This window comes from Pseudomonas sp. NPDC079086 (assembly GCF_044542155.1).
Classification (GTDB): Bacteria; Pseudomonadota; Gammaproteobacteria; order Pseudomonadales; family Pseudomonadaceae; genus Aquipseudomonas.
Map to the genome: position 1 here is coordinate 57,416 of NZ_JBITTY010000006.1, position 55,934 is coordinate 113,349.

At 58.7% G+C, this 55,934-nt stretch carries 59 protein-coding genes, 1 tRNA gene, 1 pseudogene and 1 riboswitch (2 of these 62 running past the window's edge); of the genes and pseudogenes, 23 read left to right on the forward strand and 38 right to left on the reverse strand.

Annotated features, from left to right (window positions below; genetic code table 11):
• From ACIGEK_RS21140 to ACIGEK_RS21175, 8 genes are all read left to right on the forward strand, one after another.
• Positions 1-447, forward strand: partial view of an oxygenase MpaB family protein gene (locus tag ACIGEK_RS21140; protein WP_397495210.1) — the 3' portion only. 429 nt of this gene lie to the left of the window's left edge; the window shows 447 of its 876 coding nt (coding positions 430-876); its start codon lies off the left edge, out of view; it ends in the stop codon at positions 445-447.
• Between the two features lie 95 nt (positions 448-542).
• The gene (locus tag ACIGEK_RS21145; protein WP_397495211.1) at positions 543-1,724 is read left to right on the forward strand and encodes an acetyl-CoA C-acetyltransferase; all 1,182 of its coding nucleotides are present in this window, start codon (positions 543-545) and stop codon (positions 1,722-1,724) included.
• 177 nt (positions 1,725-1,901) lie between these two features.
• Positions 1,902-2,315, forward strand: coding sequence for a phage infection protein (locus tag ACIGEK_RS21150; RefSeq protein ID WP_397495212.1), 414 nt, complete (start codon positions 1,902-1,904; stop codon positions 2,313-2,315).
• Between the two features lie 119 nt (positions 2,316-2,434).
• Complete coding sequence (locus ACIGEK_RS21155; protein WP_397495213.1) at positions 2,435-3,451, forward strand: class I SAM-dependent rRNA methyltransferase; 1,017 nt, start codon at positions 2,435-2,437, stop codon at positions 3,449-3,451.
• A 102-nt stretch (positions 3,452-3,553) separates the two neighbouring features.
• Positions 3,554-6,553, forward strand: a complete 3,000-nt coding sequence (locus ACIGEK_RS21160) for a DUF748 domain-containing protein (protein ID WP_397495214.1) — start codon at positions 3,554-3,556, stop codon at positions 6,551-6,553.
• 12 nt (positions 6,554-6,565) lie between these two features.
• The gene (locus ACIGEK_RS21165; protein WP_397495215.1) at positions 6,566-6,862 is read left to right on the forward strand and encodes a DUF2845 domain-containing protein; all 297 of its coding nucleotides are present in this window, start codon (positions 6,566-6,568) and stop codon (positions 6,860-6,862) included.
• A 3-nt stretch (positions 6,863-6,865) separates the two neighbouring features.
• On the forward strand, positions 6,866-7,165 hold the full coding sequence (locus ACIGEK_RS21170; protein WP_397495216.1) for a DUF2845 domain-containing protein: 300 nt from the start codon (positions 6,866-6,868) through the stop codon (positions 7,163-7,165).
• Positions 7,166-7,208: 43 nt separating this feature from the next.
• Entirely contained in the window at positions 7,209-7,499 is a 291-nt protein-coding gene (locus ACIGEK_RS21175) for a DUF2845 domain-containing protein (protein WP_397495217.1), read from the forward strand.
• A gap of 62 nt (positions 7,500-7,561) precedes the next feature.
• Here the strand turns inward: ACIGEK_RS21175 and ACIGEK_RS21180 are convergent, their stop codons facing one another.
• From ACIGEK_RS21180 to rlmE, 16 genes are all read right to left on the reverse strand, one after another.
• A complete protein-coding gene (locus ACIGEK_RS21180; RefSeq protein ID WP_397495218.1) occupies positions 7,562-7,759 on the reverse strand; it encodes a CsbD family protein in 198 nt (65 codons plus the stop codon).
• A gap of 64 nt (positions 7,760-7,823) precedes the next feature.
• Positions 7,824-8,192 (reverse strand): BON domain-containing protein, encoded by a 369-nt coding sequence (locus ACIGEK_RS21185; RefSeq protein WP_397495219.1) that lies wholly within the window; start codon positions 8,190-8,192, stop codon positions 7,824-7,826.
• 287 nt (positions 8,193-8,479) lie between these two features.
• Entirely contained in the window at positions 8,480-10,585 is a 2,106-nt protein-coding gene (pnp, locus tag ACIGEK_RS21190) for a polyribonucleotide nucleotidyltransferase (RefSeq protein WP_397495220.1), read from the reverse strand.
• Positions 10,586-10,797: 212 nt separating this feature from the next.
• Entirely contained in the window at positions 10,798-11,067 is a 270-nt protein-coding gene (gene rpsO, locus ACIGEK_RS21195) for a 30S ribosomal protein S15 (protein WP_275961681.1), read from the reverse strand.
• Positions 11,068-11,218: 151 nt separating this feature from the next.
• A complete protein-coding gene (truB, locus tag ACIGEK_RS21200) occupies positions 11,219-12,136 on the reverse strand; it encodes a tRNA pseudouridine(55) synthase TruB (RefSeq protein WP_397495221.1) in 918 nt (305 codons plus the stop codon).
• Positions 12,137-12,140: 4 nt separating this feature from the next.
• Positions 12,141-12,545 carry a 30S ribosome-binding factor RbfA gene (rbfA, locus tag ACIGEK_RS21205; protein WP_397495222.1) on the reverse strand — a complete coding sequence of 135 codons (405 nt, stop codon included), beginning with the start codon at positions 12,543-12,545 and terminating at the stop codon, positions 12,141-12,143.
• Between the two features lie 249 nt (positions 12,546-12,794).
• Entirely contained in the window at positions 12,795-15,284 is a 2,490-nt protein-coding gene (infB, locus tag ACIGEK_RS21210; protein ID WP_397495223.1) for a translation initiation factor IF-2, read from the reverse strand.
• A 27-nt stretch (positions 15,285-15,311) separates the two neighbouring features.
• Positions 15,312-16,793: a transcription termination factor NusA gene (gene nusA, locus ACIGEK_RS21215; protein ID WP_397495224.1), complete on the reverse strand. Its 1,482-nt coding sequence runs from the start codon at positions 16,791-16,793 to the stop codon at positions 15,312-15,314.
• Between the two features lie 67 nt (positions 16,794-16,860).
• Complete coding sequence (gene rimP / locus ACIGEK_RS21220; protein WP_298183512.1) at positions 16,861-17,322, reverse strand: ribosome maturation factor RimP; 462 nt, start codon at positions 17,320-17,322, stop codon at positions 16,861-16,863.
• A gap of 301 nt (positions 17,323-17,623) precedes the next feature.
• A tRNA-Leu gene (locus ACIGEK_RS21225) sits at positions 17,624-17,709 on the reverse strand.
• 32 nt (positions 17,710-17,741) lie between these two features.
• Entirely contained in the window at positions 17,742-18,125 is a 384-nt protein-coding gene (gene secG, locus ACIGEK_RS21230; RefSeq protein ID WP_397495225.1) for a preprotein translocase subunit SecG, read from the reverse strand.
• Positions 18,126-18,129: 4 nt separating this feature from the next.
• On the reverse strand, positions 18,130-18,885 hold the full coding sequence (tpiA, locus tag ACIGEK_RS21235; RefSeq protein ID WP_397495226.1) for a triose-phosphate isomerase: 756 nt from the start codon (positions 18,883-18,885) through the stop codon (positions 18,130-18,132).
• Positions 18,886-18,950: 65 nt separating this feature from the next.
• Positions 18,951-20,288 carry a phosphoglucosamine mutase gene (gene glmM, locus ACIGEK_RS21240; protein ID WP_397495227.1) on the reverse strand — a complete coding sequence of 446 codons (1,338 nt, stop codon included), beginning with the start codon at positions 20,286-20,288 and terminating at the stop codon, positions 18,951-18,953.
• Between the two features lie 18 nt (positions 20,289-20,306).
• Entirely contained in the window at positions 20,307-21,158 is an 852-nt protein-coding gene (folP, locus tag ACIGEK_RS21245; RefSeq protein WP_397495228.1) for a dihydropteroate synthase, read from the reverse strand.
• Positions 21,159-21,166: 8 nt separating this feature from the next.
• A complete protein-coding gene (ftsH, locus tag ACIGEK_RS21250; RefSeq protein WP_090255974.1) occupies positions 21,167-23,083 on the reverse strand; it encodes an ATP-dependent zinc metalloprotease FtsH in 1,917 nt (638 codons plus the stop codon).
• A gap of 181 nt (positions 23,084-23,264) precedes the next feature.
• Complete coding sequence (gene rlmE, locus ACIGEK_RS21255) at positions 23,265-23,888, reverse strand: 23S rRNA (uridine(2552)-2'-O)-methyltransferase RlmE (protein WP_397495229.1); 624 nt, start codon at positions 23,886-23,888, stop codon at positions 23,265-23,267.
• Positions 23,889-23,990: 102 nt separating this feature from the next.
• On the opposite strand from rlmE, the gene yhbY reads away from it, so the two are divergent.
• Positions 23,991-24,302, forward strand: coding sequence for a ribosome assembly RNA-binding protein YhbY (gene yhbY, locus ACIGEK_RS21260; RefSeq protein WP_275961692.1), 312 nt, complete (start codon positions 23,991-23,993; stop codon positions 24,300-24,302).
• 57 nt (positions 24,303-24,359) lie between these two features.
• Here the strand turns inward: yhbY and ACIGEK_RS21265 are convergent, their stop codons facing one another.
• From ACIGEK_RS21265 to grpE, 8 genes are all read right to left on the reverse strand, one after another.
• Positions 24,360-24,812 (reverse strand): DUF4149 domain-containing protein, encoded by a 453-nt coding sequence (locus tag ACIGEK_RS21265; protein ID WP_397495230.1) that lies wholly within the window; start codon positions 24,810-24,812, stop codon positions 24,360-24,362.
• A complete protein-coding gene (gene greA, locus ACIGEK_RS21270; protein ID WP_397495231.1) occupies positions 24,784-25,260 on the reverse strand; it encodes a transcription elongation factor GreA in 477 nt (158 codons plus the stop codon). The genes ACIGEK_RS21265 and greA overlap by 29 nt, the downstream gene beginning before the upstream one ends.
• Complete coding sequence (gene carB / locus ACIGEK_RS21275; protein ID WP_397495232.1) at positions 25,257-28,478, reverse strand: carbamoyl-phosphate synthase large subunit; 3,222 nt, start codon at positions 28,476-28,478, stop codon at positions 25,257-25,259. The genes greA and carB overlap by 4 nt, the downstream gene beginning before the upstream one ends.
• A 36-nt stretch (positions 28,479-28,514) precedes the next feature.
• Complete coding sequence (carA, locus tag ACIGEK_RS21280) at positions 28,515-29,663, reverse strand: glutamine-hydrolyzing carbamoyl-phosphate synthase small subunit (protein ID WP_397495234.1); 1,149 nt, start codon at positions 29,661-29,663, stop codon at positions 28,515-28,517.
• A 209-nt stretch (positions 29,664-29,872) separates the two neighbouring features.
• Positions 29,873-30,676 carry a 4-hydroxy-tetrahydrodipicolinate reductase gene (gene dapB, locus ACIGEK_RS21285; RefSeq protein ID WP_397495235.1) on the reverse strand — a complete coding sequence of 268 codons (804 nt, stop codon included), beginning with the start codon at positions 30,674-30,676 and terminating at the stop codon, positions 29,873-29,875.
• A gap of 71 nt (positions 30,677-30,747) precedes the next feature.
• The gene (dnaJ, locus tag ACIGEK_RS21290) at positions 30,748-31,872 is read right to left on the reverse strand and encodes a molecular chaperone DnaJ (protein WP_397495236.1); all 1,125 of its coding nucleotides are present in this window, start codon (positions 31,870-31,872) and stop codon (positions 30,748-30,750) included.
• Positions 31,873-31,998: 126 nt separating this feature from the next.
• Positions 31,999-33,915 (reverse strand): molecular chaperone DnaK, encoded by a 1,917-nt coding sequence (gene dnaK / locus ACIGEK_RS21295; RefSeq protein ID WP_397495237.1) that lies wholly within the window; start codon positions 33,913-33,915, stop codon positions 31,999-32,001.
• Positions 33,916-34,015: 100 nt separating this feature from the next.
• The gene (gene grpE / locus ACIGEK_RS21300; RefSeq protein WP_397495238.1) at positions 34,016-34,585 is read right to left on the reverse strand and encodes a nucleotide exchange factor GrpE; all 570 of its coding nucleotides are present in this window, start codon (positions 34,583-34,585) and stop codon (positions 34,016-34,018) included.
• Between the two features lie 155 nt (positions 34,586-34,740).
• Here grpE and recN point away from each other — a divergent pair, with 155 nt between their 5' ends.
• On the forward strand, positions 34,741-36,414 hold the full coding sequence (recN, locus tag ACIGEK_RS21305) for a DNA repair protein RecN (RefSeq protein WP_397495239.1): 1,674 nt from the start codon (positions 34,741-34,743) through the stop codon (positions 36,412-36,414).
• Positions 36,415-36,476: 62 nt separating this feature from the next.
• Here recN and fur read toward each other — a convergent pair whose 3' ends face one another.
• A complete protein-coding gene (fur, locus tag ACIGEK_RS21310) occupies positions 36,477-36,881 on the reverse strand; it encodes a ferric iron uptake transcriptional regulator (RefSeq protein ID WP_136665255.1) in 405 nt (134 codons plus the stop codon).
• Between the two features lie 97 nt (positions 36,882-36,978).
• Here fur and ACIGEK_RS21315 point away from each other — a divergent pair, with 97 nt between their 5' ends.
• On the forward strand, positions 36,979-37,497 hold the full coding sequence (locus ACIGEK_RS21315) for an outer membrane protein assembly factor BamE (RefSeq protein ID WP_397495240.1): 519 nt from the start codon (positions 36,979-36,981) through the stop codon (positions 37,495-37,497).
• Positions 37,498-37,570: 73 nt separating this feature from the next.
• Here the strand turns inward: ACIGEK_RS21315 and ACIGEK_RS21320 are convergent, their stop codons facing one another.
• From ACIGEK_RS21320 to ACIGEK_RS21330, 3 genes are read right to left on the reverse strand one after another with little or no spacing between them, the layout of a single operon-like run.
• Positions 37,571-37,891 (reverse strand): RnfH family protein, encoded by a 321-nt coding sequence (locus tag ACIGEK_RS21320; RefSeq protein WP_397495241.1) that lies wholly within the window; start codon positions 37,889-37,891, stop codon positions 37,571-37,573.
• A complete protein-coding gene (locus ACIGEK_RS21325) occupies positions 37,884-38,318 on the reverse strand; it encodes a type II toxin-antitoxin system RatA family toxin (protein ID WP_275961702.1) in 435 nt (144 codons plus the stop codon). The genes ACIGEK_RS21320 and ACIGEK_RS21325 overlap by 8 nt, the downstream gene beginning before the upstream one ends.
• A 34-nt stretch (positions 38,319-38,352) precedes the next feature.
• The gene (locus tag ACIGEK_RS21330) at positions 38,353-39,756 is read right to left on the reverse strand and encodes a sodium-dependent transporter (RefSeq protein WP_397495242.1); all 1,404 of its coding nucleotides are present in this window, start codon (positions 39,754-39,756) and stop codon (positions 38,353-38,355) included.
• A 164-nt stretch (positions 39,757-39,920) separates the two neighbouring features.
• On the opposite strand from ACIGEK_RS21330, the gene smpB reads away from it, so the two are divergent.
• A complete protein-coding gene (gene smpB, locus ACIGEK_RS21335; RefSeq protein WP_090255207.1) occupies positions 39,921-40,403 on the forward strand; it encodes an SsrA-binding protein SmpB in 483 nt (160 codons plus the stop codon).
• A gap of 61 nt (positions 40,404-40,464) precedes the next feature.
• Here the strand turns inward: smpB and ACIGEK_RS21340 are convergent, their stop codons facing one another.
• Complete coding sequence (locus tag ACIGEK_RS21340; RefSeq protein WP_397495243.1) at positions 40,465-41,094, reverse strand: LysE family translocator; 630 nt, start codon at positions 41,092-41,094, stop codon at positions 40,465-40,467.
• Between the two features lie 82 nt (positions 41,095-41,176).
• On the opposite strand from ACIGEK_RS21340, the gene ACIGEK_RS21345 reads away from it, so the two are divergent.
• The 4 genes from ACIGEK_RS21345 (at position 41,177) to ACIGEK_RS21360 (ending at position 44,546) form a co-directional block, all read left to right on the forward strand.
• Complete coding sequence (locus ACIGEK_RS21345; protein WP_397495244.1) at positions 41,177-42,142, forward strand: 2-hydroxyacid dehydrogenase; 966 nt, start codon at positions 41,177-41,179, stop codon at positions 42,140-42,142.
• Positions 42,143-42,170: 28 nt separating this feature from the next.
• A complete protein-coding gene (locus tag ACIGEK_RS21350) occupies positions 42,171-43,169 on the forward strand; it encodes a methyltransferase (protein WP_397495245.1) in 999 nt (332 codons plus the stop codon).
• Between the two features lie 36 nt (positions 43,170-43,205).
• Positions 43,206-43,337: riboswitch (yybP-ykoY riboswitch) on the forward strand.
• Between the two features lie 76 nt (positions 43,338-43,413).
• The gene (locus ACIGEK_RS21355) at positions 43,414-43,998 is read left to right on the forward strand and encodes a TMEM165/GDT1 family protein (protein WP_397495246.1); all 585 of its coding nucleotides are present in this window, start codon (positions 43,414-43,416) and stop codon (positions 43,996-43,998) included.
• 104 nt (positions 43,999-44,102) lie between these two features.
• On the forward strand, positions 44,103-44,546 hold the full coding sequence (locus tag ACIGEK_RS21360) for a ketosteroid isomerase-related protein (protein ID WP_397495247.1): 444 nt from the start codon (positions 44,103-44,105) through the stop codon (positions 44,544-44,546).
• 54 nt (positions 44,547-44,600) lie between these two features.
• On the opposite strand, the gene ACIGEK_RS21365 is transcribed toward ACIGEK_RS21360, so the two are convergent.
• Positions 44,601-45,413 carry a M48 family metallopeptidase gene (locus tag ACIGEK_RS21365; RefSeq protein WP_397495248.1) on the reverse strand — a complete coding sequence of 271 codons (813 nt, stop codon included), beginning with the start codon at positions 45,411-45,413 and terminating at the stop codon, positions 44,601-44,603.
• Between the two features lie 1,260 nt (positions 45,414-46,673).
• Between ACIGEK_RS21365 and ACIGEK_RS21370 the strand changes: the two are divergent.
• Both ACIGEK_RS21370 and ACIGEK_RS21375 read left to right on the forward strand, forming a co-directional pair.
• Positions 46,674-46,874 (forward strand): annotated as a pseudogene (locus ACIGEK_RS21370) (HAMP domain-containing protein); the annotation flags it as partial.
• 15 nt (positions 46,875-46,889) lie between these two features.
• Complete coding sequence (locus ACIGEK_RS21375; RefSeq protein WP_397495361.1) at positions 46,890-47,732, forward strand: methyl-accepting chemotaxis protein; 843 nt, start codon at positions 46,890-46,892, stop codon at positions 47,730-47,732.
• A 65-nt stretch (positions 47,733-47,797) separates the two neighbouring features.
• Here the strand turns inward: ACIGEK_RS21375 and ACIGEK_RS21380 are convergent, their stop codons facing one another.
• From ACIGEK_RS21380 to ACIGEK_RS21390, 3 genes are all read right to left on the reverse strand, one after another.
• Entirely contained in the window at positions 47,798-48,415 is a 618-nt protein-coding gene (locus ACIGEK_RS21380) for an SOS response-associated peptidase (protein WP_397495249.1), read from the reverse strand.
• 82 nt (positions 48,416-48,497) lie between these two features.
• On the reverse strand, positions 48,498-48,758 hold the full coding sequence (locus tag ACIGEK_RS21385) for a putative signal transducing protein (RefSeq protein ID WP_397495250.1): 261 nt from the start codon (positions 48,756-48,758) through the stop codon (positions 48,498-48,500).
• Positions 48,758-48,940 (reverse strand): CPXCG motif-containing cysteine-rich protein, encoded by a 183-nt coding sequence (locus tag ACIGEK_RS21390; protein WP_090375916.1) that lies wholly within the window; start codon positions 48,938-48,940, stop codon positions 48,758-48,760. The genes ACIGEK_RS21385 and ACIGEK_RS21390 overlap by 1 nt, the downstream gene beginning before the upstream one ends.
• Before the next feature lie 128 nt (positions 48,941-49,068).
• Between ACIGEK_RS21390 and ACIGEK_RS21395 the strand changes: the two genes are divergently transcribed.
• Complete coding sequence (locus ACIGEK_RS21395) at positions 49,069-50,235, forward strand: 1-acyl-sn-glycerol-3-phosphate acyltransferase (protein WP_397495251.1); 1,167 nt, start codon at positions 49,069-49,071, stop codon at positions 50,233-50,235.
• A gap of 63 nt (positions 50,236-50,298) precedes the next feature.
• Here the strand turns inward: ACIGEK_RS21395 and ACIGEK_RS21400 are convergent, their stop codons facing one another.
• Positions 50,299-50,583 (reverse strand): hypothetical protein, encoded by a 285-nt coding sequence (locus ACIGEK_RS21400; RefSeq protein ID WP_397495252.1) that lies wholly within the window; start codon positions 50,581-50,583, stop codon positions 50,299-50,301.
• Positions 50,584-50,852: 269 nt separating this feature from the next.
• Here ACIGEK_RS21400 and ACIGEK_RS21405 point away from each other — a divergent pair, with 269 nt between their 5' ends.
• Positions 50,853-51,059 (forward strand): hypothetical protein, encoded by a 207-nt coding sequence (locus ACIGEK_RS21405; RefSeq protein ID WP_397495253.1) that lies wholly within the window; start codon positions 50,853-50,855, stop codon positions 51,057-51,059.
• A gap of 67 nt (positions 51,060-51,126) precedes the next feature.
• Here the strand turns inward: ACIGEK_RS21405 and ACIGEK_RS21410 are convergent, their stop codons facing one another.
• The gene (locus ACIGEK_RS21410; protein ID WP_397495254.1) at positions 51,127-51,711 is read right to left on the reverse strand and encodes a YajG family lipoprotein; all 585 of its coding nucleotides are present in this window, start codon (positions 51,709-51,711) and stop codon (positions 51,127-51,129) included.
• A 438-nt stretch (positions 51,712-52,149) separates the two neighbouring features.
• On the opposite strand from ACIGEK_RS21410, the gene ACIGEK_RS21415 reads away from it, so the two are divergent.
• Positions 52,150-52,383, forward strand: a complete 234-nt coding sequence (locus ACIGEK_RS21415) for a hypothetical protein (RefSeq protein ID WP_397495255.1) — start codon at positions 52,150-52,152, stop codon at positions 52,381-52,383.
• 455 nt (positions 52,384-52,838) lie between these two features.
• A complete protein-coding gene (mqo, locus tag ACIGEK_RS21420; RefSeq protein WP_397495256.1) occupies positions 52,839-54,341 on the forward strand; it encodes a malate dehydrogenase (quinone) in 1,503 nt (500 codons plus the stop codon).
• Between the two features lie 68 nt (positions 54,342-54,409).
• Here the strand turns inward: mqo and ACIGEK_RS21425 are convergent, their stop codons facing one another.
• The 3 genes from ACIGEK_RS21425 to ACIGEK_RS21435 all read right to left on the reverse strand — a co-directional run bounded on the left by ACIGEK_RS21425 (position 54,410) and on the right by ACIGEK_RS21435 (position 55,698).
• Entirely contained in the window at positions 54,410-54,772 is a 363-nt protein-coding gene (locus ACIGEK_RS21425) for a PilZ domain-containing protein (protein ID WP_397495257.1), read from the reverse strand.
• Between the two features lie 60 nt (positions 54,773-54,832).
• The gene (locus ACIGEK_RS21430) at positions 54,833-55,255 is read right to left on the reverse strand and encodes a DUF4124 domain-containing protein (RefSeq protein ID WP_397495258.1); all 423 of its coding nucleotides are present in this window, start codon (positions 55,253-55,255) and stop codon (positions 54,833-54,835) included.
• A gap of 68 nt (positions 55,256-55,323) precedes the next feature.
• Positions 55,324-55,698 (reverse strand): tetratricopeptide repeat protein, encoded by a 375-nt coding sequence (locus tag ACIGEK_RS21435; RefSeq protein ID WP_397495259.1) that lies wholly within the window; start codon positions 55,696-55,698, stop codon positions 55,324-55,326.
• A 149-nt stretch (positions 55,699-55,847) separates the two neighbouring features.
• Here ACIGEK_RS21435 and ACIGEK_RS21440 point away from each other — a divergent pair, with 149 nt between their 5' ends.
• Positions 55,848-55,934, forward strand: partial view of a tetratricopeptide repeat protein gene (locus ACIGEK_RS21440; RefSeq protein ID WP_397495260.1) — the 5' portion only. 711 nt of this gene lie beyond the right edge of the window; only the first 87 of its 798 coding nucleotides appear in the window; it begins with the start codon at positions 55,848-55,850; the stop codon falls past the right edge of the window.

Sequence of the window (55,934 nt, forward strand, 5' to 3'; positions counted from 1 at the left end):
GTGTACAGCTTTCTCCAGGCCCACCTGCGCTACCGCAACCCGCAGCTGAGCGAGACCGACCAAGACCGCTACTACGCGGAAATCGCTCTGATCGCTGAACGCCTGGGCGCCACCCAGGTACCGCGTTCGCGCACCGAGGTCGCCGCCTACCTGGCAGCTGTGCGCCCTGAGTTGCTCTGCGATGAGCGCTCCCTGGAAATTTTGCGCATCCTGCTCGGCGCACCGCCCCCCAGCGCTCTCGCCGCACCGGCAGCCAAGCTGTTGATGCAGGCGGGTATCGACCTGCTACCGGATTGGGCACAGCAGATGCTTGGTCAGCAGATCAGCCCGGCGCGCAGCCGCATCATCCACAGCGGCGTACACAGCCTGGCCCCGGTGCTGCGTTGGGCGGTACGTGGCGGCGCCATTCACCGAGCGCGCAAACGTTTGCAGTTGCCGCCGCGCTGACCGGCCGGTTCGCGCGCTGGCCGTGAACAAAGCCGCTGTGCCAACATAGCGACCTTTCGCGGCCAGCCGCGCCTGTCACTTATGAGGATCGCGTTATGCAAGACGTCGTCATCGTTGCTGCCACCCGCACCGCCATCGGCAGTTTCCAGGGTTCACTGGCGAATATCCCAGCCCCCGAACTGGGCGCTGCGGTGATCCGCCGCCTGCTGGAACAAACTGGACTGGACGGCGCGCAGGTCGACGAAGTGATCCTCGGCCAGGTGCTGACCGCAGGCAGTGGGCAGAACCCGGCGCGCCAGGCGGCAATCCTCGCCGGTCTGCCCCATGCTGTGCCCGCGCTGACTCTGAATAAGGTCTGCGGCTCGGGCCTCAAGGCCCTGCACCTGGGCGCCCAGGCCATTCGCTGCGGTGATGCCGACGTAATCATCGCCGGCGGCATGGAAAACATGAGCCTCTCCCCATATGTCATGCCCGGTGCGCGCACCGGCCTGCGCATGGGCCACGCCAAGCTGGTCGACACCATGATCACTGACGGCCTGTGGGATGCCTTCAACGACTACCACATGGGCATCACCGCCGAGAACCTGGTGGACAAATACGACATCAGCCGCGAAGCCCAGGACGCCTTCGCCGCTGCCTCGCAGCAGAAAGCCGTGGCCGCCATCGAAGCCGGGCGCTTTGTCGATGAAATCACCCCGATCATGATCCCCCAGCGCAAGGGCGACCCAATCGCCTTCGCCACCGACGAACAGCCGCGCACCGGCACCACAGCCGAGTCTTTGGGCAAACTCAAACCGGCCTTCAAGAAGGACGGCAGCGTCACCGCCGGCAACGCCTCCAGCCTCAACGACGGCGCTTCCGCCGTGCTGCTGATGAGCGCCGCCAAAGCCCAGATCCTGGGCCTGCCGGTACTGGCGAAGATCGCCAGCTACGCCAATGCCGGTGTCGATCCGGCGATCATGGGCATCGGCCCAGTCGGCGCTACCCAGCGCTGCCTGGCCAAGGCCGGCTGGCAGCTGGGTGACCTGGACCTGATCGAAGCCAACGAAGCCTTCGCCGCGCAAGCCCTGGCAGTTGGCAAGGAACTCAACTGGGACGCCAGCAAGGTCAACGTCAATGGCGGCGCCATCGCCCTCGGCCACCCGATCGGCGGCTCCGGCTGCCGCGTGCTGGTCACCCTGCTGCACGAAATGATCAAACGCGACGCTAAGAAAGGCCTCGCGACGCTGTGCATTGGCGGCGGTCAAGGTGTTGCTCTGGCTATCGAACGAGCCTGATAACACCACTCAGCTTTAGCTGCCTAAAAGCCGGCCCCATCAATCACGGGGCCGGCTTTTTTATTTCCCATCGACAGCAATGATGATTGCTATTGACCACCTGCGTTTCTCAAGAGTCGGGCTGCGGCGCAACATTAGCCCCGTAGCCACTTACCCCACTCTTCCGAGGACATCCAGATGAACAAGTACCTGATCGCTTCCCTGCTTGCCGCCAGCCTGACCAGCAACGTTTTTGCCGCTGACGGTGCTGAACGCACCCTGAGCAACCGTATCGCCGCTGATGGCTTTGACCGCACCAGCATCAACCGTGTCGCCGAAGACGGTGCAGATCGTACCGACGGTAACCGCATCGCGGCTGACGGCGCTGACCGCACTGGTGCTAACCGTATCGCTGCCGATGGCTTCGACCGTACCAGCATCAACCGTATCGCAGCTGATGGCGCTGACCGCACTGGCGGCAACCGCATCGCAGCTGATGGCGCTGACCGCACTGGCGGCAACCGCATCGCAGCTGATGGCGCTGACCGCACTGGCGGCAACCGTATCGCAGCTGATGGCGCTGACCGCACTGGCGGCAACCGTATCGTCTGATCGAATAACACTCGCAAATTAAAGGGCACCTTAGGGTGCCCTTGCTGTTTTCGCCGAGCCTGCGTCCCGGCAGGTGAATCTTGATAAACTGCGCGCCCTCCTTTTTCGAGTCGCCGCGCATGCCCTCTCTCGACCAGGCGCTGCGCGCCGCATTGCATAACCGTCAAGACCTGCTGGCCGAACTGCATCAGCAAAACACCGACTGCTATCGCCTGTTCCATGGCAGCCAGGAAGGTGCCGGCGGCCTGACCATCGATCGTTACGGCCCGCAACTGTTGGTGCAAAGCTTTCACCAGAGCCTGAGTCGCGACGAACTGCTGCAACTGGCTGAGCAATGCCAGGTCAGCCTCGGCACCCCACTGCTGCTGGTCTACAACGACCGGTCCCAGGGTAACTCGCGAATCGACCGCACTGATTCGGTCTATCAGGCCGAGCCTAGCGCACTGGAAGACCTGATCGGCCATGAATGGGGCCTCAACTACCGCGTCCGTGGCCGCCATGCAGGGCAAGATCCATTGCTGTTTCTCGACCTGCGCAACGCACGCGGCTGGGTCAAAACGCACAGCGCTGACAAGTCAGTACTTAACCTGTTCGCCTACACCTGCGGTGTCGGTTTGAGCGCAGCCGCTGGGGGAGCCCGTGAAGTCGTCAATCTGGATTTTGCCGAAGGCAATCTGGCGGTAGGCCGCGAAAATGGCCAGCTCAACCCACAGCTGCAAGCCATGCAATTTGTGCAGTCGGACTACTTCCCAGCGATTCGCCAACTGGCCGGTCTGCCGATCAACGCCCGTCGCGGGCAGAAGCTGCCGCATTACCCGCGCCTTGAACAGCGTCAGTTTGACCTGGTGCTGCTCGACCCGCCCGCGTGGGCCAAGAGCGCTTTCGGCACTGTCGATCTGCTGCGCGATTATCAGAGCCTGCTCAAACCTGCGATTCTCGCCACCGACGATGATGGTGTGCTGATCTGCTGCAACAACCTGGCAAAAGTCGCCATGGCCGATTGGCGCGAACAGGTGTTGCGCTGCGCGGAAAAGCTCGGGCGCCCGGTACGTGACTGGCAGGTGCTGCCACCGGCCAGCGACTTCCCCTCGCAGGATGGCCAACCGCCGCTGAAAACCCTGATCCTGCAGTTCTGATGTACCCGTCTGCGTGAAGAAAATCGCCGCGCAGAGCCTCTGCGGAACTGCGCACGCGTGCCATACTCCAAGGCACTTCTCGTCGGGATAGATGACGTTTTTATGCTTAAAGGAATAAAGCGCGCTGCCAGCGCCATTGCCATCGCCGTTGCCCTCTACAGCCTGCTGGGGTTTCTGATTCTGCCCGGTATCGGCCTGCGCATCGCCAACCAGCAGCTGGCGCACTACGCCGAAGTACCCGCCACACTGCAGCGCCTGCAACTCAACCCGTTCAGCCTGGAGCTCAGCCTCTGGGGCCTACAGATTGGCGAAGCCGAACAGCAGCAAATCGCCTTCGAACGCCTGTATGCCAACCTGCAACTCGACAGCCTGTGGAACGGCGTGCTGCACCTGGCCGATATCGAGCTGGACAAGCCACACAGCGAAGTACTGTTCGGCAAGGACGGCCGGCTTAACCTGACCCAACTGTTTAAAGTGCCGCCCAGCCCGCAATCTGAGGTCGAAGAACCTGCCGGCGAGCCGTTCCCGATGCGTATTTCGCGGATCAAGCTGAGTGGCGGCAACGTGCACTTTGAGGACTTGCGCCCCAGCGAGCCGATCGAATTTGTTTACGACGATCTCAATTTCGAACTGCACAACCTCAGCACTCTACCTGACGACAATGCAGACATGAGCCTGGTCGCCACCGGTCCCCAGGGCGGGCGCATCGACTGGACCGGGCGTATCAGTTTGGTGCCGATCAGCTCCAGCGGCAGCCTGAAGGTCACCGACGGCAAGTTGAAAGCCTTCTGGCCTTATGTACGTGATGCAGTGCCATTGGTCCTGGAAGACGGCATCGTCAACCTCAGCAGCGACTACAGCCTGAACCTGGCCACAGGCACCGAACTGCTGCTGAGCAATACCCAGCTCAGCGTCAGCAGCTTTGCCATCAAGAACCCGGCGGAAAAACCGCTGCTGCGCCTGGAAAGCCTGGACATCAGCGAAACCAGCGTGGATCTGGCCAAGCAGCAAGTTATCGTCGGCAAAATCCGTAGCCAGAAACTGGAAACCTGGGCCGCGCGCGAAGCCGATGGCCAGCTCGACTGGCAGAAGTTACTGGCCAGCCAACCTGCCAAACCGGCTCCAGCTCCAGCTCCAGCTCCGAATGAGGGTGGCGCAGGCTCAGCAGCAACAGAAGCCGAGCCGGTAAAAGAGCCAAGCGAACCGACGACTGCGGAGCAATCCGCTGACCTAGAAACCGCCACTGCAGGCCAGCCAGAAGAGGCCAGTAAACCCTGGCAAGTGATCCTGCGCGACGTGCAATTGCGCGACTATCAGGTACATCTGGCCGACCGCGCCGGTGGTGCGGAAGTCAAAATCGATCTAGCTCCACTCAACCTCGACCTGAGCAACTTCGACAGTCTGGGCACTTCACCTTTCGGCCTCAAAATCGATACGGGGGTGAACAAGACCGGCCAGATCAAGGCCGACGGCCGGGTACAACTGACTCCGACCACGGCCAAGCTACAAGTAGCTACCCGCGATATCGACCTGCGTCTGGCGCAGACCTACCTGAGCCCCTTCGTGCGCCTGGAGCTGCGCAGCGGCAAGCTCGGCAGCGACCTGGCGGTTGACCTGCAAAGCGTCGAACCGCTGGCCTTGAGCATTGGCGGGCAAGCCGAGATCAACCAGCTGCATACCCTCGACACACTCAAGGATCGTGACTTCCTAAAATGGCAGCAAGTGCAGATTGAAGGGCTCGACTATCAGCACGGCAAGGGCCTGGTGATCGGCCAGGTCAAACTGCAGCAGCCCTACGTGCGCTTTATCATCAACGAAGACCTGACCACCAATATCAACGACCTGCTGGTGCCCCAGCCCGCCAGCAACGAGTCGAGCAAAGCACCGGCCGAGAAGCCGCTGCCGATCCGCATCGGTGGCATTAACATCAAAGACGGTTCGGCCAACTTTGCCGACTTCAGCCTACGGCCCAACTTCGCCACCGCGATTGGTCAGCTCAACGGCCAGATCGGCACCCTGGATAACCAAAGCCCGAAAGCCGCCAGCGTTGACATCAAGGGTAAGGTCGACAAGTACGCACCCGTCAGCATCAAGGGCAAGCTCACCCCGTTTGACCCGCTGAACAGCCTGGATATCGCCACCAGCTTCAAGAACGTCGAGCTGACCACACTCACGCCCTACTCTGGCAAGTTCGCCGGCTTCCGCATCCGCAAGGGCCGCCTCAACCTCGATCTGCATTACCAGATAGAGAAAGGCAACCTCAACGCCGAGAACAAGCTGCTACTGGAAGACCTGCAGCTGGGTGAGAAAGTCGACAGCAAGGACGCCATGGATCTGCCGATTCGTCTGGCTGTGGCTCTGCTCAAAGACACCAAAGGCAATATCGAAATCCAGCTACCGGTGCAGGGCAACCTCAACAGCCCGGAATTCAGCGTGATGCCGATCGTCTGGCAAACCCTGCGCAACCTGGTGCTGCGCGCAGCACAGGCACCGTTCAAATTTATCGGTGGGCTGGTCAGTGGTGGCAGCGATGTCGACCTCAGCACCGTACGTTTCTCGGCCGGCGGCAGCGAACTCGACGGCGACGCGCAGAAGGCACTGGATACGCTGGCTAGCGCCTTGAAGGAGCGTCCAACCCTACGCCTGGAGATCGAAGGCATGAGCGCACAAAGCAGCGACGGCCCGCCATTGGCGGCTGCGCGCCTGGAACGCGAATACCAGAACACCTGGTACAAGATGCTGCAACGCCGTGGCGATGATGTGCCCGCCGAAGCCAGTGAGCTGGTTGTGGATGATGACGACAAGGCGGTGCTGCTCGAAGGCATCTATCGCACCCGCCTCAAGCAGCAGCCACCAGCCGAGTGGGCCGAACTGCCTGACGAGGAACGCAGCGCGAAGATGCGCGAAGGTGTGCTGCAATCCTGGGCACAGAGCGAGTTGCTGCAGCGTCAGCTGGCCCAGGCACGGGCGGCAGAAATAAAGAGTTATCTGGTCGAGCGCGGCGGCCTAACCGATGAACGTATTTACCTGCTGGATGTCAACATTGCGCAGGCTGATGCCGACGGCCGCGTCGCCACCACCCTGCACCTCGGCAGCGAGTAAGGTCTTCGTAATATGCGTGTATTGGCTACAACGTTGTTCTTTGCCTTCACGGGTGCATCGTCTCTGGCCCAGGCCGAAACGCTGCGCTGCGGCAGCCAACTGGTAAGCCTGGATGACCGGCGTTTTGAGGTGCTGCAAAAATGCGGTGAACCGGCCTTCCGTGACTTGGTCGGCTACTCCCTCGGCCCAAACGAGCGCCGCGAGTATCAGATCGAGGAATGGGTCTATGGTCCTGATAACGGCATGCTGAGCATTCTCACCTTCGAAGGCACGCGCCTGCGCGCCATCGAACGCCGTCGTAGCCGCTAACCTATGAGAATACTGGTTATCGCCCTGCTATTACTGGCACCTTGGTGCGCACAGGCCTCTTCGACCCTGCGCTGCGATAGCGGGCTGGTCAGCCTTGATGACACCACCAACGAAGTCAGCAGCAAATGTGGCGAACCATTGAGCCGTGACTTTCTCGGCTACCGCGAAGTACTTGATGAATATGGTTTCTACAATGAAGTCGCGGTCGAAGAATGGTCCTACGGACCACGCAACGGCATGTACCAATTTCTGCGTTTTCAAGGCAACCGACTGATCAAGATCGAAAGCAAACGCGGTAACTAGCAACTCCCTACACTTCCCGCATCCACGATAAGGACATTGCACCATGCAACGGATAGCACTCAGCCTCACCCTGCTAGCTCTGGCAACCAGCGCCCAGGCCAGCACCCTACGCTGCGAAAAGGGCATCGCCAGCAGCGGTGACCGAACGACAGAGGTCGCCAGCAAGTGCGGCGAGCCGATTGCCCGCGATATGCTGGGTTACACCCTGGATGCCCACGGCAATAACGAGTTCCTCGTCGAGGAATGGGTCTATGGCCCGCGTAACGGTATGAACTACTACCTGCGATTCGAAGGCGGCCGACTGAAGAGCGTGGAAAGCAAACGCGGTAGCTGAACCATCCAGAACAGCCACAAAAAAGCCCCGCTGGTTATGCCAGCGGGGCTTTTTACGCCTGATTACAGCTTACTGCTGAAATCACGCAGCTCATCCTGAGCCTTTTCCTTGGTCCAGCCATAGCGTTCTTGCAGCTTGCCTGCCAGATAATCGCTATGGCCTTCGGCGACATCTAGATCATCGTCGGTCAGGTTGCCCCAACGCTCTTTGATGCGGCCATTGATCTGCTTCCACTTGCCTTTGATTATGTCGGAATTCATTGGGTTTCCCTCGTCGTTGAGTAACGGCCAGAACAAGTCAACTCGTCTGGCACATATCCGTGGATTACTGAGCGGTTTTCAGTGCTTCTGCTGATACAGCGCTGACACCTTTGATCTCGCCTGCCTTGGCAATGGCCAAATCACGCTCAGCGGAGCTGGCAACAACCCCGGAGAGCGAAACAACACCTTTATTGGTTTCGACCTTGATATCGATACCACTCAAGCTGTCATCGGCAAGGAAGGTCGACTTCACTTTGCTGGTAATCCAGGTGTCGGTTACCGCATCTTCTGCTTTATCCATCGTTTCACTGGCGGCCAGCATCATTGGCTGCACAGTCGGGGTACCCGCAGCCAGAACTGGCCCGGCGAGCAACAGGCCCAGTGCGGTGGCGGTCATGGCGGTTACGGCGAAATGCTTGATTGGCTTTTTCATAGGTAATGCCTCCTGCGTGTACTGAAAAATCTGCAAGCCACTACGAGCTGCAGCCTCCCCAGTACTATCGCAAGCGCTGTGCCAACCCGAATAAAGTTATTTTTATATTAAATATCAATCACTTAAATAAAATTTAAATCAACCAGAGTCGTGCAATCTGCATGTAGTGGCCAACCGCACAAGGCATATTGCACGACACCCATAGCCACTCCAGACCATTTAGTTTTTCGCAGACAAAAAAAGAGGGCCCCGAAGGGCCCTCTGTTCTGCTGTAAGCAATCCGGCGATTAAACGCCCGAAGCCTTGGCAGCAGCAACGTCCTTGATCGACAGCTTGATACGGCCGCGGTTGTCCACGTCCAGCACCAGTACTTCAACTTCCTGACCTTCTTTGAGAATGTCAGTCACTTTCTCAACGCGAGCATCACTCAGCATGGAGATGTGCACCAGACCGTCTTTACCCGGCAGGATGTTGACGAAGGCGCCGAAGTCGACGATGCGCTCAACCTTACCGACGTAGATCTTGCCGATTTCAGCTTCTGCGGTGATACCCAGAACGCGCTGACGCGCAGCCTCGGCCGCTTCCTTGGTTTCGCCGAAGATCTTGATCGAACCGTCATCTTCGATATCGATCGACGCTTTGGTTTCTTCGCAGATGGCACGGATGGTCGCGCCACCTTTGCCGATTACGTCGCGAATCTTGTCCTGGTCGATCTTCATCGCGATCATGGTTGGGGCGTTAGCCGACAACTCGGTGCGCGAGGTCGCGATAACCTGGTTCATCTGACCGAGAATGTTCAGGCGTGCTTCCAGTGCCTGATTCAGGGCGATTTCCATGATCTCTTCGGTGATGCCCTGGATCTTGATGTCCATCTGCAGCGCAGTGACGCCATTGGCGGTACCGGCTACTTTGAAGTCCATGTCGCCCAGGTGATCTTCGTCGCCGAGGATGTCGGTCAGAACTGCGAACTTCTCGCCTTCTTTAACCAGACCCATGGCGATACCGGCAACCGGCGCCTTCATTGGCACGCCGGCGTCCATCAGAGCCAGGGAAGCACCGCAGACCGAAGCCATGGAGCTGGAACCGTTGGACTCAGTGATTTCCGACACCACACGAATGGTGTACGGGAACACGTCAGCAGCCGGCAACATAGCGGCGATGGAGCGACGGGCCAGACGACCGTGACCGATTTCGCGGCGGCCAGTGGCGCCCATGCGACCACACTCACCAACCGAGTACGGCGGGAAGTTGTAGTGCAGCATGAAGGGGTCTTTGCGCTCACCTTCGAGGGTGTCGAGCAGCTGTGCGTCACGCGCAGTACCGAGGGTGGCAACCACCAGAGCCTGGGTTTCGCCACGGGTGAACAGCGCCGAACCGTGGGTCTTGTCCAGTACACCGACTTCGATGTTTAGGCCACGCACAGTGCGGGTGTCACGGCCGTCGATACGCGGCTTGCCGTTAACGATGTTCTCGCGCACGGTGCGGTATTCGATTTCGCCGAAAGCGTCTTTGACTTCGCCAGCAGAAGGCTGACCTTCTTCACCGGAAAACTTGGCAACGATTTCAGTGCGCAGCTCACCCAGACGGGCATAACGCTCGTGCTTGACGGTGATGGTGTAAGCCTGGGAGATCGCCTCGCCGAACTCGCTACGGATAGCGCTCAGCAGTGCAGTGTTCTCTGGCTTGGCGGACCAATCCCAGGTCGGCTTGGCGGCTTCGGCAGCCAGTTCGGCAACGGCATTGATCACAACCTGAAATTCGTCGTGAGCGAACAGTACGGCGCCCAGCATCTGGTCTTCGGTCAGCTCTTTAGCTTCCGACTCAACCATCAGTACGGCGTCTTTGGTACCGGCTACGACCATGTCCAGGCTCGAGGCCTTGAGTTGCTCGTAAGTCGGGTTCAGCAGGTAGCCGGTTTCCGGGTGGAAAGCCACGCGTGCAGCACCGATAGGGCCGTTGAACGGGATGCCGGAAATGGCCAGCGCAGCCGAAGTACCGATCATCGCAGCGATGTCCGGATCGGTCTTTTTGCTGGTGGAAATAACGGTGCAGATAACCTGCACTTCGTTCTGGAAACCTTCTGGGAACAGCGGACGGATCGGACGATCGATCAGGCGCGAGGTCAGGGTTTCTTTCTCGGAAGGACGTGCCTCACGCTTGAAGAAACCGCCAGGGATCTTGCCGGCAGCGTAGGTTTTTTCCTGGTAGTGCACGGACAGTGGGAAAAAGCCTTTGCTCGGGTCGGCGGTCTTGGCGCCAGTTACGGCAACCAGTACAGCAACGTCGTCATCAACGGTGACCAGCACTGCGCCGGAGGCTTGACGGGCGATACGGCCAGTCTCGAGGGTTACGGTCGACTGACCGAATTGGAACTTCTTGATTACCGGGTTCACGGTGTTTTCCTTCTCTTTGTTGCCCTTGGGGAAAGCGTTTCTTGCAACCGTTCTATCACTGCAACGTGAACAAACGGGTCTTGCAGAATGTGGGGGCGGTTACGGGTATCGGACCCGCTATCGTCCAAAACAGCTAAAGCAGAAAAGCAAAAGCTGGAAGCAGGGGCAAACCCCACTTCCAGCTTCGGCAGTCAGCTACGCATAAGCATTGCTTAGCGACGCAGACCCAGGCGACCGATCAGGGCGCTGTAACGACTAACATCCTTGCCCTTCAGGTAATCCAGCAGCTTACGACGCTGGTTAACCATGCGGATCAGGCCACGACGCGAGTGGTGGTCTTTACCGTTGGCCTTGAAGTGGCCTTGCAGCTTGTTGATGTTGGCGGACAGCAATGCAACTTGCACTTCCGGGCTACCGGTGTCGCCAGCAGCTTGCTGGTAGTCAGTTACGATTTGGGCTTTTTCTTCAACGCTGAGTGCCATGTGGGCAATCCTCTCAGTTAGGCAACTGCCGAAACAGTCGCAATAGGCCGGGAATCGCTTCCCGTGTTTTTAAGTGAGGTATGACCGCGCCTATTAACAGCCACCCTCGATACACGCAGACCAGAGCCGAAACCCCCTGCCTGCGCTACGGTCATGCCGACCGAATCAAACGACGCGGCGCAATGCGCCCGTCTTCGCTCACTTCACCGATACCGATAAAGCGACCGTTGTGATCTTGCACCCGTACCATGCCGAACTTCGGCGCTTCCGGGGCGCGTACCGGCTGCCCTTGCAGCCAGTAAAACGAACTGTGTTCGGAGAACTGCAGCAGCGGCCAGTGTTGCAGGCCGCTGTCGACCGGTTGCAGGAACTGGTCAACCGCTTCGTTGCCACCTTCGCCATGCACGCGCTCCAGCTCTTCGAGCGTTACGGTGCGGCTCAAATCGAAGGGACCGGCTTTGGTTCTGCGCAGCTCTGCAACGTGTGCACCGCAACCCAGCAGGTGGCCGATATCTTCGACCAAAGTGCGGATATAGGTGCCTTTGCTGCAATCGACCGCCAGACGCGCTTGCTCCGCCTCGCAGGCCAGTAATTCCAGGCGCGCAATAGTAACAGAACGCGGCTCGCGCTCCACTACTTCACCTGCACGAGCCAGCTTGTAAAGTGGCTGCCCGTCGCGTTTGAGTGCCGAGTACATCGGCGGTATCTGGCTGATTTCACCACGAAAACCCGGCAGAACCGCTTCGATATCGGCGCGACCAACGGTCACGGGGCGGCGCTCCAGCACTTCACCTTCGGCATCCGCCGTAGTGGTGGTCACGCCCAACTGCATCAGGGTTTCGTAGCCTTTGTCGGCATCCAGCAAGTACTGGGAGAACTTGGTCGCCTCACCGAAACACAGCGGCAATACGCCAGTGGCCAATGGATCGAGACTACCGGTGTGCCCGGCCTTCTCGGCGTTCAGCAACCAGCGCACCTTCTGCAGCGCAGCGTTGGAGCTGAACCCTTTGGGCTTATCCAACAAGATGATGCCATCAACGGCACGACGAATACGTTTGACCTGGGCCACGCGCTTACTCCTTGGCCTCGGGTTCATCACCGTGCTGACGGTCTTCGCTGACTGCACGCTCGATCAATGCCGACAGCTGCGCACCGCGAATCACGCTTTCGTCGTAATGGAAACGCAGGTTCGGCACGCTGCGCAGTTTCATTGCCTTACCCAACTGCATGCGCAGGAAGCCGCTGGCATCGTTGAGCACCTTAAGGCTCTGCACGACAGGATCAACACCTTCCTCAGGCTCGCCACCCATGATGGTGACAAACACCTTGGCATGGCTGGAATCGCGGCTGACTTCTACCGCCGTGATGGTCACCAAACCGCCAAGACGTGGGTCTTTGATTTCCAGGCGGATCAACTGCGCCAGTTCGCGCTGTATCTGGTCGCCGATGCGCTGGGCCCGGCTAAATTCTTTGGCCATTTCTACTACCTTCACTCGTCACGCGGCAAAAAGCAGCGGACCTAAAAGCGGCAAACGCCCGGCCGCGCAGAAGCGGGGCCGGGCGCTGCATATTGCGACTCGTGCTTAGAACCAGTCTCGGATCAGCTGCGCGTCGGCGATACTGCGTTAAAAATGGCCTCGGAATGCTCATTTACAATTCGTAAACTCCGCTTCCTCGGCCATTTTTGCCTTGTCTCGCTCTAGCTCGCTTGAATCCGAAACAGATTCTTACAGGCTACGAGCCACTTGGACTTTCTCGAACACTTCGATCTTGTCGCCGACCTTAACGTCGTTGTAGCTCTTCACGCCAATACCGCACTCCATGCCGTTACGCACTTCGGAGGCATCGTCTTTGAAGCGACGCAGGGATTCCAGCTCGCCTTCGAAGATCACCACGTCGTCGCGCAGTACGCGGATCGGACGGTTACGGTGAACCGTACCCTCAACCACCATACAACCGGCAATCGCACCAAACTTCGGCGAACGGAACACGTCACGCACTTCGGCAATACCCAGGATATTCTCGCGAACATCACTGCCGAGCATACCGGTCAGCGCTTTCTTGACGTCTTCGATGATGTCGTAGATCACGTTGTAGTAACGCATATCCAGACCTTCCTGCTCGACGATCTTGCGCGCGCCAGCATCGGCACGCACGTTGAAGCCGAACAGTACAGCGTTGGAGGCCAGCGCCAGGTTGGCATCGGATTCAGTGATACCACCGACGCCGCCACCGACCACACGCACTTGCACTTCATCGTTACCCAGGCCGCCGAGCGAGCCCTGCAGTGCTTCCAAGGAACCACGGACATCAGATTTGAGGACGATGTTGAGCGTCTTCTTCTCTTCCTGGCCCATGTTCTCGAAGATATTTTCCAGCTTGCCGGCGTGAGCACGGGCCAGTTTCACTTCGCGGAACTTGCCTTGACGGAACAGCGCGACTTCGCGGGCTTTCTTCTCGTCAGCCAGCACACTCATGTCATCGCCAGCTTCCGGCGTGCCATCCAAGCCAAGAATCTCGACAGGAATCGACGGGCCGGCTTCTTTAATCGCCTTACCGTTTTCATCGAGCATGGCGCGAATACGGCCGTAGTTGGAACCGATCAACACCATGTCGCCTTGACGCAGGGTGCCGTCTTGAACCAGTACGGTCGCAACTGGACCACGTCCCTTATCAAGACGCGACTCAACTACCACACCACGACCCGGAGCTGACGGCGTAGCTTTCAGCTCAAGCACTTCGGCTTGCAGCAGTACAGCTTCGAGCAGGTCATCAACACCAGTACCGACTTTCGCCGACACCGATACGAACGGCGTATCACCGCCCCACTCTTCCGAAGTCACACCGTGTACTGACAGTTCGCTACGGATGCGATCGAGGTCGGCGCCCGGCTTGTCGATTTTGTTCACCGCAACAACCAGCGGCACACCAGCAGCCTTAGCGTGCTGAACGGCTTCGATGGTCTGCGGCATTACGCCGTCGTCCGCTGCAACCACCAGAATCACGATGTCGGTCGCCTTGGCACCACGGGCACGCATCGCGGTAAACGCGGCGTGGCCTGGGGTGTCGAGGAAGGTAACCATGCCGCGCTCGGTTTCTACGTGGTAAGCACCGATGTGCTGGGTGATACCACCGGCTTCGCCAGCAGCAACCTTGGCACGACGAATGTAGTCGAGCAGCGAGGTCTTACCGTGGTCAACGTGACCCATTACGGTAACAACCGGCGCACGAGCAAAAGTCTCGCCTTCGAACTTCAGCGACTCGGCCAGGGAGTCTTCCAGAGCCGTGTCGCTGACCAGGGTGACCTTGTGACCCAGTTCTTCAGCAACCAGCTGGGCAGTTTCCTGATCCAGCACCTGATTGATGGTCGCTGGAGTACCCAGCTTGAACATGAACTTGATGATTTCAGCGGCTTTGACCGACATCTGCTGAGCCAAATCGCCCACAGTGATGGTCTCGCCAATCTTCACTTCACGCACGATCGGGCCCGTCGGGCTCTGGAAGCCGTGAGCATTACGCTTCTTCAACTTGCCCTTGCCACGACCGCCACGACGGAAGCTGTCGCTTTCCTCGTCGATGGAACGCGGAGCAACACGCGGAGCAGGAGCCTTTTCCTTTACGGTCGGACGATGCTGGGTGGTCTTGCGCTCACCACCGCGACGATCGGCATCATCATTGCGTGCTTTGTCTGGGCGACGTGGCTCGTCTTTCTTACGCTCGTCTGCCGCAGGAGCCGTCACCACTGGCAACTCAACCGCTACAGCCGGAGCCGCTTCAACGACTGCTTCGCCAGCAGCAGGCGCAGGACGCTGCGCTTCTTCTGCGGCGCGACGCTTGGCTTCTTCGTCAGCTTTTGCCTTGGCGGCTTCAGCTACAGCGCGCTGCTCAGCCAGCTCACGCTGCTTCTCAGCTTCGATTTCTTCAGCGCTGCGCTTGACGAAGGTTTTCTTCTTACGCACTTCGACGCTGATGGTCTTGCTGCCAGCGACCCGCAGAGTGCTGGTAGTTTTGCGCTGCAAGGTAATCTTGCGCGGCTCTTCTGTTTTGCTGTCGCCGTGACTGCTCTTGAGATGGGCCAACAGGGCCTGCTTCTCACTGTCGGTCACTGCTTGCTCAGCACTTTTGTGCGGCAAACCTGCCTCACTCATTTGCTGCAGCAGGCGTTCAACCGGCGTATTGACCACTTGGGCCAGTTCTTTAACCGTGACTTGCGTCATGCATTTCTCTCCTCAGGCCGCAACTGCTTACTCGAACCAATGGGCTCGGGCGGCCATGATCAACTTGCCGGCTCGCTCAGCGTCGATACCGTCGATGTCGAGCAGGTCATCAATCGACTGCTCGGCCAGGTCTTCGCGGTTAACAACGCCGCGCACTGCCAGTTCATGCGCAAGCGCCTTATCCATCCCCTCAAGCGAGAGCAAGTCTTCGGCTGGGTGGGCATCTGCCAGCTTTTCCTCGTTGGCGATGGCTTTAGTCAGCAAGCGATCTTTGGCACGGGCGCGGAGCTCGCTGACGATATCCTCGTCAAAGCCATCAATGCTGAGCATTTCTTCCATCGGTACGTAGGCAATTTCTTCAAGGCTAGTGAAGCCCTCTTCGACCAACACCTGGGCCAGCTCTTCGTCGACTTCCAGCTCGTCGATAAAGCGCTGCAGAATGTCGCCTGTTTCTGCTTGCTGCTTGGCCTGGATATCCGCCTCGGTCATCACGTTCAGGGTCCAACCAGTCAACTGACTGGCCAAACGTACGTTCTGACCGCCACGGCCGATGGCCTGAGCAAGGTTGTCTGCGCCAACGGCGATGTCCATGGCATGGGCATCTTCGTCAACGATGATGGCGGCAACTTCGGCCGGCGACATGGCGTTGATCACGAACTGCGCAGGATTGTCATCCCACAGCACGATATCCACACGTTCACCCGCCAACTCGCCGGAAACCGCCTGTACACGCGAACCGCGCATGCCGATACAGGCACCCTGCGGGTCGATGCGTTTGTCTTTGGAGCGCACAGCCAGCTTGGCGCGCGAACCCGGATCACGGGACGCACCCATGACTTCGATCAACTCTTCAGCGATTTCCGGCACTTCGATGCGGAACAGCTCGATCAGCATTTCCGGCGCAGTACGCGAGAGGATCAGCTGCGGACCGCGGTTCTCGGTACGAATTTCCTTGAGCAGAGCACGCAGGCGCACACCAACACGGAAAGTTTCGCGGGAGATGATGTCTTCGCGAGCCAGCATGGCTTCTGCGTTGTTACCCAGATCAACAATCACGCTGTCACGGGTAACTTTCTTCACGGTGCCGGAGATAATTTCACCCAGACGCTCGCGATAAGCCTCGACCACCTGAGCACGCTCAGCTTCGCGAACTTTCTGCACAATTACTTGCTTGGCGGTTTGCGCGGCAATACGACCGAATTCGATGGAGTCGATCTTCTCTTCCAGCACTTCACCAACTTTAGCGTTGGCTTCGACTGCGCGCGGCATATCAGTGGTGACCTGATGTGCAGGATCATCAAAATCACTTTCTTCCACTACTGTCCAGCAGCGGAATGTTTCGTAGTTGCCGGTCTGACGATTGATCGCCACACGCAACTCTACTTCATCTTCAAAACGCTTCTTGGTAGCCGTGGCCAAAGCCAGCTCCAGCGCCTCAAAAATTACGCTCGCCGGGACACCCTTTTCGTTGGATACCGACTCAACAACCAGCAGTACTTCTTTGCTCATCGTACGCCTCGCCTTTCGCAATCCATTGGATCCGCGCTATCCGCGCCACTTGCGGGGGATCCGCGTCTCAATCAAACCTGGGGATAATGTTGGCCTTGTCGATCATGTCGATCGGCAACAGGAACTCGTGGTCATCCACCTGCACTACCACGTCCTGCTCTTCCACACCGCGCAGAAGGCCCTGGAAGTTGCGTCGCCCCTCAAAAGGCGAGCGCAGCTTGATCTTCACTTGCTCACCGGCGTGGCTGGCGAACTGTTCAATGGTGAACAGCGGCCGATCCATACCTGGCGAGGACACCTCAAGGGTGTACTCGGCACTGATCGGGTCCTCGACATCGAGTACGCCACTGATCTGCCGACTGACAATTTCACAGTCCTCGATCAACACGCCGTCAGGCTGTTTATCAATATAAATTCGCAGCAGAGAATGCCGCCCTTGTGACAGGAACTCGACACCCCAGCATTCGTAGCCAAGAGCCTCGACTACCGGAGCCACCAAGGCCTGCAACTGTTCTAGCTTGCTCGACACCTGAACCCCTCGCGCATGCTGTAAAAATAAAAAATGGGCGAATCGCCCATCATCAAACCGCCCTCTAAAGGCCGGCAAAGCTGTCGCCCAGCTAGCAAAAAGCCCCTTAAAAGGGGCTCCTCTGCAACTCAATGCGGGGGCTGGTTTTACCCAGCCAGCTTCGGATTAAACATCCGAGGAGCGACCTTGCTGCTCAATCCCACATCAAAGCTGGGGCCGGATTATACGACTGAACCTTAAGCAGGGTCAATCGACACTCCAGCAACAAAAAGGCCCGCTTCGAGCGGGCCTTTTTGAAAATTGGTACCGAGAAGGGGACTCGAACCCCTACAGCCTATGGCCACTACCACCTCAAGGTAGCGTGTCTACCAATTCCACCACCTCGGCAAAATCATTTACTGCGTACAACTTACTGCGTATTACTGCTGCTCAGGAGCCTGAGGTACGTCAGCCGCTTCAGTAGCCGGCTTAGCTGCATCAAGAACAGGTACATCTTCAACAGCTGGCTTAGCCTGTTGCACTTCCAGAACTGCTGGATCAGGCAAACCAACCTGAGCCATACCATCAGCTTTTTCTTTAGCAAAGTAGCCTAAGCCCAAGCTAGTCATGAAAAAAGCGGTGGCAAGTATAGCAGTAACGCGACTCAAAAAGGTAGTAGTTCCTTGACTACCGAAAACGGTAGAAGAGGCACCGGCACCAAAAGAAGCGCCTGCGTCAGCACCTTTACCCTGCTGCAGCAAAACCAGCACAACAACACCGATAGCACCCAGCAGATGAAGAACAACGATAACTGTTTCCAGCATTTCTTTAGCTTCCTGCGGCGCGACAGATCGCACCGAACTCATCCGCATTCAGAGAGGCTCCACCAACAAGCCCCCCATCGATATCCGGCATACCGAACAACTCGGCTGCACTGGCGGCTTTGACACTGCCGCCATAAAGAATTCTTACCTTGCTCGCCAACTCAGCGCTTTTCGCCGCCAACTGCGCACGAATTGCCGCATGCACTTCCTGCGCTTGCTCTGGCGATGCTGTCAGACCAGTACCAATAGCCCAAACCGGCTCATAGGCAATGACTGCACTCGCAAACACCTCAACACCCAATGCATCAGTCACCGCAGACAACTGCGCAGCAACCACCTCAAGCGTTTGCCCCGCCTCACGCTGCTCTAGGGTCTCACCGACACACAACACCGGTAGCAAGCCTGAAGATTGCGCCGCCGCAAATTTGCGCGTCACAACTTCGTCACCCTCACCCAACAGCGATCTACGCTCGGAGTGACCGACCAGCACCAGTGAACAGCACGCATCGCGCAACTGACTTGCAGCCACTTCACCAGTCAAAGCACCTTGCTGCGCTTCAGTAGCACAATCTTGCGCACCTACCGCAACAGCCTTGCCCGCAAGACCATCAACAACCTGGCCGAGATGCAAACAAGACGGAAAAACAGCTACATCCACATCAGCAGGCAACACCTGCTGAGCGAGACCGTTGATCAGCTCTGCGACGCTGGCGCGGGTACCGTGCATTTTCCAGTTACCAGCAACCATTGGGCGACGCATGCTTTACCTCGTCGGTCAAAGAGGGCGCAGATGTTACCCAACAGCTACCCGACTGGCAAGCCGAATCAAGCACATACGCCTGCAACAACTTTAGCCAATTCATCGGCATAGCCGCGCACCTGACCTTCGTCGTCGCCCTCGACCATGACACGCACCAATGGCTCAGTGCCAGATTTACGCAGCAGCACCCGACCACGCCCAGCCATTTGCTCGATCACCCGCGCGCTAGCCTGCTGCACGGCAGGATGCTCCAGCGGATCAACACCACCTGCAAAGCGTACGTTCACCAGCACCTGCGGACACTTCTGCATCCCTAACCGCGCCTCACCCAGGGTTTGCTCACGACGCTTGAGCGCCATTAGCACCTGCAGCGCAGCGATGATCGCATCACCAGTCGTAGTGTGCTGGAAACACACCAGGTGGCCGGAGTTCTCGCCACCCAACTGCCAGTTGCGCGACAGCAACTCGGCAATCACGTAACGGTCACCGACCTTGGCACGCACAAACGGAATACCTAGATCAGCCAGAGCCAGCTCCAGCCCGAGGTTGCTCATCAGCGTACCGACTACCCCACCCTGCAGTTTGCCGCGCTCCAACAAGTCACGAGCGATGATAAACAACAGTTCATCACCATCAACTACGGCGCCGGAGTGATCGACCATCAACACCCGATCCGCATCACCGTCGAAGGCGATACCCAGATCAGCCTGCTGCGCCAGCACTTCAGCCTGCAGTGCCTCGACGTGAGTCGAACCGCAGTTGTCATTGATATTCAAGCCATTGGGCTGCGCCGACAGAACAGTTACCTGCGCCCCCAACTCACGAAAGACGCTTGGCGCCACCTTGTACGCCGCGCCATGAGCGCAATCGACAACAACTTTCAGCCCAGCAAAGTCGGTACTGCTCGGCACACTGCTCTTACAGAACTCGATATAGCGACCAGCGGCATCATTGATACGCGACACCTTCCCCAACTGTTCGGAGTCAACTACGGTCATAGGCTGATCAAGCAACTCTTCGATCATCAGCTCGATCTCATCCGGCAGCTTGGTACCCTGCCCCGAGAAGAACTTGATGCCATTGTCGTGATGCGGATTGTGCGAGGCACTGATAACGATCCCAGCCTCGGCATGGAAAGTACGGGTCAGGTAAGCAATTGCCGGAGTCGGCATTGGACCGAGCAGCATCACATCCGCACCGGCCGCAGAGAGGCCCGCCTCGAGAGCAGACTCGAACATATAACCGGAGATGCGCGTGTCCTTGCCGATCAGAATGCGGCATTTGCCTTGCTTGCGAAACGCCATCCCAGCCGCCCAGCCGAGCTTGAGCATGAATTCCGGGGTAATAGGGAAGTCACCGACACGCCCACGAATACCGTCAGTACCAAAATATTTTCTACCCATCCCACACTTCCTTCTAACTTATTCGGCCGCTTCAACCGCGGCGATCATCCGCACTACATCAACCGTTTGCGCCACATCGTGCACCCGCAGAATGTGTGCGCCTTTACTCAGCGCCAATGCAGCCAAGGCCAAGCTGCCATACAGGCGCTCGCCCACTTCGTGCCCGAGCACTTTACCGATCATACTCTTGCGCGACACCCCGACCAGCAAAGGCCGACCCAACACATGCAGCCCCTGCAAATGCTTGAACAGCGACAGGTTGTGCTCCAGGGTTTTCGCAAACCCGAAACCCGGGTCAAGAATGACTCGCTCAACGCCAATCCCAGCCTCCGCGCAAGCCGCTAGCCGCTCAAGCAGAAATTCGCGCACCTCTGCCACGACATCCGGGTACTGGGGATTCTGCTGCATGGTGGTTGGCTCACCGCGCATATGCATCAGACACACGGGCAAGCCGCTGTCAGCAGCAGCATCCAGGGCACCGTCTCGCTGTAGCGAACGCACGTCATTGATTAAACCAGCCCCCAGCCGCGCAGTTTCGCGAATGACTGCAGGCGTTGAGGTATCCACTGAAATGATCACATCCAGCTCGCGCGCAATGGCCTCTACGACGGGAGCAACCCGCTCCAGTTCCTCAACCGAAGAAACCGCACGAGCACCTGGACGCGTCGACTCACCGCCGACATCAATCAGCGTTGCACCCGCCTGCAGCATCGCCTCGGCGTGGCGCAAAGCAGCATCACGCTGACCATAGCGCCCGCCATCAGAGAATGAGTCTGGGGTGACATTAAGGATGCCCATCACTTGCGGATGGCTTAAATCAAGAAACCGGCTGCCACAGGGCAGCCGGTCAAAGGTTGGTGCAACAGACATGGAGAACCTTAGAGCTCGGCGGCGGGGCCACCAATTGGCTTTTCTGTGGACTCAGCAACTTCAACTGGCGCAGTCGGCGTGCCATTGTTGTCGTCACCGCCCTGCCAGCCTTTCGGCTCGCGCGGCGCAAGGCCATTCATAATGTCTTCGATCTGCTCGGCGTCGATGGTTTCGTACTTCATCAGTGCTTCGGCCATCGCATCAAGCTTGTCACGGTTTTCCTGCAGCAGGCGCTTGGCGGTGCCGTAGCACTCGTCGATGATGCTGCGCACTTCCTGATCAATCAGCTTGGCAGTATCGGCAGAAACGTTGCTCTGATTGCTACCCATACTACGGCCGAGGAAGACTTCACCCTCTTCTTCCGCATACATCAGCGGGCCGAGCTTTTCCGACAAGCCCCATTTGGTCACCATGTTCTTGGCTAACTGAGTGGCACGCATGATGTCGTTGGAAGCACCGGTGGTGACGCCATCGAAGCCCAGGGTCATTTCTTCGGCGATACGACCACCGAACAAAGAGCAGATCTGGCTGGTCAGCGCACGCTTGCTCAGGCTGTAACGATCTTCCTCTGGGAGGAACATGGTCACGCCCAGGGCACGACCGCGCGGGATGATCGACACCTTGTAGACCGGATCATGCTCAGGCACCAGACGCCCGACAATCGCGTGACCGGCTTCGTGGAATGCGGTGTTGAGCTTTTCCTTGTCCGACATGACCATGGTCTTGCGTTCGGCGCCCATCATGATCTTGTCTTTGGCCAGCTCGAACTCTTTCATCTCGACTACACGCTTACCAGCACGAGCAGCGAACAGCGAAGCCTCGTTAACCAGGTTAGCCAGATCAGCACCGGAGAAGCCCGGTGTACCACGCGCAATCACGGCCGGGGCAACGTCTTCGCCCATTGGCACTTTACGCATGTGTACTTTGAGAATCTGCTCGCGACCACGAATATCCGGCAGGCCAACCACGACCTGACGGTCGAAACGACCCGGACGCAGCAAGGCTGGATCGAGCACGTCAGGACGGTTGGTGGCGGCGATCACGATGATGCCATCGTTCATTTCGAAGCCGTCCATCTCTACCAGCAACTGGTTGAGAGTCTGCTCACGCTCGTCGTGACCGCCACCCATGCCCGCGCCACGATGACGACCCACGGCGTCGATTTCGTCGATAAAGATGATGCACGGTGCATGCTTCTTGGCTTGCTCGAACATGTCACGCACACGAGATGCGCCAACACCGACGAACATTTCCACGAAGTCTGAACCGGAAATGGTGAAGAACGGCACTTTGGCTTCGCCAGCAACCGCCTTGGCCAATAAGGTTTTACCAGTACCTGGCGAGCCAACCATCAGCACACCGCGAGGGATACGCCCACCGAGGCGCTGGAACTTGCCTGGATCACGCAGGAATTCAACCAGCTCACTGACTTCTTCCTTAGCCTCATCGCAACCGGCGACGTCAGCAAAGGTGGTCTTGACCTGATCTTCCGAGAGCAGACGCGCCTTGGATTTACCGAAACTCATCGGCCCGCCCTTGCCGCCTGCGCCGCCTTGCATCTGGCGCATAAAGAACATGAATACGGCGATGATCACCAGAATCGGGAAGCTGGCCACCAGCAGCTGAGTCCAGATGCTCTGCTGCTCAGGCTGTTTGCCGACGATCTCGACGTTGTTATCCATCAGGTCCTTGATCAGGCCGTTGTCCTGAATCGCCGGACGCACCGTTTCGAACGATGAACCATCGGTACGCGTACCGCTGATGATGAAGCCATCAACCGTCACCCGCTTAACGCCGCCATCCTGAACCTGCTGGATAAACTGCGAATAGTTGAGTTTATTCGACTCAGTCGGGCTGGAAAAATTGTTCATCACCGTCACCAAGACGGCGGCGATGATCAGCCACAGGACCAGATTCTTTGCCATGTCGTTCAATTAGCTACCCTCTGAAGCAGGCCCCGTGTCGAAGCGCGCTTCGCATGACGACCAGTTATGTACCGATCTAACTTACTACACAACGCCCACCCCTGGCAGACGCCGTCTGTAACCCTTTATTTACTGTGAGACCACAAAGCCGCACCACAATTCGCCGTAAAGCCTGCAAGCATCAGAGACCGCGAAAGCCCCGAGCCAGCATATATTGCTCGCGGGAGCGATCACGTGAAGACAGCGGCTTGCGCATCTGCACCTTGTCGAACAGCTGACGCACCTGCTTGTGGTACAGATCGAAGCCTTCGCCCTGGAAGATCTTGATCAGAAAATCGCCACCCGGACGCAGTACCCGGGTCGACAAATCCAGCGCTAGCTCGCACAGATACATCGCTCGCGGCTGATCCGATTCCCTCACTCCACTCATATTGGGGGCCATATCGGAAATCACAAGGTCTACTGGGTGTTCACCGATAGCATCGAGAATCTGCGCGAACACCGCATCATCGGTAAAGTCGCCCTGGATAAAGGTGACATCAGGGATGCTGTCCATCTCCAGGATATCTGAAGCGATCAAACGTCCTTTGTCACCGATCACCCGACTGGTGACCTGCGACCAGCCGCCAGGCGCGGCCCCCAGATCAACTACAGTTATACCAGGCCTGAGGATGCGATCCTTCTCCTGAATCTCCAGCAGCTTGTAGCTGGCGCGCGAGCGATAGCCATCCTTCTGCGCCATTTTGACGTAGGGGTCGTTGAAATGCTCTTTCAGCCAACCTTGACTGGTCTTGGAACGGGCCACGCAATACCTCGAATGTGCAACGCATGAATATCTGGGCGGCCCCGAAGGCGCTCGGGTAAACTAACCGCCGTTTTTTACCAGATTAAATGCAGGAATCAGATTATGCCGCTCACTCAAGAGCAGAAGAAACAATTCAAATCTATCGGTCACCATTTGAAGCCTGTATTGATCGTGGCTGACAACGGTCTGACCGAAGGTGTGCTGACTGAACTGGAACGCGCACTGAGCGATCATGAACTGATTAAAGTGCAATTACGCATCACTGAGCGTGAAGACCGCCTCGCGGCCATCAATGAACTGTGCAAAGCAGGCAAAGCCGAGCTGGTTCAGGTGATTGGCAAAATGGCGCTGATCTACCGCAAGAACCCGAAAGTGAACAAGAATCTGTCCAACGTTCACCGTCATCACGGCTGATTACCAGCCGTTGCAAGGCGCGCTCAGCGCCTTTGCAACCACTTTAGCAGCCCAGCCTTAACGCTTAGAGCCTATACCTGAGTTTTTCGGCACTGGCTGCAAGACCAATAGCAACCCGCAAAACGCCATGACCAGATAACTGAACAGCAGCCACAGCTCAGCCTCAGGCAGCAGCCGGCGCACAGCGAAGTAACTTCCCGCCATCAGCACCACGACTAACAGCAACTGCCCGCGACTATCACGCCACAGGCTGGCCAGGCGTTCGGCGCGAATCAGCACCAGCACCTGCAACCCGGCGCAAACCGCCGCCAGACCAACCAGCAACGGCCGCAGGGTGTTGCCGATTTCCTCGACCAGCAACGAGGCCAGGCCGATTTTGGCAATTGCTGGTAACAACAGAAAATGCAGCAACCAGAGGCCGCCAACCCAAAGCGTCTGAGCCAGCAGCCAGCTGATCGCACCAGCATCACGCGAGCCAGGCTTAGAGATGGCGAACCTCGACGATCTCATACTCAAGCGCGCCGCTCGGGGTCTGCACCACCACCACGTCGCCCTCGCTCTTGCCGATCAAGGCACGGGCGATAGGCGAACCGACGGAAATCTTGCGCTGCTTGATGTCAGCCTCGTCCTCACCAACGATCTGGTAAATCACGCTTTCATCGGTTTCACAGTTGGCGATTTCTACGGTCGTGCCGAAAATCACCTTGCCGGTGTGCTCAATCGCAGTGACATCAATGATCACCGCATTCTGCATGCGACCTTCGATGTCACGGATACGCGCCTCAACCATACCCTGCTGCTCACGGGCAGCGTGGTATTCAGCGTTTTCCTTGAGGTCACCGAGCTCGCGCGCGGTGCCGATATCCTGGCTGAGCTTGGGCCGCAGCACCTTAGTCAGGTGTGCGTGCTCTTCTTCCAGGGCGCGAGCGCCCTGAACGGTCATAGGGTATTTGATCATGCCTTGATTCCTGCATGCAGATCCTGCAGCCGGCGCACGGTCTTCTCGGGACCGAACTTCAGCGCTTCACAGATCGCCTGACCCGCCGCAATGGTGGTGGTGCAGTAGATCTTGTGCTGCAGAGCGTTACGACGAATGGAGTAGGAGTCCGCAATGGACTGACGGCCTTCGGTGGTGTTGATGATCAGGGTGACTTCGTCATTCTTGATCATGTCGACCACGTGCGGACGGCCTTCTGTCACCTTGTTCACGCGACGCACCGGCAAACCAGCCGCCTCGATAAGCTTGGCAGTACCGGCGGTTGCCACCACCTCAAAGCCCAACTCGATCAGGTCACGGGCAACGCCCTCCACCAATGGTTTGTCGTCATCACGCACACTGATAAAGGCCACGCCTGCGTTTGGCAGAATCTCGCTAGCACCCGACTGCGCCTTGGCAAAGGCCTCGCCGAAGGTATCGCCGACGCCCATGACTTCACCGGTGGACTTCATTTCTGGGCCGAGGATCGGGTCGACGCCTGGGAACTTGGCGAACGGGAATACCGCTTCCTTGACGCTGAAGTACGGCGGGATAATTTCCTTGGTGTAACCGGCCTCAGCCAGCGACTTACCCGCCATGACGCGGGCAGCCACCTTGGCCAGCGAGACACCGACGCACTTGGAGACGAACGGCACGGTACGCGAAGCGCGCGGATTCACTTCGATGACGAAGATGTCCTCGCCCTGCACGGCCATCTGCACGTTCATCAGGCCAACCACATTCAGCTCCAGGGCCATTTTCTTGACCTGGTCACGAATCTCGTCCTGGATGTGCATCGGCAGCGAGTACGGCGGCAGCGAGCAGGCCGAGTCACCGGAGTGCACGCCCGCCTGCTCGATGTGCTGCATGATCGCGCCAATCACCACGGTTTCGCCGTCGCACACCGCATCCACGTCCACTTCAATAGCGCAGTTGAGGAAGTGATCGAGCAGCACCGGGCTGTCGTTGGAGACTTTTACCGCTTCGCGCATATAACGCTTGAGCTCGTCTTCCTGGTAGACGATTTCCATCGCCCGGCCACCCAGTACATAGGACGGACGCACCACCAGCGGGTAGCCGATGGTTTTGGAATGAGCCAGGGCTTCGTCTTCGCTGCGCGCAGTGGCGTTAGCAGGCTGACGCAGACCGAGGCGCTGAACCATCTGCTGGAAGCGCTCGCGGTCTTCGGCGCGGTCGATGGCGTCAGGGCTGGTGCCGATGATCGGCACGCCGGCTTCTTCCAGGGCGCGGCAGATCTTCAGCGGGGTCTGGCCGCCGTACTGCACGATCACACCTTTCGGCTGTTCGACGCGGACGATTTCCAGCACGTCTTCCAAGGTTACCGGCTCGAAGTACAGACGGTCGGAAGTGTCGTAGTCGGTGGAGACGGTCTCCGGGTTGCAGTTGACCATGATGGTCTCGTAACCGTCTTCACGCAGAGCCAGTGCCGCGTGTACGCAGCAGTAGTCGAACTCGATGCCCTGACCGATACGGTTTGGGCCACCACCGAGGATCATGATCTTGTCGCGGCTCGACGGGTTGGCCTCGCACTCTTCCTCATAGGTCGAGTACATGTAAGCGGTGTCGGTGGCAAACTCGGCGGCGCAGGTGTCGACGCGCTTGTACACCGGCAGCACTTTCAACTTGTGGCGCTGGCTACGCAGGGTCTTCTCGGTCACGCCCAACAGTTTGGCCAGGCGAATATCGGAGAAGCCTTTACGCTTGAGCTTGTACATCGAGTCACGGTCAATGCTCGACAGTGCCAGGGTCTTGATGCGCTCTTCGTCCTTGATCAGATCTTCGATCTGCACCAGGAACCATTCATCGATATTGGTCAGCTCGAAGACTTCGGCCACGGTCTTGCCCGCACGGAAGGCATCGCCGATGTACCAGATACGATCAGCGCTTGGCACGGTCAGTTCGCGGCGCAGGGTGCTTTCGGCTTCAGGATCGGCCAGATCGAGCATCGGATCGAGGCCCGAAACGCCTACTTCCAGACCGCGCAGGGCTTTCTGCAGGGATTCCTGGAAGGTGCGGCCGATGGCCATGACTTCACCGACGGACTTCATCTGGGTTGTCAGGCGGGCATCAGCTTTCGGGAACTTCTCGAAGGCAAAACGCGGGATCTTGGTAACGACGTAGTCAATGGCCGGCTCGAACGAGGCCGGGGTGCGACCGCCGGTGATGTCGTTGGACAGCTCATCAAGGGTGTAACCCACCGCCAGCTTGGCGGCGATCTTGGCGATCGGGAAGCCGGTGGCCTTGGAGGCCAGCGCCGAGGAACGCGACACGCGCGGGTTCATCTCGATGACGACCATACGGCCAGTGTTCGGGCAGATGCCGAATTGCACGTTGGAGCCGCCAGTTTCCACGCCGATCTCACGCAGTACCGCCAAAGAGGCGTTACGCAGGATCTGGTATTCCTTATCGGTCAGGGTTTGTGCCGGAGCCACGGTGATCGAGTCACCGGTGTGCACGCCCATCGGGTCGAAATTTTCAATGGCGCAGACGATGATGCAGTTGTCCTTTTTATCGCGGACCACCTCCATCTCGTACTCTTTCCAGCCGATCAGCGATTCGTCGATCAGCAATTCGCTGGTTGGCGACAGATCGATACCGCGGGCGCAGATTTCTTCGAACTCTTCACGGTTGTAAGCAATACCGCCGCCGGTGCCGCCCATGGTGAAGGACGGACGGATGATGCACGGGAAGCCAACCTTCTCCAGCACGCCGTAGGCTTCTTCCATGTTATGCGCGATACCGGAAACCGGGCACGCCAGACCGATGTCTTTCATCGCTTTGTCGAAGCGCGAGCGGTCTTCGGCTTTGTCGATAGTGTCGGCGTTGGCACCGATCATTTCGACACCGAACTTTTCTAGGATGCCGTGCTTTTCCAGGTCCAGTGCGCAGTTCAGCGCGGTCTGGCCACCCATGGTTGGCAGCAGGGCGTCCGGACGCTCCTTCTCGATGATCTTGGCCACGGTGGACCACTTGATCGGCTCGATGTAGGTGGCGTCGGCCATGGCCGGGTCGGTCATGATGGTAGCCGGGTTGGAGTTGACCAGAATGACGCGGTAACCCTCTTCTTTCAGTGCTTTACACGCCTGGGCACCGGAATAGTCGAACTCGCAGGCCTGGCCGATAACAATCGGGCCAGCGCCGAGGATCAGGATGCTTTTAATGTCTGTACGCTTTGGCATGTTCTCTCTCTCGAATCCTTGGGTCAGTCGGCTGGCTTAACGGCGCTTGGCCATGGCTTCGATAAAACGGTCGAACAGCGGCGCCACATCGGCTGGGCCGGGGCTCGCCTCGGGGTGACCCTGGAAGCTGAAGGCGTCCTTGTCGGTACGTTCGATACCCTGCAGGGAACCGTCGAACAGCGACTTGTGGATAGCGCGCACGTTGCTCGGCAGGCTGCTTTCATCCACGGCAAAACCGTGGTTCTGGCTGGTGATCATCACCACGCCGGTTTTCAGATCTTGCACCGGGTGGTTGGCACCGTGGTGACCGTGGCCCATTTTCAGGGTCTTGGCACCGGAGGCCAGAGCCAGCAGCTGGTGACCAAGACAGATACCGAATACTGGGATGTCGGTTTCCAGCACGTCCTTGATCGCGGTGATGGCGTAATCGCAAGGCTCGGGATCGCCAGGGCCGTTGGACAGGAACACACCATCGGGCTTCAGCGCCAGCACCTCAGCAGCAGGGGTCTGTGCCGGCACTACAGTTACGCGACAACCGCGCTCGACCAGCATGCGCAGGATGTTCCACTTAACGCCGTAATCGTAGGCAACCACGTGATGCGGCAGCTCGCTGGCCGGGATTTCTGGATGGCTGTCGTCTTGCAGGTTCCACACACTGGAGCGCCACTCGTAGCGCTCGGTGCAGCTGACCACTTTGGCCAGGTCCATGCCTTTCAGGCCGGGGAAGCTGCGCGCCAGTTCCAGAGCTTTTTCTTCGGTGGCGTCGTCGCCGACCAGAATGCAGCCGTTTTGCGAGCCTTTCTCACGCAGAATGCGGGTCAGGCGGCGGGTGTCAATACCGGCGATGGCGACGGTGCCGTTTTCCTTGAGGTATTCATCCAGCGGCTGCTTGTTGCGCCAGTTACTGGAGATCAGCGGCAGGTCACGGATAATCAGGCCAGCTGCCCATACGCGATTGGACTCGGCGTCTTCCGGCGTGGTGCCGGTGTTGCCGATGTGCGGATAGGTCAGAGTGACAATCTGCTGGGCATAGGAAGGATCGGTAAGGATTTCCTGATAGCCGGTCATGGCGGTGTTAAAAACCACCTCTCCAATAGTTTGGCCATCGGCACCGATGGCCTCGCCGCGAAAAATACTGCCATCAGCAAGAGCCAAAATGGCAGGTTTAAGGGCTGGCTTACTCAAGAAAACCTCCGAAAATCAAAACGTGAAGCAAACGCAGATTGTAAAAAAGCGGGATGACGTATCAACCGTCACCCCGCTTTTTTATCTGATTCATTCTGCGCAACTTTAGTGGACACACTAAAGCAGAAAGCTTACAGGAAAGTGCCTTTTTGGTCCACCGCCAGTTGCGCCTGAGAGCCCGGAAAAAGGCAAGCCTGCGACAGAATGCCTCAGTTAAGCCCCAAAACGTCCTGCATGTCGTACAGACCAGGCTTGCGCTCTTGCAGCCACAGCGCCGCGCGCACCGCACCCTTGGCGAAGGTCATGCGACTCGATGCCTTGTGGGTGATTTCCACGCGCTCGCCATCAGCGGCGAACAACACCGTGTGATCACCGACCACATCGCCGGCGCGCACCGTGGCAAAACCGATGGTTTCGCGCTCGCGCGCACCGGTCTGACCCTCACGACCATACACCGCTACTTTCTGCAGATCGCGCCCCAGGGCATTGGCCACCACTTCACCCATACGCAAGGCGGTGCCGGACGGCGCATCAACCTTATGACGGTGATGCGCTTCGATGATTTCGATATCCACATCATCGCCGAGCACCCGCGCCGCAGTATCCAGCAGCTTCAGGCAGAGATTGACGCCGACACTGAAGTTGGCAGCAAACACGATGGAAATCTGCTTGCCGGCTTCGGTCAGCAGCTGCTTTTCCTCTGGGGAAAAACCGGTAGTACCGATCACCATGGACTTGCCGGCCTGGCGGCAGATTTCCAGGTTCTTCAGAGTGACCGATGGATGAGTGAAGTCGATCAGCACATCGAACTGATCGAGCACCGCACTCAGATCGCCAGCCAGATTGACGCCAATCTTGCCCTGCGCCACCAACTCACCGACATCCGCACCGACCAGGCTGCTGTCGGCACGATCAATCGCTGCGCTCAGGCTTGCGCCATCGACCAACTGCACAGCCTCGATCAGGGTCTTACCCATGCGCCCGGCGGCGCCCATCACAGCAATACGTTGCATAGCTATCAGCTCCAAGCTGTCGCCCCAGGCTGCAGCCGCCGCTCAGCGACGGCGCAGCCTGTCAGCGGAATTTACAGGTCGCCAAAGAAGCGCTTAACGCCTTCGAACCAGCCATTGGCCTTCGGCGAATGCGAGCTGTCGCCTTCCAGGGTTTTGCGGAACTCATCGAGCAGTTCGCGCTGACGCTTATCCAGATGCACCGGAGTTTCCACCGCGACCTTGCACATCAGATCGCCTGCACCGCCACCACGCACGGGCGCCACACCCTTGCCACGCAGGCGGAACATCTTGCCGGTCTGGGTGCCTTCCGGAATCTTCAGCTTGACCCGACCATCTAGGGTCGGCACTTCCAGTTCGCCGCCCAGCGCCGCATCGGCAAAGCTGATCGGCACTTCGCAGTACAGGTGCTTGCCGTCGCGCTGGAAGATCGCGTGCTCGCGCACATTCACCACCACGTACAGATCGCCAGCCGGGCCACCCATGGCACCCGCCTCGCCTTCGCCAGAGAGACGAATGCGGTCACCGGTATCGACGCCAGCCGGGACTTTCACCGACAGAGTCTTGTGTTCTTCTACCCGGCCATGACCGTGGCAGGAGCCGCAAGGGTCGGTGATCATCTTGCCGCTGCCGTGGCAACGCGGACAGGTCTGCTGCACCGAAAAGAAGCCCTGTTGCATGCGCACCTGACCAATACCGCCACAGGTGGTACAGGTCACCGGCGTGGTGCCCTTCTTCGCGCCCGAACCATCGCAAGGTTTGCAATTGACCAGGGTCGGTACGCGAATGGTCACCGTAGTGCCACGCACTGCCTCTTCCAGATCCAGTTCCAGGGTGTAGCGCAGGTCACTGCCGCGCTGTGCACCACCGCGCTGGCCACCACGGCCGCCACCACCGAAGAAATCGCTGAATACATCGCCGAAGATATCGGAGAAGTTCGCCCCGCCCGGGCCGCCACCGCCGCCCATCTGCGGATCGACACCGGCATGCCCGTACTGATCGTAAGCCGAGCGCTTGCCCGCATCAGAGAGCACTTCGTAAGCCTCGTTGGCTTCCTTGAACTTCTCTTCCGAGGCCTTATCGTCAGGGTTACGGTCCGGGTGGTACTTCATGGCCAGACGGCGGTAGGCTTTTTTCAGCTCCGCTTCGCTGGCACCGCGCTCGACACCGAGCACTTCGTAAAAATCGCGTTTAGCCATAAGTCTTCAACACCTTTAAATCGTCTACTCCAGACACGCCAACGCGGGAGCAAGCTCCCGCGCGGCGGATCATGCCGGGCGCGACTCGCGTCGCGCCCGGCCAGAGCGGCATAAGCTTGCGCCTATTTACTTGTTGTCTTTGACCTCTTCGAACTCAGCGTCGACCACGTCGTCGCCTGCGTCCTTGGCTTGCTCAGCATCCGGGGCTTGCGCACCTGGCTGCGGCTGCTCGGCATACATCTTCTGCGCAAGTGGTGCGGTCACTTCGGACAGCGCGGTCATCTTGGCATCGATTTCAGCCTTGTCGTCGCCCTTCACTGCTACTTCCAGCGCGCTCAACGCAGCTTCAATAGCAGTCTTCTCGTCAGCGGTAGCCTTGTCACCAGCTTCGGTGATCATCTTACGGGTGGCGTGCACCAGCTGATCCCCTTGGTTGCGTGCGGTCGCCAGCTCTTCGAACTTGCGATCTTCCTCGGCGTTGACTTCGGCGTCACGGACCATCTGCTGAATTTCTTCTTCAGACAGACCAGAGTTGGCCTTGATCACGATGGACTGAGTCTTGCCAGTGGCTTTGTCTTTCGCGCCAACATGCAGAATGCCGTTAGCGTCGATATCAAAAGTCACTTCGATCTGCGGCACGCCACGCGGCGCTGGCGGAATCTCAGCCAGGTCGAATTTACCCAGCGACTTGTTACCGCTGGCTTGCTTACGCTCGCCCTGCAGTACGTGAATAGTCACGGCGCCTTGGTTATCGTCGGCAGTCGAGAACACTTGCGATTTTTTGGTTGGAATCGTGGTGTTCTTTTCGATCAACGCAGTCATCACGCCGCCCATGGTTTCGATACCGAGGGTCAGCGGGCTAACGTCGAGCAGCAGCACGTCTTTCACATCACCCGACAGTACCGCGCCCTGGATGGCAGCGCCCATGGCCACAGCTTCGTCCGGGTTAACGTCTTTACGGGCTTCTTTACCGAAGAACTCAGTGACCAGCTTCTGCACCAACGGCATACGGGTCTGGCCACCGACCAGGATCACGTCGTTGATCGCGCCAACGTCGATACCGGAGTCTTTCAGCGCAATACGGCAAGGTTCAATGGTGCGCTGAACCAGGTCTTCTACCAGCGCTTCGAGCTTGGCGCGGGAGACTTTTACGTTCAAATGCTTAGGACCGCTGGCGTCTGCAGTGATGTACGGCAGGTTGACGTCGGTCGAATTGCTCGAAGACAGTTCGATTTTGGCTTTTTCAGCGGCTTCTTTCAGGCGCTGCATGGCCAGCGGATCACCCTTGAGGTTCATGCCGCTTTCTTTCTTGAATTCGTCAACGAGGTAGTCGATCAAACGAATATCGAAGTCTTCACCACCGAGGAAGGTGTCACCGTTGGTGGCCAACACCTCGAACTGGTGCTCACCATCAACTTCGGCGATTTCGATTACGGAAACGTCGAAGGTGCCGCCACCCAAGTCATAAACGATAACAGTGTGGTCACCCTTGGCCTTGTCCATGCCGTAAGCCAGAGCAGCTGCGGTCGGCTCGTTGATGATGCGCTTGACGTCCAGACCGGCAATACGGCCGGCGTCTTTAGTGGCCTGACGCTGGCTGTCGTTGAAATAGGCCGGCACGGTAATCACCGCTTCGGTCACCGCCTCACCGAGGTAGTCCTCAGCGGTTTTCTTCATTTTCTTCAGAATTTCAGCCGAGATTTGTGGCGGCGACATTTTCTGGCCGTTCACTTCAACCCAAGCATCACCGTTATCTGCCTTGGAAATCTTGTAAGGCACCATCTGGATGTCTTTCTGCACGACTTCTTCGTCAAAACGACGACCAATCAGACGCTTCACCGCATACAGGGTGTTGTGCGGATTGGTCACTGCCTGACGCTTGGCCGACTGGCCAACCAGGATTTCACCGTCGTTGGCATACGCGATGATCGACGGCGTAGTACGCGCGCCTTCAGCGTTTTCGATAACTTTGGCGACACCGTTTTCCAGAACCGAGACGCACGAGTTGGTGGTCCCCAGGTCGATACCAATAATTTTGCCCATCTTTTACTCTCCCGAAACTTTGATAATCCCGCCGCTGATCGTTGTCAGCGGCGGTAGCACTAAAACGCTTGACTGTTTAATGGGGGCAGCTCGGCGAATTTCAAGCCTGCTCATCAATCGATGGCGGCACTTCTACCGGCGCCTTGCTGACCACCACCATGGCAGGGCGCAGCAGACGACCATTGAGCATGTAGCCCTTCTGGAACACCTTGAGCACGCTGTTAGGCTCAACGCTGGTGCTTTCCTGCATCGCCATCGCCTGATGGTGCTCAGCGTTGAACGGCGCGCCATGCGGATCAATCGCTTCCAGCTGGTGGCGTTTGAGGGTGTCGCCGAACAGCTTGAGCGTCAGTTCCATGCCTTCACGTACGGACTTGATCGCCTCATCATCAGGATTCGACAGTTCAAGGCCACGCTCCAGGCTATCCACCACCGGCAACAGATCGTTGGCGAACTTCTCCAGAGCGAACTTGTGCGCTTTCTCCACATCCTGCTCAGCGCGGCGGCGCACGTTCTGCAGATCGGCAGCCATGCGCAGCGACTGATCCTGCGCAGTGGCCAGTTGTTCTTCCAGCGCTTGCACGCGGGCAACCAGGTCATCACCCGCAGCCGCTTCGGCAGCTGTTTGTACATCGGGGTTCTGCGTATCCAGGGTCTGTTCGTCAGCCATGCGTCTCTCCTCTTAAAATCCGACGCGAGCCTTAACTCACGTGCCTGACCGCTATATGGGGTCAAAAAATGTGGTTTCAAGGACAGCAGACGGATTGTCAGCCCACAAAAAAACACTGTATAAATAAACAGACATGAACCTGGGAGGCCCTCGCCATGCTGGTGCACCTGTCCGTACACAACTACGCCATCGTTGAACACCTTGATCTAGAGCTGGACGCCGGCATGAGCGTAATCAGCGGCGAAACCGGCGCCGGCAAGTCGATCATGCTCGACGCCCTCGGCCTGACCCTAGGTGATCGCGCCGACAGTGGCGTGGTGCGTCCCGGCGCGGACAAGGCGGACATACTCGCCAGCTTCGACCTGCACGACATCCCCGAAGCCCGCGCCTGGCTGGCCGAGCGTGATCTGGACAATGACGGCCCGTGCATCCTCCGTCGCGTGATCACCGCAGAGGGCCGCTCGCGTGGCTATATCAACGGCGCGCCTAGCCCACAAGGTGACCTCAAGGCCCTCGGCGAACTGCTGATCGATATCCACAGCCAGCATGAACATCAGTCCCTGCTCAAGCCCGAAACCCACCGCCGCCTGCTCGACGAATACGCCGGTAGCCAGGAACTGGCGCGCCAGGTGCAGCTCGCCGCGCAGCGCTGGAAACAGACCAAGAGCGAGCTGGAGCGGGTTTCCAGCATCGGCGACGAACAGCGCGCACGCCATCAACTGCTTAGTTACCAGCTGGAAGAACTCGACAACCTGGCCTTGGGCGAGAACGAGCTGGACAACCTGGAACAGGAACACAAGAACCTGACCAACGCTGAAAGCTTGCTCAGTGCCTGCCGACTGGTGATTGAGCAGTGCAGCGAGAATGACGCCGGCAACGTGCTGTCCGCCCTGACCAACAGCCTCAATCGCCTCGGCGCCTTTCAAGGCCAGCCTGGCGCACTGAGCGAAGCCACCAACTTGCTGGCCAGCGCACAGATCCAGGTAGAAGAAGCCGTCGGCGAACTGAACCGCTTTCTCGACCACTTCGACGCCGACCCTGAACGCCTGCGGCAGATGGAAGAACGTCTGGATGCGATCTACACCCTGGCGCGCAAGCACCGCATCCAGCCAACCGAGCTGGGCGCCATGCAGCAACAGTTGTTCGAAGAACTGGAAAGCCTCAACGCCGACGACCAGGCCGCCGAACGTCTGAATGATGAACTGGCCGCTTTCGAACGGCATTACCAGGAAAAAGCAGCGGAACTCAGCACTCTGCGCAATAACGCTGCCGACCAACTGGCCACTGCTGTCGAGCAGGAAATGCAGACGCTGGGCATGCCCGGCGGGCGTTTCAACATCAAGCTCAGCGCCAACAGCAATAGTGAGCCACACCCCAACGGCCTGGAACAGCTGGAATTTCTGGTCAGCGCCAACCCTGGCCAACCGCTGAAAGCCCTGGCTAAGGTCGCCTCGGGTGGCGAACTGTCGCGCATCAGCCTGGCGATTCAGGTGATCACCGCGCAAACCTCGCGGGTGCCAACCCTGGTATTCGATGAAGTCGACGTCGGCATCGGCGGTCCTACCGCCGAAGTGGTCGGCCAGCTACTGCGCCGCTTGGGCGAACGCGGCCAGGTGCTCACCGTCACTCACCTGCCGCAAGTTGCCGCGCAAGGGCATCAGCACCTGTTCGTGCACAAGGTGCGTGAAAGCGATGCTACCCGCACCGCAGTGAGCAAACTGAGCCCTGTGCAGCGGGTCGAGGAAATCGCCCGCATGCTCGGCGGCGTAGATCTCACCGAGGAATCACTGGCCCATGCCCGGCAGATGGTCGGCAGCGCCCAAGCCTGATTACACAGATCCTAAAAAGCACAAAGGCGACCCTAGGGTCGCCTTTGTCATGCCAGCATCAATCAGGTCTTCTTGCGCACGTACAGCACAAGATTGTGATCAACCAGCTCAAAACCGTGCTCTTTGACGATTTCTTTCTGACGCTTTTCGATCTCGGCATCGAAGAACTCGATCACCTCACCGGAGTCGACACAGACCATATGGTCGTGATGGCCGCTGTCCGCCAATTCGAAGACTGCATGACCGCCATCGAAATTGTGGCGAACCACCAGACCTGCTGCTTCAAACTGGGTCAGTACGCGGTACACCGTTGCCAGACCTACGTCGTCACCCGCCTCCATCAATGCCTTGTAGACATCTTCAGCACTCATGTGACGCTGACCGGCAGAGTCGAGCATTTGCAGTATCTTGACCCGTGGCAGGGTCACTTTCAGGCCAGCCTTGCGTAGTTCGCTATTTTCAACCATGGTCTGCTTTCTCACGGAAGCGGCTTCGCAGCTTCCTTTAATGCGGGTATGATCCGGGGTTATATTGCCCAGCCAAGATAGTGGAAGTCGCCCACCGATGCAAAAAACCAAACTGCTGCTGACCAGCCTCACCCTTACGGGGCTACTCGCACTCGCCGGTTGTTCATTCCCCGGGGTTTATAAAATCGACATCCAACAGGGCAATGTCGTCACGCAGGACATGATAGACCAGTTGCGGCCGGGAATGACCCGCAAGCAAGTGCGGTTTATCATGGGCAACCCGTTGCTTACTGACACCTTCCACGCCAATCGCTGGGATTATCTGTACAGCATTCAGCCGGGTGGCGGTCAGCGCCTCCAAGAGCGCGTCAGCGTGAACTTCGGCGCTGACGACCAACTGGTCGGCCTGTCTGGCGACTTCATGCCGGGCGTCAGCCGCGACCAGGCCATACTGGGCGAAGACAGCGGCGTTACCACGCCACAAGCCACACAGCGCCCTCAGGTAGAAGAGAAACCCGCTCCAGGCTCACTGCTTGAACAGATTCAACGCGAAGTGGACGACGTGAAAGTCGTACCAGTGCCGACTCCAGAACCTCTGGAAAGCACACCACAGTAATATTTGCTGATAAAAAAGCCCGGACATGTCCGGGCTTTTTTTATACCTGCATCCCTGCTGGCATACTCAGCCGCTACTGCGCAGCATCCTCCGCTTTGGCTTGCGCCGCTTTAGCAGCGCGCTGCTTGCGCACTTCTTTCGGGTCGGCAATCAGCGGCCGGTAGATTTCCACCCGCTCACCGTCCTCCAGCACACGCTCATCAGGCTTGCTCACTGCCTTGCCGAAGATCCCCAGCGGACTGCTGTGCAGGTCAAGATCAGGAAAATGCGCCTGCATGCCGGACTGCACGGCCGCCTGCCGCACATTAGTGCCATAAGGCAGACTCAAGCGCAGCAGCTTCTGCTTGTCAGCCAGGGCGTAGACCACCTCGACCACGATATTCGGCTTATCCATAGAGTTGCTTAGCCCTTTGGCAGAATGCATCGACCAGGGTATTGGTGGCCTGATTGAACAGCGGCCCGAGGGTCGCCCGGACCAGCGGCCCGGCGTAGTCGAAGGTCAGATCCAAGCTGATCTTGCAGGCCTTGTCGCCCAGCGCCTTGAACTCCCAATGTCCATACAGCTGGGTGAACGGCCCCTCAACCAGAGTCAGCTTGATCAGCTCACCCGGCACCAGCGTGTTAGCCGTGACAAAGCGCTGGCTCAAGCCTCCCTTGGCCACCGCCAGGCTGGCGCGCATATGCGTGTCGCTCGACTCAAGCACTTCGCTGGCCGAACACCAGGGCAGGAACTGCGGGTAACTGGCCACATCATTGACCAGATCAAACAGCGCCCGCGCGGGATAAGGCAGCAGCGCCGAACGCTGAATATGAGTACTCATAACCCAACCACTTGGCTAAACAGGATGCAGGCGATCATTTACTCAGCTCTGCGACAAATACGATCAGCACACCAATTGGCGCGACCACACGAATCAACCAATACACCACGTTGAATAGCAGCGGGCTTTTCATCGCCAGCTCTTCGCGCACTGCCTCACGCTTAAGCACCCAGCCAGCAAATATGGCGAACGCCAGGCCACCGAACGGCAATAGAATGCGGCTGGTCAGGTAATCGATAGTATCGAAGAAATTCCGCCCGCCCTCTGCGCCCCACTGGAGCAGGTGGAAGCCATCCTCGGCGAAGACAAAGAACTTCGCTTCCGCGCCCAGGTTAAAGGACAGCACCGTGCCCATGCCGACTACCCAGCAGAGGAACGCCAACACGCTGGTCACCAGCACACGGCTGCGCTTGGTACGCTCGACCAAGTAGGCCACTGCTGGCTCCAGCATGGAGATCGATGAGGTCCAGGCCGCGATCAACACCAGAATAAAGAACAGCGTGCCCATCACCTGGCCAAAGGCGATATTGCCGAACGCCACCGGCAGAGTGACAAACATCAACCCCGGCCCTGCGCCAGGCTCCAGGCCACCGGCGAAAACGATGGGAAACAGTGCCATACCGGCCGTCAATGCCACCAGAGTATCGAGAATGCCGACGGTGAGAATGGTGCCGCCAATCGAGGCGTGCTTCGGCATATATGAGCCATAGACCATGATCGCGCCCACACCGACGCTCAGGGTAAAGAAGGCATGACCCATGGCGGCCAGCACGCCATCGAGTACGCGATCCGGCTGGAAATCGAAGAGAAAGTGGAAGCCCTGCATAAAGTGACCGGTGGTCATGCTGTAACCCAGCAGCACCAGCAACAGCACAAACAGCAGTGGCATCATGATGCGCAAGCTGCGCTCAAGGCCGGCCACCACGCCACGGGCGATTACAAAGCCGGTCAATAGCATAAACAGCGTATGCCACAGGGTAAGCCGCCAGGGATCCGCCGTCAGCGCGCCAAACGCCGCGCCAGCGCCCTCGGCACTCACGCCAGCAAACTGCCCGCCGCCCATGCTGAGGATGTAATCCAGCGACCAACCAGCCACTACGCTATAGAAAGACAGAATCAGCAGAGCGGCAACCATCCCCACCAGCGCCGCCCAGGACCATTTCGGCGATGCGCCTGATTCGATGGCCAGGGCTTTAAGGGTATTCACCGGGCTCTGCCGGCCGCGCCGACCAATCAGGGTTTCCGCAAGCATGATCGGCAAGCCGACCATGAAAATGCACACCAAGTACATCATCACGAAAGCCCCGCCACCGTACATGCCGGTCATATAGGGGAACTTCCAGATATTACCTAGCCCGACAGCCGACCCGGTCGCCGCCAGAATAAACACCCAACGACTGGCCCAGGCACCGTGTATCGAAACCTTATCGTTCGCCATGCTCGGCTAGCCTGCTCTATTAAAAAAGATCGCGCATTGTCGGGGATTCGCCAGGGCGGCTCAAGCGCAGCCGGCGCCGTACACCATCTGGCGCCTGGCAAAGCTGATTTTGCACTGCCGCACACATAGCGTCCGCGCCAGTGACTCCCTATAATGCGCGCCCTATGGCTAAACAAAAGAAACACCCGCAAGGCACCATCGCGCAAAACAAGAAGGCGATGCACGACTACTTCGTCGAATCCAGGTTCGAGGCAGGCTTGGTCCTGGCCGGCTGGGAAGTGAAAAGTCTGCGCGCCGGCAAGGCCCAGTTGGTTGACAGCTATGTGCTGCTGAAAAACGACGAAGCCTGGCTGATGGGTTGCCACATCACCCCGCTGACGGCGGCCAGCACCCATGTGATCGCTGACCCGACCCGTACCCGCAAACTGCTGCTGAACAAGCGTGAGCTGGACAAGCTGTTCGGCGCCGTGCAGCAGAAAGGCTATGCCTGCGTAGCGATGTCGATTTACTGGAAGGCGCACCTGATCAAGTGCGAGATTGCCCTGGCCAAGGGCAAGAAGGACTTCGACAAGCGCCACACCGAGAAAGAACGCGACGCCGACCGCGAAGTGCAGCGCGCCATGCGCAGCAAAGGTAAAGACGAATAAATCGACTCTGCGCTCGCAAAAAAGCCCCGCACTGCGGGGCTTTTTCATTCCAGCGCCTGGCCTAGCGCAACTCGCTGAAGGCCAACTTCACCCCGAGCCCTACCAGCACCGCGCCCATCAGCCGATCAAACCAGTGCCCCATGCGCGCGAAACCCGCACGCACGCGCTGATGACTGAAGAGTTGCGCGACCATACAGAACCACAGCGCCGTGGCCACCGCCAGGTAAACGCCATAGCCGGCCTGAACTGACAGCGGCGTATGCGGGTTGATCACCACGGTAAACAACGACAGAAAGAACAACGTGGCCTTGGGGTTAAGGCCATTGGTCACAAAGCCAGCGACAAAGGCAGCGCGCGGTGAACGCGCGCCCTCGTCAAGACTCAACTCGGCTTCGCTCGGGCTTGCCGGTTTGGCGCGCAGCGCCCTGATGCCGATGTAAAGCAGGTAAGCCGCGGCCAGCCATTTCAGCGCATTGAACAGCACAATCGACTGCGACACGATCAGACCGATACCCAGCAGCGAATAAGCCACATGGATAAAAATCCCGCAGCCCACGCCAATCGCACTGAAGATGCCGGCACGCCGCCCATGAGCCACACTTTCGCGCACCACAATCGCGAAGTCCGGGCCAGGGCTGGCCACTGCCAGCAAGTGAATGAGGGCCACAGCTAAAAACTCGGTCCAGTACATGGGGCGGCTCCGCGACGTCGAAATGATTCTGTTAGGCTCGCCACCATACTCCCCGCCCAAACCCTCAGGATAGATACAGCTGATGAGTAACAGTCACCGCGCCGTGTTTCTCGACCATAGCTCACTCGACCTGGGCGACCTCGACCTGTCCAACCTCAACGCCTGCTTTGCCGACCTGCAGCTGTATCCGCATAGCACCCAGGCGCAAACTATCGAGCGCTTACAGTGCGCACAAGTGGCGATCAGCAACAAGGTGCCTCTGAATGCCGAGGTGTTCGCCGCCTGCCCAGAGCTGAAACTGGTGCTGGTGGCCGCCACCGGCACCAACCCGATTGACCTGGCCGCCGCCCGCGCTCACGGGGTAATCGTGAGCAACTGCCAGGGTTACGGCACGCCATCGGTGGCCCAACACACCCTCATGCTGCTATTGGCGCTGGCCACCCGCCTGCCCGATTATCAGCAGGACGTTCGCGCCGGCCGCTGGCAACAGTCGCAGCAGTTTTGCCTGCTCGACCATCCAATTATCGAACTGCACGGCAAGACCCTCGGCCTGCTCGGCCATGGCGAGCTGGGCAGCGCAGTCGCCAGACTGGCCGAAGCCTTTGGCATGCGCGTACTACTCGGTCAACTGCCCGGCCGACCAGCCCGTGCCGACCGCCTACCACTGGATGAGCTGCTGCCTCAGGTCGATGCGCTTAGCCTGCACTGCCCGCTGAACAACGACACCCTGAATCTGATTGGCGCCCGCGAACTCAACCTGATGAAGCCCACAGCCTTTCTGATCAACACCGCCCGCGGCGGCCTGATAAACGAGCAGGCCCTGGCTGACGCCCTGCGCGCAGGTCACCTGGGCGGCGCCGCAACCGACGTGCTGACCCAGGAACCGCCGAAAGACGGTAATCCTTTGCTCGCCGCCGATATTCCAAGGCTAATCATCACCCCGCACAGCGCCTGGGGCAGCCGCGAAGCGCGGCAACGCATCGTCGGCCAGCTCAGTGAAAACGCCCAGGCATTCTTCAACGGCACGCCCATGCGCGTTGTCAGCTAATCTACGCGACTTTTTTCGAGGAGCGCTTATGGACCCGCGAAGCGAAGTACTGCTGCGCCAAGCCGATCTATTCAACGGCCCGCTGCTGTTTGCCGGCTTGCCGGCGGATGACCTGCTCGGCCAATTCCCCGACGCACAAGGCTGGAGCTGGCATACCGGCGAGCACGCGTTGCTGGATACACGTTTCAGCAATCGCTGCCACTTTGGCACTCAGCCTGGTGAGCGCGACTTTCAGGCGGCTGTACTGTTCCTGCCGAAATCCCGCGAGCTGACCGAATACCTGCTCAATGCCCTGGCGGCACGCCTAGGCGGCCGCGAGCTGTTTCTGGTCGGTGAAAAACGCGCAGGCATTGAACGCGCGGCCAAGCAGTTGGCGACCTTCGGCCGGGCACGCAAGCTCGACAGTGCGCGGCACTGCCAGCTATGGCAAGTGCGGGTCGAGCAGCCCCCCGCCACGCCGGATCTGCTCAACCTGGCGCAACGCTACGAACTCACCTTGAGCGACGGGCCGCTGCAGGTACTCAGCCTGCCAGGAGTATTCAGTCACGGCCGCTTAGACGTTGGCAGCGCGCTGCTGCTTGAAAACCTTGATGGTTTACCCAGCGGGCATATCCTGGATTTCGGTTGCGGAGCCGGTGTGCTGGGTGCTGCTCTGAAGCGCCGCTACCCGGACAGCCAGATCACCCTGCTGGATGTGGACGCCTTCGCCGTCGAGAGCAGCCGCCTGACCCTCGCCGCCAACGGCCTGCAAGCCAACGTGATCAATGGTGACGGTATCGATGCCGCGCCCAAGGGCCTGAATGCGATCCTCAGCAATCCGCCCTTTCACCAGGGCGTACACACGCACTATCAGGCCACCGAGCACCTGCTGCGCCAGGCCAGCCGGCACCTGGCCAGCAAAGGCGAATTGCGCCTGGTTGCCAACAGTTTTCTCAAATATCCACCGCTGATCGAACAGCACCTTGGCCCTTGCCAGACCCTGGCCGACGCCAAGGGCTTTCGCATCTACCGCGCCAGCAAAGGTTAAACGGAGCTTGCCCTATCACGGATGCGCGGGCAGAATGCGCGCGTCCTAGGGGAGTAGTCTCCCGCGAGCGCCAGCTCGCCCGGCACGCGTCAACATACTTGCTCAGCAGAGCATGGTGCGTGCGACCCAAGGCCCACTCAGTGGAGCCTGCGGTTTGACAAGACCTATGACACGCACACCTTACCCGGGGCGGGAAGGCTGTACGTGTCATAGCCGTGTCGACCCGCCCCTTTAGGAAAGCCTGATGCTCGAATCCCTGTTCGTTCCAACCCTAATCGTTGCCCTGGCCGAAATCGGCGACAAGACGCAGCTGCTCGCTCTGCTATTGGCCGCACGCTTTCGCAAACCTTGGCCGATTATCTGCGGCATCGTGGTCGCTACCCTGGCCAACCATTTCGCCGCCGGCGCTATCGGTAACTGGGTTGCCAGCTTCTTCTCCCCCGCCACGTTGAGCTGGACGCTGGCTGCCAGCTTTGTTGCCGTAGCGCTGTGGACGCTGATCCCCGACAAGCTGGATGACGATGAAAGCTCCAAATTCAAGCGCTACGGGCCGTTTCTGACCACCCTGATCGCGTTCTTCCTCGCGGAAATGGGTGACAAAACCCAGGTCGCAACCGTAATGCTCGCCGCGCAGTACCCGCACTTTATCCTGGTGGTCATCGGGACCACCCTCGGCATGCTGATTGCCAACGTGCCGGTGGTGTTGGCCGGCAATTTCGCAGCGGAACGTCTACCGCTGACGCTGATCCGCCGTGTGGCAGCCTGTTCCTTTGCAGCATTGGCGGTTTATGCGGGTTATCAGGCACTGAAATTCAGCGGGGCTATTTGACATCAAGTTGACGCCAGGACACTGGCGTTTCGGCCAATACCCCAGCTTCCAGACGGCTGCTACAGTGCGCAACATTCTGCCCACTCAGCCGTCAGGGAGCACCAATGTCACTGGATGATCGGAAAAAACTGGTACGCCACCACATCGACCTGTCGTGGAATAAAGGCCGTACCGCACTGGCCGAGCAACTGCACAGCAAAGACTTCCTCTATAAGAGTTCGTTTATCGGCAAGCCACTGACCAGCCCTGCATTTGCCCAGATGGTCAAGGACATCCGCCACGCCATGCCGGATCTGCAGGTAGTAGTCGAAGAGTGCATTGCCGAGGACAACAAGGTTGTCACCTGGAGCACCCTGATCGGCACCATCCAGAAACCCGCGCTCGGCTACCCGCCCAGTGACAAGGTGCTGAGCATCTCGGCCATGGCCTTCTGGACCATTACCCCGGGCAATGAAATCCAGGAAATCTGCACTATGTTCGACATGGAGAGCTTCCGCTCACAACTGGGCCTGGCCACCCAACCCTTTGCTGCCAAGGCGCTGCCCTGAACATATAACGCTCAACAATAAAGCCCCAATCGGGGCTTTATTGTTTACCGCGCTTTAGCGCGCCTGTTCATACAGCGGCATCACCTTGGGAATCGCCGCCTGCAAAGAGGCAATGCGGCTGCTTGACGAGGGGTGCGTGCTCATAAATTCAGGTGGTGCGCCTTCATTGGCGGCGGCCATCTTCTGCCACAGAGTGACGGCGGCATTGGGGTTGTAGCCACCCCGCGCCGCCAGTTCCAGGCCAATCAGATCCGCCTCGTTCTCATTGCCGCGACTGTTTGGCAGCATCATGCCGTACTGCACGGCGGCATCGGCCAGCGCCAAACTGTCGGAACCGAGCCCCAGCAAGGCACCGGCACCCTGCTTGGCCAGCTCAACACCATAGGCTTTAGACATGGACTCACGGCTGTGCTCACGCAGTGCATGGGCCATTTCGTGGCCCATGATCGCGGCGATTTCATCGTCAGTAAGTTTGAGCTTGTCGATGATCCCGCTGTAGAAAATGATCTTACCGCCCGGGCCGCAGTTAGCATTCAGCTCAGGGCTCTTGATCAGGTTGACCTCCCACTGCCATTGCGCCGAATCGGGGCGAAACAACGGGGCTTCCTTGATCAGGCGATTGGCAATCGTGCGCAGGCGTTTGGCGTTATAACTGGTTTTATCCAGCGCGCCCTTGCTGGACGCCTCGCCAAGGGTCTGCTGATAAGACTGCGCATACATCTGATTGACCTCTTGGGTCGAGAGCATGCTGAACATGTATTGCTTGCGCTCAACACCTACGGCGCCGCCACTGGTGGTGTTTACAGCCTGGCATCCCGCCAGCAACAGGGCCGTGCTCAACGCGGCGAGGGGTAACAATTTGGCCATGTTAATACTCCTTACGAAAACTGCGACATCCTAGGCGGCTGAGCAGCGTCGGACAACTACAAGCTTGCTCAATGCAGGCAAGCAATCTTTAGTTAGATAGGCGATTAAGGATTTTCTCCCCGGCAGCCGATAAGCAGTCACGGCAACTCTTTCCTGTGTGGAGCTTCCATGAAATTTCGCTCGATCCAGACCACCATTGCCACTCTCGCTGGTGCCAGCATCCTGGCCATCGTTGTAGCCCTGATTCTGTATGCGCTGTACGCCAGCGGCCGCAGCCAGGAACTGACTCAGGCGCGCACCCAAGACCTGCTTGAGCAGGTGATCAAACAGCGCCTGAGCGCTCTGGCGCAGACACAGACGCTGCAGATCCAGGCCGAGCTGGAATACCCACTGATGATCACCGCCGAGCTGGCCAACACCAACCGTCTACTTAGCCTGAAGACTGAGGACGGCAGCGCCATGCTTTCCATGAGCCGCGAAGAGCTCAACAACCTGGCCCGCGAAATCTTGGTGCAGCACCCTAAGCTGCTTGGCTCTTATATCGGTTGGACCGTCAACGGCCTGGATGACAGCGACGCCATCTACGCCGGCATTGGCAATCCGGCGGTTAACGAAAGCGGCCGCTTTATTCCCTGGTGGTATCGCAACGATGACGGCAGCCTGGCCCAGGAGCTACTGACCGACCTGGAGAACGAGAAGCCGCTACCCACCGGCGTGCGCGCTGGCGAGTATTACCTATGCCCACGCGATGCGAAAAAGGCCTGCGTGATCGACCCCGCACCTTATGAGATGGGAGGCAAGATGGTGATGCTGGCGTCGTTCGTCAGCCCAATTCTTATCGACGGTAGCTTCAAGGGCATGGTCGGCGCCGATCTGGGCGTCAACTTTATCCAGGACTTGCTGGTCAACGCTGACAATCAGCTGTATGACGGCGCAGGTGAAATGGCGCTAATTTCAAGCCACGGCCGCCTGGTGGCATCGACCCAAGCACCAGACAAACTGGGCAGCCCTGCCACCGAACTGCTGGATGCCAACGAGTTGGAAAACCTCAGGCAGTTGAAACCTGGGCAGATCATCTACGACATCCACCAAGAGGCTAATCCAGCCGAGAGCCATATCGAGCTGTTCCTCTCCTTCGGCATAGGTGATACCGATGCGCGCTGGACCCTGATGCTGGTCTTGCCGCTCAACACCGTAATGGCCGAATTGCAGCAATTGCACGGCGACCTCACCAACCAGCGTCAAGCTGACACCCTGAATATGACCCTGGTCGGCCTGCTGATTGCTGCGTTAGGACTACTGGTGATCTGGCTGGTCAGCCGCGGCATCGCCAAGCCACTGAGGCAGATGGTGAGCATGCTTGACGATATCGCTCAGGGCGAGGGTGACCTAACCCGCCGTCTGGAGGTGAACCGCAGCGATGAGCTGGGTGATATTGCCAAGGGTTTCAATACCTTCCTCGGCAAGCTGCAGAACATGATTACCCAGGTGGTCAGCTCGGTGCAGAAGGTCAGCGACTCGTCCGAACACACAGCTGACATTGCTATCCGCACCAACACTGGCGTGCAGAAACAACTAGCGGAGATCGAACTGGTCCCCACCGCCGTGCATGAAATGACCGCCACCGCCCAGGATGTGGCACGCAACGCCACCCATGCAGCAGAAGCCGCCAATCATGCGGATCGATCTGCCAACCAGGGCAAACAAACCGTGCAGCACACAGCGGATGCAATTGCCGCACTGGCACAGGAAATCGGCCGCGCGGTGACAGTGGTGCAAACACTGGCTAAAGACAGCGAGAACATCAACGCCATCTTGGTCGCCATCCGCGGAATTGCCGAGCAGACCAACCTGCTCGCGCTCAACGCCGCCATTGAGGCGGCCCGCGCCGGTGAACAGGGGCGTGGCTTTGCGGTGGTCGCCGATGAAGTACGCAACCTGGCGCAGAAGACCCAGAAAGCCACTGAAGAAATCCAGGCCATGATCCAGCAACTGCAGCAGGGCACACGTGATGTGGTTAAGGTCATGGAAGACAGCCAGAGCAAGACTGCGGTCAGTGTGCAACAGGCCAGCCAGGCAGCTGAGGCACTGGAGTCTATTACTCAGGCTGTATCGGTGATCAACGACATGAATACGCAGATCGCCAGCGCCGCCGAAGAACAAAGCGCAGTGGCCGAAGACATCAACCGCAACGTCACCAATATCGGCCAGGTGGCCAATGAAGTGGCCGGCGGCGCCGACGAGGCGAGCCAGGCCAGCGCCGAGTTGACCAAACTGGCCGAACAGCAACGTCGCTTGATCAACCAGTTCAGGGTCTGATCAATCTGCAATAAAAAGGTGGACTGCACTGCAGTCCGCCCTTTTTATTCATCCACACCTAAGATCTAAGCCGGCGTCAGGCACTCTGGCGCGTCCAACTTAGGATCATTGATCAAGTTGGCCAATACCCGCTCACGCAGCGCTAGCGGCGGGCTCGCCAGTAGAGCCTGTAATTCAGCTGGCGAGGTATCCGCGGCTAACCAGGTCGCTTGCCCTGCCTCATCAAGAATCAGCGGTCGACGCTGGCTGGCCGCAGCCTGGGTCACTACCGCCGCACTCAGGTATACACACCCCTCTACCGGGTAGGCCTCCCACAGGGCGGCGAAATACAGCGGCGTGGTTTCGCCAGTGAGCCAGTACGGACGCTTGCGTGCGGTGCCCCGCCACTCGTAAAAGCCGTTAGCTGGCAGCAGACCGCGACGCAGGCGAAACGCCTCACGAAACATCGGCTGCTCGGCCAGGGTTTCTGCTCGGGCCTGGGCGGGGGTTTTGGTCAGGTCAGTCAACCAGGGTGGTGTCAGCCCCCAGCGTGCCCGCGTCAGTTGGCGCTCGCCATCGACGTTGCGCAGTAGTAACACCTGGCTATTGGGCGAAATACTCCAGTGCGGTAACTGGTCAGCGGGGAAACCGGGAATCGCCGCAAATGCAGGCGTCCAACGGAACAGGGCATAACGTCCACACATGAGCAACTCGATAACGTTCAGCAGTCAATGTACCGACCAGGCGGCCAGCAAGCAGTAAGTCAGATACGCCGCTAGGTTAGATCTAGCAGAGCAGCGAGCCCTGGAAACTTTCAGGCTCATCCGTCGGCAGCGGCTGCGCGGTATTGTACGCGGCGATCAGCTGTTGTGCGCTGTGCGCCTGGTCATCCTCAACCATCACCCCGAGTAAGCCACAGGCAGGCAACTCGCCCACTGCGCCAGCCAGATGCTGCCCGGTCAGATAAGCCTCGATTCCCTCACTGGCCAACATCCCCAGCAGCAACTCGCCTTCCATCAGGTCCTGTGGCTCGTAGATTCGCTGCATCAGTCATTCTCCCCGCGCACGTCCAGGCTCCAGTCCTCGCCATCGGTCTGCAGCGAAAATACGATAGGCCGACAGCACACCGGACAATCTTCGATGTACTGCTGATCGCCGGCCGACAGGTCGAGTAACGCCTCAACTTGTTCGCCACAGTAGGGGCATTGGTAGTCCTGGCTTTCCAGCATCGCTGTCTCCTTGTGACTTGGCGTTATAATCGCCGGTCTATAGCTGGCCCTGCAGTCGCGTACTATCCATTGTCACGCGTGGCGACCAGCGCAGTGAGCATCTCCACAGCCAACCACAACAAGAGAGCATGATGGGCGAATTCGATGCCATCCGACCTTACGCCGACGCCGAAGTCCCTGCCGTGCTGGCGCGCCTGCTGGCCGACGATGCGTTTCTCGGCATCCTCACTCAGTTCCGCTTCCCGCGCCTGGCATCTTCGCTGGGCTGGCTGCTTAAACCACTTATAGCCTATCGCCTGCGTCTTGAGTTTCGCGACGTGAGTTCAGTGGCGCAATTGCAGACGCGAATCGAGAGCTATGTCGACCGTACCATTGAGCAGGCCACCGATGGTGTGAGCTATTCCGGTATCGAGCACCTGCAGGCCGGCAAGGCCTACCTGTTTCTCGCCAACCACCGCGACATCGTTATGGACCCGGCGTTCGTCAACTACGCGGTGTACCACGCAGGCCTGCCGACGCCGCGCATCGCGATTGGCGACAACCTGCTGCAAAAGCCCTTCGTCAGCGACCTGATGCGCCTGAACAAGAGCTTTATCGTGCACCGCTCGATCAGCGGGCGGCGCGAGAAGTTGGCGGCCTATCAGCTGCTGTCGGCCTATATCAATCACTCGATCCGCAATGATGGCGAGTCGATCTGGATCGCCCAGGCCGAAGGCCGTGCCAAGGATGGTGATGACCGCACCGATTCGGCGATCCTCAAGATGTTCCATATGAGCCGCAAGGGCGAGCCGTTCGCCGAGGTGATCAACGCCCTGCGCCTGACCCCGGTATCGATCAGCTACGAGTACGACCCCTGCGACCAAGCCAAGGCTCGCGAGTTGTTTATCCGCGCCAGCAGTGGCAGCTACACCAAGGTGGCAGGCGAGGATGACCAGAGCATCGCCCTCGGCATTACTGGCTACAAAGGCCGCGTGCATGTGCACTTCGGTGCGCCGGTCAGCCAGGGCCTGGAAGACAGCAAACTGCTGGCAGCGGAAATGGACCGGCAGATTCTCACGGGTTATCGGCTGTTTCCCGTGCACTACCTGGCCTATGCCATGTGGGCTGATCGCGACCCTGAACTAGCCGTACCCAGCGCTACCGAGCTATTCCCTGCGGCAGAACTCAGTGCGGCGCAAAACGAATGGCAACAACGCCTGGCCAAGTGCCCAAGCGAGCAGCAACCCTACCTGATCCTGCAATACGCCAACCCGGTGCATAACCAGTACCGGATTAAGGCCGGCCTACCGCTGTAAGCAAAACGCAGCCAGAAAAAACGGCAGCCATTGGCTGCCGTTTTTATTAGCCGAGAACCCGCGTTACAGCTGCGTGCTAAACCAGGACAGCAGCAATGCCGAGGCCAGGCAGGCATAGCCAAAACGGTAGAAGAACTGGTTCAGGCGCAGTGTCGGCTCATCACCATAGGCTTCATCCGCCAGGCCATTCAGTTCACTGCCGGCCAACAGTCGCGCCGATGCATGCTGTTCACGCATGCGAGTGGCCAGTAACAGCCAGGCACCGGCCAGGGCAAAAAACAGCGCCAGGCCATTAAGCCACTGCCCAGGCTGACCTTCGATCAGCAACCAGAGCGTTTGCAACGACATGCTCAACCTCTACGTCTATAAGGCATGCGATCAACACCGCGCCTGATTAACAGCACGCCCGATGCAGTATCGGGCAGTCCAAATACGGGCGCGGAGTCTACCGAAGGTTGCAGGGCTCGCGGTTCGATTCCGACGAATCGCAGCCACTATGACCAAGCGGTCTAAACACTGTCATCTGCGTGAGCTATGGTCTAACACTCGTCCCAACGCCTTGGCCAAAATGGCTTCGAGGCGGAGAAAGGTCTTAAACATCCATGGAGGAACGCACCATGCTGCATGCCCAACCGCAAGACCGCGACTACCTGATCGATTCTCTCGATGACGTGGAAGATGTCATCGACGGGCTGTCTTTCAATGTGCAGGACGACCACTGGCTGGTTTACTGCGCCATGGGCGGCCACGAGCATTACGCCCTGCCCGACATAGATACGCGCACCGGCATGAGCCTGCCCGAGTTTTACAGCGAGGCGGCCTGACAGACTGCATAACGCAGGTGTAAAAAAGCCCGGAATAATCCGGGCTTTTTCATTACCGCGACAAGGCTTACTGTGCGAGCATCTGGCCGATGGTCGGGTCCTTGAAGGCGCGGGTCAGGGCGTCGCTCAACACGTCGCCAACCAGCTTGGTATTGGTCGCCTGATTTGGCGCCATGCCGAAACGTTGGTTCAACGACGCGCCATAACGACCGCTGTAGCGACGGCTGCTGTTCTGCACATCAACGCGGAAGGTCGCGGTCATGTCAGCTTCGGTCACGTACAGGCCTTCTTTGGGCGACTGATACTTCAGTTCGGCCAGGGTCAGGGTCAGTTGCGGCGCATTGACGGCATTGGCGCTTGGGGTGAAACCAAGCAAACGCACTGCTGCCTCGGCCTGGGCTTGCAGCTTGGGCAGGATATCCTGACCGGTCACGCTGATGGCGCTGGTCTCCGGGTACAGACCGCCGCGGGTGCCCAGCACCGGGGAAGGACGGCCGTCGGCCACTCGCACCACCACAGGCTGACCTTGGCCAACGGCTGTGAGCGGACTATTAAGCTTGGGTTGTGGGCTGAGTTGTTGCGGGCTGTGGGCGCAACCCACCAGAGTAAGGCTGGCAACAGCCACCAGACCAAACAGCAGACGATGCAGCATGCTCAACTCTCCATAGATAAGGGGTAGAAGTGGCGCGCAGTATAACCAGCGCGGTAAATGCCTGACAGCGCTGCTTAAAGGGTCTGTTGCCATTTCATTCACGGCCGCACCGGAGCCTGTTTTTGCGCGAGGCAAGGCACGAGACACGACGTTTGGTTGTTCCAAATGAGTGTCGAGAAACGCAGCATCGCGCAAAAACAGGCCCGGCCCTTCGGGTTGCGCGGGAAATGGCCCCCGCTGTTGTTGCAGGACTTGGCAAGGGAACAACCATTACCTGCGTCCTGCGCCTAACCGGGAGCCATTTCTCGCGGCAACGCGGCTCGCGATGAAACGGCAACAGACCCTAAGACGTTTATTGCGCCAACAGGTTCCCGTAACGCCCTTGTCATGCGCATCAGGCATAAGACTTTAGTCTTCCCTGTTCGTGAGTGATCCGTCATGTTTTCACTGCGTAGCCTGCTTGTACCACGCCGTCCGATGCGCTCATTTGCCCTGGTCGATGTGCAAGGCATCTGCCGCGCCCTGCGCCAGTCAGCCCAGGCGCCACAAGGCTCCGGCTGGGTTGAGGTGCAACAAAGCTGCCTCAGCTGGCTTAATCGGCCGCTGCCAGCCGGCGCCAGAACCGCACAGGTCACGCCATGCCTACGCGTGCGGCAAACGCTGGCAGCCTGACCAGCGGAAGAAGAAAAGTCACACTAAGCGATCAATTTTCCTGCTTTGCCCTTATAATCTCGCCCCGATTATAAGGACGCCTCCTGTTCGGGCCCTGCCGTCACGCTGATGCACCATTCATCGGCCGCGCCCCAGAGAGTCGCCCACTTCGCGCTGCCTTCCGGCTACCGCTTTTTCCCACTGTGAAATGCCATGCAGTTGCTGCAATGGTCGCTTCACGTTGTGGAAAAGTCGGTCCAGGCAGACGTGTTTTGAGGTTCACGACTCCAAAAGAGCGTGAAAAACGGTTTGAAAAACTTCACAAGAGTGTGGCGAAAATGAACGATCTCGCGGTTGGCATCTGCACCCAGAAGCCTGTTCCCTTCAACCCTGAGCGTCTCGCCGACTGCTGATTGGCTGTGTGCATACACAAGCTGACTAACGTCTATTGAGTGCTGGTTTGCGGAGAAGTGGTAATGGCGCAAAACGATTACGAAACAATGGATGTGGTGCTGGTTGGTGCCGGCATCATGAGTGCGACCTTGGCCGTACTGTTGAAAGAACTCGATCCTGCTATCAAGCTGGAAGTCCTCGAGATGATGAGCACAGCGTCAAGCGAAAGCTCTTATCCGTGGAACAATGCGGGTACTGGCCATGCGGCCTTGTGCGAGCTGAACTACACGCCGGAAGCTGAAGACGGTTCGATCGACATCAAAAAGTCGGTGTCCATTAATGCTCAGTTCGAGGAATCCAAGCAGTTCTGGGCCTACCTGGTCGAGAAAGGTCGCTTTGGCTCGCCTAAATCGTTTATCAGCCCGGTTCCGCACTTAAGCTTCGTGCGTGGCCAAAAAGGCATCGACTTCCTGAAGAAGCGCTTTACTGCGCTGACCGCTCATCACGCCTTCAGCGAAATGGAATACAGCGAAGACCGCGCCACCATGGCGAAATGGATGCCGCTGATGCTCCCGGGTCGCGACCCGAACGAGCCTATCGCTGCCACCCGCGTAATGGCCGGTACCGACGTGAACTTCGGCGCGCTGACCGTCCACCTGCTCGACCACCTCCGCCAGCAGGACGAAGCCAAGGTCACCTGCAGCCAAAAGGTTGTTGGCCTCAAGCGCAGCGGTCAAGGCTGGCGCGTCAGTGTCAAAGACCTGAATAGCGGCAGCAGCCGGGAAATCCAGGCTAAGTTCGTCTTCCTCGGCGCCGGTGGCGCGGCGCTGCCGCTGCTGCAGATGTCCGGCATTCCAGAAGGCAAAGGCTTTGGCGGCTTCCCGGTCAGCGGCCAGTGGCTGCGTTGCGACAACCCGGAAGTGGTCAAGCAGCACCAGGCCAAGGTCTACAGCCAGGCGGCCGTCGGTTCGCCACCTATGTCGGTCCCGCATCTGGATACCCGCGTAGTGGAGGGCAAGACCTCGCTGCTGTTCGGCCCTTACGCCGGTTTCACTACCAAGTTCCTCAAGCGTGGTTCGTTCCTCGACCTGCCGCTGTCGATCCGCTTCAACAACATTGGCCCAATGCTGGCCGTAGCGCGCGACAACTTCGACCTGACCCGCTACCTGATCAAGGAAGTGCTGCAGTCCGAAGAGAAGCGCCTGGAAACCTTGCGCGGTTTCTATCCAGAGGCCAAAGCCGAAGACTGGCGCATTGAGATCGCCGGCCAACGCGTGCAGATCATCAAGAAGCATGCGAAGAACGGCGGCATCCTGCAGTTCGGAACCGAACTGGTGGCAGCCCAAGACGGCTCTCTGGCCGCCCTGCTCGGCGCCTCGCCAGGCGCTTCGGTAACAGTCTCGATCATGCTTGACCTGATCCAGCGCTGCTTCGGCGAGCAGGTGAAGTCAGAGCAATGGCGCACCAAACTGAACGAGATGTTCCCGGCCATGGCTGACGTTCTCGCCAGCGACGCTGAGCGCTACCGCGAAGTACAGTCGCGCTCTGATGCACTGCTGCAACTGGAGCATAGCGTCAGCGCCTAAAGGGCTGAGCAATAAAAAACCGCCTCTAGGGCGGTTTTTTATTGCCTGCTCAATCAGTCAGCCGCGTATCAGGCGGATGCTGCAATCGAGCGGAAACTGAAGTAATGGCGCAGTGCATCGACCATCTCGACATAGTCGCCGGGCGGGGCGACCAGGGCGAAACCTGAGTCATAGCAGCCGGGAGTGACATCCTCGCGGGACCATTGGCAGGTGGCCGAGAAATCGATGTAGTGCGGCGCATCATGCCCAGGAATCTTCAGGCGCATGTCGAAGCGCGCGCCCACCAGCAAGGGTAACTGGCTGATCAGCAGCAGGCCGTCCAGGGAGACGTTACCGATATAACCCATAGGCTTATCAGTAATGCGATTGAACACCTTCAGGTAATAGGGCAACTGATGGCGTTCGATGCTGCGCTGAACATGCTTTGGCATAGTGGCAAATCGCTATAAATGGCCATTGAGTATGGCCCCACTACTGCGCTTAAACCAGTTTCAGGAACAGCGTTCGGACACCCGGCTCTGGAGTTGCTGACGGGCGGTATCAACCTGCTCATCACTGTAGTAGCTGCGCTGGCCATCCGCCTCAGTGCGGTAATAACTGCGCCCTTCGGGGATGGAAGCCAGTCTCTTGCGCAGCTCGCGGCACTCCTCAGCGCGTTTGGCCTGATTTTCCGCAGCGACCGCCGAAGCCTGTGCCTGCTCCTCGCGGCGTGCGTCATAGAACCGATTGGCGCGCTCTTCACGCTCACGGGTCAACTGATCGCGCTCGACCACCTGCGGCTTGACCTCAATCTGCTGAGCCCCTGCCGCCGCTGGGCGCTGGCCGAAATGCACCTGGCCATTGGCATCGGTCCAGCGATAGATTTCCGCAGCCGCCAGCCCCGGCAACAACAACAGGCACAACAAGACGCGCATGGATTCCCTCCCGTAAAGTTTCAGCTTAGTGCCGAGAATAGCCTTCTATGGCCTGTAACGACCAGCGGTCAGGGTTTGACCGGCGCGACCTTGACCGCCACATCGACACCTTCGTGCCCCAGCTGGCGCAGGGTATCCATGCGCGCGCGGGCGCGGTAGGCGTACTCGCTGGCGGGGTAATTGGTGGTGATGAACTGATAGGTCTGCATGGCATCGACGAACAGCGCCTGACGCTCCAAACATTGACCACGCAGCAGGGAAATTTCCGGCTGCATATAGCGCCGCGAGCGGCTGTTGCGCTCAGCCTTGGACAGCGACAGGATGGCCGCCTCGCACTCGCCGCGGTCATAGGCCTCATAGGCGCTATTGAGGTGGTGATCAAACGAATAACGGTTACAACCCGCCACACCCAGCACCAGCAGAACAATAAACAGTATGCGCATAAGCCTCTCCTCCGATGAGCAGTGTATCGACTGCCTGGGAAAATTCTGCAGCAACATATCCTCTGATGGGTAATGCCGCCAGCTACTTGGCCAGCACCCACACGCCTGACTAGACTGGCGCGCAACGGCCTTTGCGCCCAGGAGCTGTCATGTCGTCGTCGCCTCGCCTGCTAATGCTGCTGTGTACCGCGCTGTTGAGCGCCTGTTCCCCCACCACGCCGCTGTTTATTGCGCAG

Coding starts and splice junctions, on each gene's coding strand:
- ACIGEK_RS21145 (WP_397495211.1), top strand. CDS start 543: ATGCAAGACGTCGTCATCGTTGCTGCCACCCGCACCGCCATCGGCAGT.
- ACIGEK_RS21150 (WP_397495212.1), top strand. CDS start 1,902: ATGAACAAGTACCTGATCGCTTCCCTGCTTGCCGCCAGCCTGACCAGC.
- ACIGEK_RS21155 (WP_397495213.1), top strand. CDS start 2,435: ATGCCCTCTCTCGACCAGGCGCTGCGCGCCGCATTGCATAACCGTCAA.
- ACIGEK_RS21160 (WP_397495214.1), top strand. CDS start 3,554: ATGCTTAAAGGAATAAAGCGCGCTGCCAGCGCCATTGCCATCGCCGTT.
- ACIGEK_RS21165 (WP_397495215.1), top strand. CDS start 6,566: ATGCGTGTATTGGCTACAACGTTGTTCTTTGCCTTCACGGGTGCATCG.
- ACIGEK_RS21170 (WP_397495216.1), top strand. CDS start 6,866: ATGAGAATACTGGTTATCGCCCTGCTATTACTGGCACCTTGGTGCGCA.
- ACIGEK_RS21175 (WP_397495217.1), top strand. CDS start 7,209: ATGCAACGGATAGCACTCAGCCTCACCCTGCTAGCTCTGGCAACCAGC.
- ACIGEK_RS21180 (WP_397495218.1), bottom strand. CDS start 7,759: ATGAATTCCGACATAATCAAAGGCAAGTGGAAGCAGATCAATGGCCGC.
- ACIGEK_RS21185 (WP_397495219.1), bottom strand. CDS start 8,192: ATGAAAAAGCCAATCAAGCATTTCGCCGTAACCGCCATGACCGCCACC.
- rpsO (WP_275961681.1), bottom strand. CDS start 11,067: ATGGCACTCAGCGTTGAAGAAAAAGCCCAAATCGTAACTGACTACCAG.
- rbfA (WP_397495222.1), bottom strand. CDS start 12,545: ATGGCCAAAGAATTTAGCCGGGCCCAGCGCATCGGCGACCAGATACAG.
- infB (WP_397495223.1), bottom strand. CDS start 15,284: ATGACGCAAGTCACGGTTAAAGAACTGGCCCAAGTGGTCAATACGCCG.
- nusA (WP_397495224.1), bottom strand. CDS start 16,793: ATGAGCAAAGAAGTACTGCTGGTTGTTGAGTCGGTATCCAACGAAAAG.
- secG (WP_397495225.1), bottom strand. CDS start 18,125: ATGCTGGAAACAGTTATCGTTGTTCTTCATCTGCTGGGTGCTATCGGT.
- tpiA (WP_397495226.1), bottom strand. CDS start 18,885: ATGCGTCGCCCAATGGTTGCTGGTAACTGGAAAATGCACGGTACCCGC.
- glmM (WP_397495227.1), bottom strand. CDS start 20,288: ATGGGTAGAAAATATTTTGGTACTGACGGTATTCGTGGGCGTGTCGGT.
- folP (WP_397495228.1), bottom strand. CDS start 21,158: ATGTCTGTTGCACCAACCTTTGACCGGCTGCCCTGTGGCAGCCGGTTT.
- ftsH (WP_090255974.1), bottom strand. CDS start 23,083: ATGGCAAAGAATCTGGTCCTGTGGCTGATCATCGCCGCCGTCTTGGTG.
- yhbY (WP_275961692.1), top strand. CDS start 23,991: ATGCCGCTCACTCAAGAGCAGAAGAAACAATTCAAATCTATCGGTCAC.
- ACIGEK_RS21265 (WP_397495230.1), bottom strand. CDS start 24,812: ATGAGATCGTCGAGGTTCGCCATCTCTAAGCCTGGCTCGCGTGATGCT.
- greA (WP_397495231.1), bottom strand. CDS start 25,260: ATGATCAAATACCCTATGACCGTTCAGGGCGCTCGCGCCCTGGAAGAA.
- carB (WP_397495232.1), bottom strand. CDS start 28,478: ATGCCAAAGCGTACAGACATTAAAAGCATCCTGATCCTCGGCGCTGGC.
- dapB (WP_397495235.1), bottom strand. CDS start 30,676: ATGCAACGTATTGCTGTGATGGGCGCCGCCGGGCGCATGGGTAAGACC.
- dnaJ (WP_397495236.1), bottom strand. CDS start 31,872: ATGGCTAAACGCGATTTTTACGAAGTGCTCGGTGTCGAGCGCGGTGCC.
- dnaK (WP_397495237.1), bottom strand. CDS start 33,915: ATGGGCAAAATTATTGGTATCGACCTGGGGACCACCAACTCGTGCGTC.
- grpE (WP_397495238.1), bottom strand. CDS start 34,585: ATGGCTGACGAACAGACCCTGGATACGCAGAACCCCGATGTACAAACA.
- recN (WP_397495239.1), top strand. CDS start 34,741: ATGCTGGTGCACCTGTCCGTACACAACTACGCCATCGTTGAACACCTT.
- fur (WP_136665255.1), bottom strand. CDS start 36,881: ATGGTTGAAAATAGCGAACTACGCAAGGCTGGCCTGAAAGTGACCCTG.
- ACIGEK_RS21315 (WP_397495240.1), top strand. CDS start 36,979: ATGCAAAAAACCAAACTGCTGCTGACCAGCCTCACCCTTACGGGGCTA.
- ACIGEK_RS21320 (WP_397495241.1), bottom strand. CDS start 37,891: ATGGATAAGCCGAATATCGTGGTCGAGGTGGTCTACGCCCTGGCTGAC.
- ACIGEK_RS21325 (WP_275961702.1), bottom strand. CDS start 38,318: ATGAGTACTCATATTCAGCGTTCGGCGCTGCTGCCTTATCCCGCGCGG.
- ACIGEK_RS21330 (WP_397495242.1), bottom strand. CDS start 39,756: ATGGCGAACGATAAGGTTTCGATACACGGTGCCTGGGCCAGTCGTTGG.
- smpB (WP_090255207.1), top strand. CDS start 39,921: ATGGCTAAACAAAAGAAACACCCGCAAGGCACCATCGCGCAAAACAAG.
- ACIGEK_RS21340 (WP_397495243.1), bottom strand. CDS start 41,094: ATGTACTGGACCGAGTTTTTAGCTGTGGCCCTCATTCACTTGCTGGCA.
- ACIGEK_RS21345 (WP_397495244.1), top strand. CDS start 41,177: ATGAGTAACAGTCACCGCGCCGTGTTTCTCGACCATAGCTCACTCGAC.
- ACIGEK_RS21350 (WP_397495245.1), top strand. CDS start 42,171: ATGGACCCGCGAAGCGAAGTACTGCTGCGCCAAGCCGATCTATTCAAC.
- ACIGEK_RS21355 (WP_397495246.1), top strand. CDS start 43,414: ATGCTCGAATCCCTGTTCGTTCCAACCCTAATCGTTGCCCTGGCCGAA.
- ACIGEK_RS21360 (WP_397495247.1), top strand. CDS start 44,103: ATGTCACTGGATGATCGGAAAAAACTGGTACGCCACCACATCGACCTG.
- ACIGEK_RS21365 (WP_397495248.1), bottom strand. CDS start 45,413: ATGGCCAAATTGTTACCCCTCGCCGCGTTGAGCACGGCCCTGTTGCTG.
- ACIGEK_RS21375 (WP_397495361.1), top strand. CDS start 46,890: ATGATTACCCAGGTGGTCAGCTCGGTGCAGAAGGTCAGCGACTCGTCC.
- ACIGEK_RS21380 (WP_397495249.1), bottom strand. CDS start 48,415: ATGTGTGGACGTTATGCCCTGTTCCGTTGGACGCCTGCATTTGCGGCG.
- ACIGEK_RS21385 (WP_397495250.1), bottom strand. CDS start 48,758: ATGCAGCGAATCTACGAGCCACAGGACCTGATGGAAGGCGAGTTGCTG.
- ACIGEK_RS21390 (WP_090375916.1), bottom strand. CDS start 48,940: ATGCTGGAAAGCCAGGACTACCAATGCCCCTACTGTGGCGAACAAGTT.
- ACIGEK_RS21395 (WP_397495251.1), top strand. CDS start 49,069: ATGATGGGCGAATTCGATGCCATCCGACCTTACGCCGACGCCGAAGTC.
- ACIGEK_RS21400 (WP_397495252.1), bottom strand. CDS start 50,583: ATGTCGTTGCAAACGCTCTGGTTGCTGATCGAAGGTCAGCCTGGGCAG.
- ACIGEK_RS21405 (WP_397495253.1), top strand. CDS start 50,853: ATGCTGCATGCCCAACCGCAAGACCGCGACTACCTGATCGATTCTCTC.
- ACIGEK_RS21410 (WP_397495254.1), bottom strand. CDS start 51,711: ATGCTGCATCGTCTGCTGTTTGGTCTGGTGGCTGTTGCCAGCCTTACT.
- ACIGEK_RS21415 (WP_397495255.1), top strand. CDS start 52,150: ATGTTTTCACTGCGTAGCCTGCTTGTACCACGCCGTCCGATGCGCTCA.
- mqo (WP_397495256.1), top strand. CDS start 52,839: ATGGCGCAAAACGATTACGAAACAATGGATGTGGTGCTGGTTGGTGCC.
- ACIGEK_RS21425 (WP_397495257.1), bottom strand. CDS start 54,772: ATGCCAAAGCATGTTCAGCGCAGCATCGAACGCCATCAGTTGCCCTAT.
- ACIGEK_RS21430 (WP_397495258.1), bottom strand. CDS start 55,255: ATGCGCGTCTTGTTGTGCCTGTTGTTGTTGCCGGGGCTGGCGGCTGCG.
- ACIGEK_RS21435 (WP_397495259.1), bottom strand. CDS start 55,698: ATGCGCATACTGTTTATTGTTCTGCTGGTGCTGGGTGTGGCGGGTTGT.